Origin of the sequence: Aeromonas sp. 600774 (genome assembly GCF_049175075.1) — a bacterium.
GTDB lineage: Bacteria > Pseudomonadota > Gammaproteobacteria > Enterobacterales > Aeromonadaceae > Aeromonas > Aeromonas veronii_A.
The window spans coordinates 57,672-113,943 of sequence record NZ_JAAKUJ010000015.1; the positions used below are offsets into that span (position 1 = coordinate 57,672).

General features: G+C 56.0%; 58 protein-coding genes and 1 pseudogene (2 of these 59 only partly in view). 19 read left to right on the forward strand and 40 right to left on the reverse strand.

Annotated elements, in window-relative coordinates; translation table 11 throughout:
• A protein-coding gene (gene dgt, locus G5171_RS16600; protein WP_216980169.1) for a dGTPase crosses the window boundary here: on the reverse strand, window positions 1-239 show its 5' end (the start). 1,126 nt of this gene lie to the left of the window's left edge; only the first 239 of its 1,365 coding nucleotides appear in the window; its start codon is at window positions 237-239; its stop codon lies off the left edge, out of view.
• 51 nt (window positions 240-290) lie between these two features.
• Window positions 291-2,603 (reverse strand): aerobic respiration two-component sensor histidine kinase ArcB, encoded by a 2,313-nt coding sequence (arcB, locus tag G5171_RS16605; protein ID WP_216980168.1) that lies wholly within the window; start codon window positions 2,601-2,603, stop codon window positions 291-293.
• A gap of 204 nt (window positions 2,604-2,807) precedes the next feature.
• On the opposite strand from arcB, the gene G5171_RS16610 reads away from it, so the two are divergent.
• A complete protein-coding gene (locus G5171_RS16610) occupies window positions 2,808-3,794 on the forward strand; it encodes a DUF2860 family protein (protein WP_216980167.1) in 987 nt (328 codons plus the stop codon).
• 65 nt (window positions 3,795-3,859) lie between these two features.
• On the opposite strand, the gene G5171_RS16615 is transcribed toward G5171_RS16610, so the two are convergent.
• The 4 genes from G5171_RS16615 to G5171_RS16630 form a co-directional block, all read right to left on the reverse strand.
• Window positions 3,860-4,561, reverse strand: a complete 702-nt coding sequence (locus G5171_RS16615; RefSeq protein ID WP_216980166.1) for a DUF3334 family protein — start codon at window positions 4,559-4,561, stop codon at window positions 3,860-3,862.
• Window positions 4,562-4,650: 89 nt separating this feature from the next.
• A complete protein-coding gene (locus tag G5171_RS16620) occupies window positions 4,651-5,097 on the reverse strand; it encodes an HIT domain-containing protein (protein WP_421260444.1) in 447 nt (148 codons plus the stop codon).
• 72 nt (window positions 5,098-5,169) lie between these two features.
• On the reverse strand, window positions 5,170-5,811 hold the full coding sequence (locus tag G5171_RS16625; RefSeq protein ID WP_421260445.1) for a DUF2057 domain-containing protein: 642 nt from the start codon (window positions 5,809-5,811) through the stop codon (window positions 5,170-5,172).
• 71 nt (window positions 5,812-5,882) lie between these two features.
• The gene (locus G5171_RS16630; protein ID WP_005341110.1) at window positions 5,883-6,782 is read right to left on the reverse strand and encodes a LysR family transcriptional regulator; all 900 of its coding nucleotides are present in this window, start codon (window positions 6,780-6,782) and stop codon (window positions 5,883-5,885) included.
• Window positions 6,783-6,879: 97 nt separating this feature from the next.
• Here G5171_RS16630 and G5171_RS16635 point away from each other — a divergent pair, with 97 nt between their 5' ends.
• Window positions 6,880-7,482, forward strand: a complete 603-nt coding sequence (locus tag G5171_RS16635; RefSeq protein ID WP_421260446.1) for a short chain dehydrogenase — start codon at window positions 6,880-6,882, stop codon at window positions 7,480-7,482.
• 126 nt (window positions 7,483-7,608) lie between these two features.
• Here G5171_RS16635 and G5171_RS16640 read toward each other — a convergent pair whose 3' ends face one another.
• From G5171_RS16640 to dapA, 3 genes are all read right to left on the reverse strand, one after another.
• Window positions 7,609-8,712 (reverse strand): phosphoribosylaminoimidazolesuccinocarboxamide synthase, encoded by a 1,104-nt coding sequence (locus tag G5171_RS16640; RefSeq protein ID WP_040065098.1) that lies wholly within the window; start codon window positions 8,710-8,712, stop codon window positions 7,609-7,611.
• A 167-nt stretch (window positions 8,713-8,879) separates the two neighbouring features.
• The gene (gene bamC / locus G5171_RS16645; protein ID WP_201952699.1) at window positions 8,880-10,007 is read right to left on the reverse strand and encodes an outer membrane protein assembly factor BamC; all 1,128 of its coding nucleotides are present in this window, start codon (window positions 10,005-10,007) and stop codon (window positions 8,880-8,882) included.
• On the reverse strand, window positions 10,000-10,887 hold the full coding sequence (gene dapA, locus G5171_RS16650; protein WP_139410839.1) for a 4-hydroxy-tetrahydrodipicolinate synthase: 888 nt from the start codon (window positions 10,885-10,887) through the stop codon (window positions 10,000-10,002). The genes bamC and dapA overlap by 8 nt, the downstream gene beginning before the upstream one ends.
• A 205-nt stretch (window positions 10,888-11,092) precedes the next feature.
• Between dapA and G5171_RS16655 the strand changes: the two genes are divergently transcribed.
• The 3 genes from G5171_RS16655 to G5171_RS16665 all read left to right on the forward strand — a co-directional run bounded on the left by G5171_RS16655 (window position 11,093) and on the right by G5171_RS16665 (window position 12,779).
• Window positions 11,093-11,626 carry a glycine cleavage system protein R gene (locus tag G5171_RS16655; protein ID WP_005349229.1) on the forward strand — a complete coding sequence of 178 codons (534 nt, stop codon included), beginning with the start codon at window positions 11,093-11,095 and terminating at the stop codon, window positions 11,624-11,626.
• A 24-nt stretch (window positions 11,627-11,650) separates the two neighbouring features.
• Window positions 11,651-12,115 carry a thioredoxin-dependent thiol peroxidase gene (gene bcp / locus G5171_RS16660; RefSeq protein ID WP_216980162.1) on the forward strand — a complete coding sequence of 155 codons (465 nt, stop codon included), beginning with the start codon at window positions 11,651-11,653 and terminating at the stop codon, window positions 12,113-12,115.
• Window positions 12,116-12,278: 163 nt separating this feature from the next.
• Window positions 12,279-12,779, forward strand: coding sequence for a YfbU family protein (locus G5171_RS16665; RefSeq protein WP_042059885.1), 501 nt, complete (start codon window positions 12,279-12,281; stop codon window positions 12,777-12,779).
• Window positions 12,780-12,837: 58 nt separating this feature from the next.
• Here G5171_RS16665 and yfbV read toward each other — a convergent pair whose 3' ends face one another.
• On the reverse strand, window positions 12,838-13,278 hold the full coding sequence (yfbV, locus tag G5171_RS16670) for a terminus macrodomain insulation protein YfbV (RefSeq protein WP_043851809.1): 441 nt from the start codon (window positions 13,276-13,278) through the stop codon (window positions 12,838-12,840).
• 304 nt (window positions 13,279-13,582) lie between these two features.
• Between yfbV and G5171_RS16675 the strand changes: the two genes are divergently transcribed.
• From G5171_RS16675 to G5171_RS16695, 5 genes are all read left to right on the forward strand, one after another.
• Entirely contained in the window at window positions 13,583-14,785 is a 1,203-nt protein-coding gene (locus G5171_RS16675) for an acetate kinase (protein ID WP_005341129.1), read from the forward strand.
• Window positions 14,786-14,840: 55 nt separating this feature from the next.
• Window positions 14,841-17,021 carry a phosphate acetyltransferase gene (pta, locus tag G5171_RS16680; protein WP_421251370.1) on the forward strand — a complete coding sequence of 727 codons (2,181 nt, stop codon included), beginning with the start codon at window positions 14,841-14,843 and terminating at the stop codon, window positions 17,019-17,021.
• A gap of 337 nt (window positions 17,022-17,358) precedes the next feature.
• A complete protein-coding gene (locus tag G5171_RS16685) occupies window positions 17,359-17,679 on the forward strand; it encodes a ComEA family DNA-binding protein (protein ID WP_421260447.1) in 321 nt (106 codons plus the stop codon).
• Window positions 17,680-17,775: 96 nt separating this feature from the next.
• Window positions 17,776-18,687 carry a UTP--glucose-1-phosphate uridylyltransferase GalU gene (galU, locus tag G5171_RS16690; protein WP_216980160.1) on the forward strand — a complete coding sequence of 304 codons (912 nt, stop codon included), beginning with the start codon at window positions 17,776-17,778 and terminating at the stop codon, window positions 18,685-18,687.
• Window positions 18,688-18,900: 213 nt separating this feature from the next.
• Window positions 18,901-20,298: a peptide MFS transporter gene (locus G5171_RS16695; RefSeq protein ID WP_421251372.1), complete on the forward strand. Its 1,398-nt coding sequence runs from the start codon at window positions 18,901-18,903 to the stop codon at window positions 20,296-20,298.
• A gap of 74 nt (window positions 20,299-20,372) precedes the next feature.
• Here G5171_RS16695 and G5171_RS16700 read toward each other — a convergent pair whose 3' ends face one another.
• On the reverse strand, window positions 20,373-21,344 hold the full coding sequence (locus tag G5171_RS16700) for a response regulator (protein ID WP_421251373.1): 972 nt from the start codon (window positions 21,342-21,344) through the stop codon (window positions 20,373-20,375).
• A gap of 240 nt (window positions 21,345-21,584) precedes the next feature.
• Between G5171_RS16700 and G5171_RS16705 the strand changes: the two genes are divergently transcribed.
• The 3 genes from G5171_RS16705 (at window position 21,585) to G5171_RS16715 (ending at window position 23,978) form a co-directional block, all read left to right on the forward strand.
• Window positions 21,585-22,283 (forward strand): DnaT-like ssDNA-binding domain-containing protein, encoded by a 699-nt coding sequence (locus G5171_RS16705; RefSeq protein ID WP_421251374.1) that lies wholly within the window; start codon window positions 21,585-21,587, stop codon window positions 22,281-22,283.
• A 71-nt stretch (window positions 22,284-22,354) separates the two neighbouring features.
• Window positions 22,355-23,209 (forward strand): DnaA ATPase domain-containing protein, encoded by an 855-nt coding sequence (locus tag G5171_RS16710; protein ID WP_216980158.1) that lies wholly within the window; start codon window positions 22,355-22,357, stop codon window positions 23,207-23,209.
• 133 nt (window positions 23,210-23,342) lie between these two features.
• The gene (locus G5171_RS16715; protein ID WP_421260448.1) at window positions 23,343-23,978 is read left to right on the forward strand and encodes an NAD(P)-dependent oxidoreductase; all 636 of its coding nucleotides are present in this window, start codon (window positions 23,343-23,345) and stop codon (window positions 23,976-23,978) included.
• 109 nt (window positions 23,979-24,087) lie between these two features.
• Here the strand turns inward: G5171_RS16715 and G5171_RS16720 are convergent, their stop codons facing one another.
• The 4 genes from G5171_RS16720 to G5171_RS16735 form a co-directional block, all read right to left on the reverse strand.
• Entirely contained in the window at window positions 24,088-25,284 is a 1,197-nt protein-coding gene (locus G5171_RS16720) for an ABC transporter permease (protein ID WP_421251376.1), read from the reverse strand.
• Complete coding sequence (locus tag G5171_RS16725) at window positions 25,284-26,438, reverse strand: ABC transporter permease (RefSeq protein WP_216980156.1); 1,155 nt, start codon at window positions 26,436-26,438, stop codon at window positions 25,284-25,286. Before G5171_RS16725 ends, G5171_RS16720 begins: the two co-directional genes overlap by 1 nt.
• Window positions 26,438-27,442 (reverse strand): HlyD family secretion protein, encoded by a 1,005-nt coding sequence (locus G5171_RS16730; protein WP_206900476.1) that lies wholly within the window; start codon window positions 27,440-27,442, stop codon window positions 26,438-26,440. The genes G5171_RS16725 and G5171_RS16730 overlap by 1 nt, the downstream gene beginning before the upstream one ends.
• A 73-nt stretch (window positions 27,443-27,515) precedes the next feature.
• Window positions 27,516-28,865, reverse strand: a complete 1,350-nt coding sequence (locus G5171_RS16735) for a TolC family protein (protein WP_254204556.1) — start codon at window positions 28,863-28,865, stop codon at window positions 27,516-27,518.
• Between the two features lie 338 nt (window positions 28,866-29,203).
• On the opposite strand from G5171_RS16735, the gene dusB reads away from it, so the two are divergent.
• Together dusB and fis are read left to right on the forward strand one after the other, a co-directional pair.
• Window positions 29,204-30,169: a tRNA dihydrouridine synthase DusB gene (gene dusB / locus G5171_RS16740; RefSeq protein ID WP_421251377.1), complete on the forward strand. Its 966-nt coding sequence runs from the start codon at window positions 29,204-29,206 to the stop codon at window positions 30,167-30,169.
• 26 nt (window positions 30,170-30,195) lie between these two features.
• Window positions 30,196-30,492, forward strand: a complete 297-nt coding sequence (fis, locus tag G5171_RS16745) for a DNA-binding transcriptional regulator Fis (RefSeq protein WP_005309538.1) — start codon at window positions 30,196-30,198, stop codon at window positions 30,490-30,492.
• A gap of 383 nt (window positions 30,493-30,875) precedes the next feature.
• Here fis and G5171_RS16750 read toward each other — a convergent pair whose 3' ends face one another.
• From G5171_RS16750 to G5171_RS16860, 23 genes and pseudogenes are all read right to left on the reverse strand, one after another.
• On the reverse strand, window positions 30,876-32,849 hold the full coding sequence (locus tag G5171_RS16750; protein ID WP_411623779.1) for an ATP-binding protein: 1,974 nt from the start codon (window positions 32,847-32,849) through the stop codon (window positions 30,876-30,878).
• The gene (locus tag G5171_RS16755) at window positions 32,846-34,663 is read right to left on the reverse strand and encodes an HsdM family class I SAM-dependent methyltransferase (RefSeq protein ID WP_421260449.1); all 1,818 of its coding nucleotides are present in this window, start codon (window positions 34,661-34,663) and stop codon (window positions 32,846-32,848) included. The genes G5171_RS16750 and G5171_RS16755 overlap by 4 nt, the downstream gene beginning before the upstream one ends.
• 3 nt (window positions 34,664-34,666) lie before the next feature.
• Window positions 34,667-37,153, reverse strand: a complete 2,487-nt coding sequence (locus G5171_RS16760) for a hypothetical protein (RefSeq protein WP_421260450.1) — start codon at window positions 37,151-37,153, stop codon at window positions 34,667-34,669.
• Complete coding sequence (locus G5171_RS16765; RefSeq protein ID WP_421260451.1) at window positions 37,150-38,628, reverse strand: hypothetical protein; 1,479 nt, start codon at window positions 38,626-38,628, stop codon at window positions 37,150-37,152. The genes G5171_RS16760 and G5171_RS16765 overlap by 4 nt, the downstream gene beginning before the upstream one ends.
• Window positions 38,629-38,631: 3 nt before the next feature.
• Window positions 38,632-42,807: a hypothetical protein gene (locus G5171_RS16770; protein WP_421260452.1), complete on the reverse strand. Its 4,176-nt coding sequence runs from the start codon at window positions 42,805-42,807 to the stop codon at window positions 38,632-38,634.
• Window position 42,808: 1 nt separating this feature from the next.
• A complete protein-coding gene (locus tag G5171_RS16775) occupies window positions 42,809-43,348 on the reverse strand; it encodes a hypothetical protein (RefSeq protein ID WP_411623768.1) in 540 nt (179 codons plus the stop codon).
• A complete protein-coding gene (locus G5171_RS16780; protein WP_323946271.1) occupies window positions 43,335-44,039 on the reverse strand; it encodes a hypothetical protein in 705 nt (234 codons plus the stop codon). The genes G5171_RS16775 and G5171_RS16780 overlap by 14 nt, the downstream gene beginning before the upstream one ends.
• 73 nt (window positions 44,040-44,112) lie before the next feature.
• The gene (locus G5171_RS16785; RefSeq protein WP_201980987.1) at window positions 44,113-44,316 is read right to left on the reverse strand and encodes a helix-turn-helix domain-containing protein; all 204 of its coding nucleotides are present in this window, start codon (window positions 44,314-44,316) and stop codon (window positions 44,113-44,115) included.
• 417 nt (window positions 44,317-44,733) lie between these two features.
• Window positions 44,734-44,949 carry a hypothetical protein gene (locus G5171_RS16790; protein WP_421260453.1) on the reverse strand — a complete coding sequence of 72 codons (216 nt, stop codon included), beginning with the start codon at window positions 44,947-44,949 and terminating at the stop codon, window positions 44,734-44,736.
• Window positions 44,950-45,033: 84 nt separating this feature from the next.
• Window positions 45,034-45,390: a hypothetical protein gene (locus tag G5171_RS16795; protein WP_411623763.1), complete on the reverse strand. Its 357-nt coding sequence runs from the start codon at window positions 45,388-45,390 to the stop codon at window positions 45,034-45,036.
• A 1-nt stretch (window position 45,391) separates the two neighbouring features.
• Entirely contained in the window at window positions 45,392-45,934 is a 543-nt protein-coding gene (locus G5171_RS16800) for a hypothetical protein (RefSeq protein WP_421260454.1), read from the reverse strand.
• Between the two features lie 79 nt (window positions 45,935-46,013).
• Window positions 46,014-46,376 (reverse strand): hypothetical protein, encoded by a 363-nt coding sequence (locus G5171_RS16805; protein ID WP_338429879.1) that lies wholly within the window; start codon window positions 46,374-46,376, stop codon window positions 46,014-46,016.
• Entirely contained in the window at window positions 46,373-46,588 is a 216-nt protein-coding gene (locus G5171_RS16810) for a hypothetical protein (protein WP_421260455.1), read from the reverse strand. Before G5171_RS16810 ends, G5171_RS16805 begins: the two co-directional genes overlap by 4 nt.
• Window positions 46,588-47,094: a hypothetical protein gene (locus G5171_RS16815; protein WP_421260456.1), complete on the reverse strand. Its 507-nt coding sequence runs from the start codon at window positions 47,092-47,094 to the stop codon at window positions 46,588-46,590. The genes G5171_RS16810 and G5171_RS16815 overlap by 1 nt, the downstream gene beginning before the upstream one ends.
• 168 nt (window positions 47,095-47,262) lie before the next feature.
• Window positions 47,263-47,601 (reverse strand): hypothetical protein, encoded by a 339-nt coding sequence (locus tag G5171_RS16820; protein WP_421260457.1) that lies wholly within the window; start codon window positions 47,599-47,601, stop codon window positions 47,263-47,265.
• Window positions 47,602-47,625: 24 nt separating this feature from the next.
• Window positions 47,626-47,817 (reverse strand): hypothetical protein, encoded by a 192-nt coding sequence (locus G5171_RS16825; protein ID WP_421260458.1) that lies wholly within the window; start codon window positions 47,815-47,817, stop codon window positions 47,626-47,628.
• A pseudogene (gene radC / locus G5171_RS16830) lies at window positions 47,814-48,312 on the reverse strand (RadC family protein). The gene G5171_RS16825 and the pseudogene radC overlap by 4 nt, the downstream one beginning before the upstream one ends.
• Before the next feature lie 88 nt (window positions 48,313-48,400).
• Window positions 48,401-48,703 carry a hypothetical protein gene (locus G5171_RS16835; protein WP_421260459.1) on the reverse strand — a complete coding sequence of 101 codons (303 nt, stop codon included), beginning with the start codon at window positions 48,701-48,703 and terminating at the stop codon, window positions 48,401-48,403.
• Window positions 48,678-49,106: a hypothetical protein gene (locus G5171_RS16840; protein WP_421260460.1), complete on the reverse strand. Its 429-nt coding sequence runs from the start codon at window positions 49,104-49,106 to the stop codon at window positions 48,678-48,680. The genes G5171_RS16835 and G5171_RS16840 overlap by 26 nt, the downstream gene beginning before the upstream one ends.
• Window positions 49,107-49,116: 10 nt before the next feature.
• Complete coding sequence (locus G5171_RS16845) at window positions 49,117-49,542, reverse strand: DUF2787 family protein (RefSeq protein WP_421260472.1); 426 nt, start codon at window positions 49,540-49,542, stop codon at window positions 49,117-49,119.
• A gap of 35 nt (window positions 49,543-49,577) precedes the next feature.
• Window positions 49,578-50,141 (reverse strand): lecithin retinol acyltransferase family protein, encoded by a 564-nt coding sequence (locus tag G5171_RS16850; protein WP_421260461.1) that lies wholly within the window; start codon window positions 50,139-50,141, stop codon window positions 49,578-49,580.
• Window positions 50,142-50,225: 84 nt separating this feature from the next.
• Complete coding sequence (locus G5171_RS16855) at window positions 50,226-50,912, reverse strand: hypothetical protein (RefSeq protein ID WP_421260462.1); 687 nt, start codon at window positions 50,910-50,912, stop codon at window positions 50,226-50,228.
• A gap of 17 nt (window positions 50,913-50,929) precedes the next feature.
• Window positions 50,930-51,295 (reverse strand): hypothetical protein, encoded by a 366-nt coding sequence (locus G5171_RS16860; protein ID WP_323946284.1) that lies wholly within the window; start codon window positions 51,293-51,295, stop codon window positions 50,930-50,932.
• A gap of 271 nt (window positions 51,296-51,566) precedes the next feature.
• Between G5171_RS16860 and G5171_RS16865 the strand changes: the two genes are divergently transcribed.
• Window positions 51,567-51,911 carry a helix-turn-helix transcriptional regulator gene (locus G5171_RS16865; RefSeq protein ID WP_323946285.1) on the forward strand — a complete coding sequence of 115 codons (345 nt, stop codon included), beginning with the start codon at window positions 51,567-51,569 and terminating at the stop codon, window positions 51,909-51,911.
• A 137-nt stretch (window positions 51,912-52,048) separates the two neighbouring features.
• On the opposite strand, the gene G5171_RS16870 is transcribed toward G5171_RS16865, so the two are convergent.
• Entirely contained in the window at window positions 52,049-53,026 is a 978-nt protein-coding gene (locus tag G5171_RS16870) for a YagK/YfjJ domain-containing protein (RefSeq protein ID WP_421260463.1), read from the reverse strand.
• A gap of 374 nt (window positions 53,027-53,400) precedes the next feature.
• Entirely contained in the window at window positions 53,401-53,604 is a 204-nt protein-coding gene (locus tag G5171_RS16875) for a helix-turn-helix transcriptional regulator (protein ID WP_120416419.1), read from the reverse strand.
• A gap of 430 nt (window positions 53,605-54,034) precedes the next feature.
• Between G5171_RS16875 and G5171_RS16880 the strand changes: the two genes are divergently transcribed.
• The 3 genes from G5171_RS16880 to hcp1 form a co-directional block, all read left to right on the forward strand.
• Window positions 54,035-54,469 carry a hypothetical protein gene (locus G5171_RS16880; RefSeq protein WP_421260464.1) on the forward strand — a complete coding sequence of 145 codons (435 nt, stop codon included), beginning with the start codon at window positions 54,035-54,037 and terminating at the stop codon, window positions 54,467-54,469.
• Window positions 54,470-54,874: 405 nt separating this feature from the next.
• Window positions 54,875-55,420 (forward strand): hypothetical protein, encoded by a 546-nt coding sequence (locus tag G5171_RS16885; RefSeq protein WP_421260465.1) that lies wholly within the window; start codon window positions 54,875-54,877, stop codon window positions 55,418-55,420.
• A gap of 520 nt (window positions 55,421-55,940) precedes the next feature.
• Window positions 55,941-56,272 carry the 5' portion of a type VI secretion system effector Hcp1 gene (gene hcp1, locus G5171_RS16890; protein ID WP_042019066.1) on the forward strand. It continues 187 nt past the right edge of the window, so 332 of the gene's 519 nt are visible here — the first part of the coding sequence; its start codon is at window positions 55,941-55,943; its stop codon lies beyond the right edge, outside the window.

Consider the following 56,272-nt stretch of genomic DNA (forward strand, 5'->3'; position numbering starts at 1 on the left):
GGCAAGGCAGCCAGAATGCGGCGACTGATCTGGCGGCCAGTCTCCTGTACCTCCAGCGAGTGGGTGAGGCGACTGCGCACCGAGGCCTTCACATCGAGTGGAAAGACCTGGGTCTTCTGCTGCAACCGGCGCACCGGTGCGGCCTGCACGATACGGGCGCGATCCTGCTCGGTCGCCTCCAACAGCTCCTCATCCCCCCAGGAGTGGATGCGCGCGGGGGTAATCAAACGGCTATACATCTTGCAGCTCCTTGCCAGCAACTTCCCTCAGACTCAAGACAACCACCAGTCTCAAGACAACAACCAGCGCCGCAGACGGGCGATATCGCCGGGATATTCGCGGCGCAGCGTCTCAATCCAGTCTTCCACGTTTTCCCACCAGGCGGGATGATCCGGGCTCTGGATCAGCTGGGCCGTCTGCTGCAGTCGGCGCAGGCCGATGGAGCCTGCCGCCCCTTTTATCTTGTGGGCCTCCTCCACCACCCCCGCCTGATCCTTGGCAATCATGTTGGAGTCGAGCACCGCCATGTAGTCCGGCATCATCTTCTCGAACAGATCGACGCTGGAGAGCAGCACCGGCTTGCCCACTGTATCGGCATAATCAGTGAGGAAGGGGATATCCAGCAGGGCATCCTGATTGCCCGCATCCGCCTGCTCATCCGCCTCATCCTCGGCGAGATCGGCAAACAGGTGACCAATAACCTCCCGCACCGCTTTGGAGCCAAGTGGCTTGTTGATCACATCCTGCATGCCGTGATCCCGGTAGTACTGGCGATCACCGGTGGAGTTGGCGGTGAGCGCCACCATGGGCGGCAGGCTGTCGCCATAACGCGCCAGCAGCTTTTCAGCCACATCGAAACCGGTCATGTCCGGCAGCTGGATGTCGAGCAAAATGAGGTCAAAATCATCCGGATTGGCCATCGCCAGCGCCTGCGCACCATCACGTGCCACCTGCACCTGATGACCCAGCTTGTTGAGCAGGGCACACGCCACCGTCACGTTGAGCTCCACATCCTCCACCAGCAGGATATCGAGGGATGGCATCTCCTCCTCTTGCTCCGGCAACACAGGTTCGGCGCAAGCGACCTCCAGCTCGGCGGTGAAGCAGGAACCTTCGCCCGGATCGCTGTCCACATAGAGCTGCCCGCCCATCGCCTGCACCAGCTGACGGGAGACAGCAAGACCAATGCCGGTGCCGGTGGCGTGCTTCTTGCCCTGCACCTGATAGTACATGGCGAAGATTTTCTCCTGCTGGGCACGCGGGATACCGACACCGGTATCCTCCACCTCGAAGTGCAGGGCCAGCTTGCCGGGCTCGTCGGCTGGGTGAGAGAGGCAGCGCACGGTGACGCCGCCCTCATCGGTAAACTTGACCGCATTACCCACCAGATTCCACAGCACCTGACGCAGCCGGGTGCCGTCGGCCATCACAAATTGTGGCATCTCGCCATCACGATCGAAGTGCAAATAGAGCCCCTTCTGCTCAGCCTGGATGCGCGACAGGGTCTCAAGCTCATCGAGGAAGGCGGGCAGGTCGATACGGGTCGGTGCTATCTCGAGACGGCGTCGGTCGAGCTTGTCCAAGTCGATGATGTCATTGAATATATTGCCCAGGGTCACCGCACTCAGGTGAATGGTCTTGAGCTGTTGGCGCTGGGTCGGGTCGAGGGGGGTATCCATCAGCATCCGGCTCAACCCCACGATGCCGTTGAGCGGGGTCCGCAGCTCGTGGCTGATGGTGGAGATAAAGGTGGTCTTGTCGCGACTCGCCTTCTCCAGTTTGTCCTGATACTGCTTGCGCTCGGTGATGTCGCGACCAAAGCCGAGCAGACCGAGCCGCTTGCCGAAGCGATCGAAGAAGGGCACCTTGCGCAGCTCGAAGTAGGCCTTGCGGCCATCGGGATACTCCAGCCACTGCTCGTAGGTGAGCGGTTCGTTGCTGGCAAAGACCTGCTTGTCGGTCTCCACCACCTTGTTGGCAATCTCCTGCTTATAAACATCGAACGGGGTCAGACCGATCAGCTCGCTCTCCGCCTTACCAGTCAGCTCCTCCATGGCGCGGTTGCAGCCAGAGAACTGCTCATCCTCGTTGCGGTAGTAGACCAGATCCGGGGAACAGTCGATAAAAGAGCGCAGCAGAGCGGTACGCTCCCCCAGATGGAGCTGAGCTTTCTCCCGCTGGAACACCTCGTTTTCGAGATCTTCAATGGCCTGCAAACGCAGGCTCTCGGCCCGGTTGGTCTCGGCAATCTGGGCATTGAGGCGACTGATGTTCTCCTGCAACTGGCTGTTAAGCTCCAGATCCCGCTCACGCATATCTTGCAGCTTGCGCACCATCCGGCTCAGTCGCTGACGGGAATCCTCCAGCTGATCCACCACGATGGAGAGAAAATAGACCGCCCAGGGGGTCACCAACAGGCCAAAGAAGACCGAACGCACGAAGTCGATCACATCGATATTGCCGCGCAGAAACAGGGTTACCCCCATCTGGATGGCGACCGCCAGCACTATGATGCCGGCCGCCAGAAACATGCTGAATCGCACCAGTCCCAGCTTGGTCATCAGGTCGACGTAATATTGCGCCCAGGATTTAATCTGCTTCATCTTGTTATTTTCTCCCCGATATTCGCGAACAGAATACCAGCACAGAGAATTGAACTCTTCTTATCTCGCACAATTAATTAACGATTCGCCGTGTAAAATGAGTGAGTTAGGATATTTGATGAAATTCTGTCAGTTGCCATTAAGGGTGGCCCCCTATAATCATCCACCCGTCAATTTAAACACGTTTAATTCAGGAGTTATCTGATGCGCAACACCACCCTGCTTGGTCTGGGCCTGCTGGCTGCAAATAGTGCATATGCGGATTTGGGAACCATTCCCAACGAATCGGGCTGGTCTGGTTTCCTGCTTGGCGGAGTCAATGTCATCAATTACGAATCTAACTTTTACAGCGGTGATGACGAAAACCGTCGACTGGGCGGGCTGGGCAGTGCCGAGAGCAGTTCCGCCGTCGCCCCGCTGCTCAACGCTGATATCCGTTATACCTTTGCCGATACCCGCACCCAGGTCTTCCTCGGTAACCTGATCCAGGATGCCATCCGTTTCGACTTCACCCAGCAGCTCGGTATCCGCCAGGAGATGAGCGACAAGGGTATCGTGGCTGGCTCCGTGGTCTTCAATGCCATGCCAACCGAACAGTGGAGCGATCCTTTCGCCGTAGGCGTCGATCGCCAATCCACCGATATCAAGTCAAAAGGGGTTCGCTTCGCCTGGGACAACATCTGGGGTAGCAACTTCAATGGCAGCCTGACCACCCGCAACATCGAAGTCGATGAGGAACGCAGTGGCAGCCAGTATGGCGCCGACACAGCGGCCAAGCTGGATCGCAACGGCAAGATCCACGCCCTGGATTTCTCCTACAAATGGCAGCTGGCACCCGGCCAGGTGCTGGAACCGGCTTTCATTCACCGTCAGGCCGATCTGGACGGCAGCGCCCAGAGCTACAAGAGCAACGGCCTCCAGTTGACCTACGGCAAGCGGGCATCCCAATGGTCCTTCGTCAGCAACCTCTATCTGGGTCAGACCAAATATGATGAGGCCAACCCGATCTTTGGCCAAAATGCCGACTCCGACGAGTTTGCCCTGACCGGCACCTTCTTCTGGCACCGCCTGTTCGGTATCGCGCCGCTCTCGGCAACCTTTACCGCTGGCTATGCCAAATCCGATTCAGATATCGACTTCTACGACTCCGAATCCATGGTGTTCAATACCGGTCTGCTCTACAACTTCTAACCCGCCACCCACTGGAAAAGAACAAGGCCACCTGAGTGGCCTTGTTGCTATCTGCTTGTCGCCCGTCAGATCCCGAGGGAGTCGAGCAGATCATCGTGATCATTACTGGCAGGTGCAGCGGCTGCCGGTGCCGGTTTGGTCGCATCCTGTTTGGCCTGAGCGATCAGGGCATCAGGATCCAGCTCCTCATGCTCCATCCCCTCATTGTGGATGCGGATGAACTCGGTCTTGTCCATCGCCAGCTCCAGATAGAAGATGTTGTTGCGGGCGGTGAAGAAGGTCACGCGTCGGGACTCCGGACTGTCGAGATTGGTATCGACGCTCAGCATCACCTGCTTGTTGAGGGCCAGCATCTTGGGCTGGTTCTGGGTGATGTGAGTCTGCAGATCACGGCCCACCTTGACGGTAAAGCTGCCAACGATCTGGTTCATCAGCTCGCCCATCACGTTGCTCACCTCGTCAGAAGTATGGGAGATGGCAAGATCCTCCTTGGAGAGTCCCATGCTCAGCATGTAGCTCTCATAAAGCTCCATGGCGGCTGCGGCAGAGAAATTGATCACCACCAACCCCGAGAAGCCGCCATCGAACAGCACGAAACAACCGATATCCGGCTTGAGGCAGGTCTTGCTGATCCGCTGCACCATACCGGAAAAACGCACCTGACTCTGGGTGGCCGCACTCAATACATCCGTTACCGAATGACACAGACTCAGTAATACATCCTCTGTGGTCAATACGGCATCATCGTCGGCTCTTGTCACTATCATGGGACCTTCCTGCACATCGAAAATGGGATGATCTATACCATAACTCTAACAGATGGCGCGGCCCACAGACTGAAATAGCGACACAGCTCTCAGTTGACGCCGTTGTCAGTAGCCGCAGGGGTGAAACCACTCAGCTTGGCGAGCCGATCACGCCATCTGTCGGCCTGCTGCACCAGGAGGTCTAATTCATAAGGTACGGCTGGATGAGCCCCCCAGATGGGACCGGGCCAAGCGGGGTCTGTGGCGAAACGGGCAACATGGTGAATATGCAACTGCGGTACCAGATTACCCAGCGCCCCTATGTTGATCTTGTCCGGGCTGAGGGAGTGTTCCATCAGGGCTGCGATGGCACAAGACTCCTGCATCAGCTGCTGCTGCTGCTCCGGTGCCAGGTGATGGATCTCGCGCAAATTGACCACACGCGGCACCAGAATGAGCCAGGGGTACTGACTATCTTTGGCCAGCAGGACTCGACAAAGCGGCAGATCGCCGAGCCAGCAGGTATCCGCCTGCAGGCGTGAATGCAGTTCAAACATGAACACCTCGTTGAGTAAGATGAAGAGGGCATCCAAAAGGGAGGGCCCACGTTACTGCAACGGGCGAAAAACTTAAAGCTGTGGCACGGCCCAACCGATAAAGCGCTTGCGCAAAGCCGGATCGGCCTGGAGGAACAACTGCTGCAACTGCCCTTCCAGCTCGCTGGCAGCCACACCGGGTTGCACCCCGCTGGCAAGCATAGCCACTGGCGGCGCAGCAACAGCGACGGCCGTCAGCGCTGCCTTGCCGCCGCTGCGGTTGTATTCAGCCAGTTTGCCATTCCAATCCACCCCAAGCAGCATACCACTGGTCACCAGCGCATCCTGCTGGATGGCCAGCGCGCGACCATTCTCCTGCAACGCCACCACAGGAGCCTTGGCATACGCCTGCATCCCCCGCTCATCGGCCGGTACGCTGGCCGTCAGCTGCAAATGCTGATTGCTGCCCTGATAGCGCACCACCTGTGGCTCGGAGCGTACCTGCCGATCATTCTCGCTGCTGCTGCGACTGGGGATCACCCCCTCGAAGCGCACCAACAGTTGCTGTTCGCCATCCGCCAGGGTGGCATGCTGCTCATCCTGCAAGGTGCCGTTGCTCACCGCGAGGAGGCGGAAATTATCCGGCACCTTCACTTCCACCATGGCCTGCGCACTGCCAGCCCCCAAGACTGCACAGAGCAGCACAAACCCGGTCAACCCTCTATTGCTCTTCATTCCCGCTGATCTTCCTGATGCCGATGATGGGCGCAGGGTAGCAGCCGAAGATGACAGAAAAATAACGCCGCTCAGAGCAGGTAGTTGGGTCGCTCGGCAAACCACTGGGCCAGCACTTGCTTGAACAGCCGGATCTTGCGCGGTACCCGCCGCTGCTGGGCATGCAGCACATGAAGCTGATGCAGACCGCTCTGCCACTCGTCAAGCACGGTCACCAGCTCCCCCGCCATCAGCAGCGATTCCACCAGCATCAACGGGCACTTGGCATAGCCCATACCAGCGCGCGCCAGTTGCAACACTGTGCTGTAGTGGTTGGCCCGCACCTTGCCCTGCACCAGAATGTGGGCCTCTTCCCCCTCATGGATAAAGTGCCACTGCTCCCAGGCCGGATTATGCCCCTGCAACAGGCAGTTGCGGCCGCTCAGCTCATAGGGAGTGGCAGGACGCCCCTCTCTCGCTACAAGCGCGGGGCTCGCCACCACCACATCCTTGAGCCGACCGAGCGGCAGGGCCACCAGAATGTCCGGCACCTCGTTCATGGCGCGCAGTGCGATGTCGTTCTCACCCTGACTCATGTCGACCATCTGGTTGGTGAAGTTAAGTTCTACCTCAACCCCCGGGCAGAGTGCGGCAAAGCTGGTCAGCAGCTCGCTCACCATGCGATCGCCGGTGCTGACCGGGCAGGTAAAACGCAGGCGGCCACCATCCTCTTCAGTCAACGCCTGAATATCCTGCTCCGCCTGCCGAGCCAGCGCGAAGATCTCCCCCGCCTGCCGGTAGAGGGTCTTGCCCGCCTCGGTCAGACTGAGGCGGCGGGTGGTGCGTTGCAACAGCTGGGCATTGAGTGAGGTCTCCAGCGCGCTGACGTGGCGACTCAGCATCCCCTTGCTGACCCCCAGCGTATCGGCCGCAGCCGAGAAACTGCCGCGCAGCACCACCTCATAAAAGCTGGCCAGATGGGCGATATCCATCATTAGCTCCAATATGGAAACAATGGGTTTATTTTACGCGCTTTTTCACATTTTCTGTTGCGCTAGAATCAACACATCCCAACCAGGAGTGATGCAGATGAAAATTGTGATTGTGGGTGCCTCCGGCACCGTCGGCTCCGCGGTCAGTGAACTGCTTGCCAAAGATCATCGGGTGATCCGGGTCGGCCACAGCCGCGGCGATGCCACGGTCGACATGCGCGATCCCGCTTCCATCAAGGCGCTGTTCGCCAAGCTGGGCCAGTTTGATGCACTGGTTGTCGCCAGCGGCAGCGTGGCCTTCAACGGCCTGACCGAGATGACCGACGAGCAGTGGCAGGTGGGACTGGAGAGCAAGCTAATGGGCCAGATCAACCTGACCCGCGCCGCCATCCCCAATCTGACAGACAAGGGCTCCATCACTCTGATCAGCGGTATTCTGAGCGAGGAGCCGATCAACTGGGGCGTGAGTGCCAGCACCGTCAACGGCGCCATCGAGCACTTTGTGAAAGCCGCCGCCTGCGAGCTGCCGAGGGGCCTTCGCATCAACGTGGTGAGCCCCACCGTGCTGGAGGAGTCGATGGACAAATACGCCGACTTCTTCCCGGGCTTCGTGCCGGTGCCCGCCGCCAAGGTGGCGCAGGCTTACAAGAAGTCGGTGCTGGGCATCCAGACCGGTCAGGTGTTCAGGGTCAACGGCTGATCGCCGCCCGCTAACCGCCAGACCAGCAATAAAAACGGGCCCCGCAACGGGGCCCGTCTGTTTATTTGCCTCTATCTTTCACCACCAGCAAACGTTTGTTTCTAGGCAACAAAAAAAGAGCAACCCTTAGTCGATCAGACCGTACTGATCGCGCAGCACCTCGATGATCTCCTGCTTGGGATTGGCAGAACGCGCCAGCTTGTGGCCGATGATCTTCTCGGCGATCCCGACGTAAGTGTTGGAGATATCCATCATCACTTCGGTCGGCAGCTTGTTGTCGCGGGCTAGGGCAAAACGTTCCGGCATGCGGTTCTTGTTGAGCAGGATGTCCGGATCCGGGAAGTGGTTGAGCAGCCACTGACGGAAACCCTCTTTCGACTTCTCGACAATCTGACCGTCGCGCAGGGCAGCGCCATCCCAGATACGAGAGCTGTCGGGGGTGCCCACTTCATCCATGTAGATCAGCTTTTCGTTGCCGGCGGCATCGTGGACGTAACCAAACTCGAACTTGGTATCGACGAAGATCTGATCCAGCCCGGCCAGCGCGTCGCTGATGACGTTGAAGCCCTCTTTGAGCAGCACTTCGTAGCGGTCGATGTCGGCCGGTTTGCTGAAGTTGAAGCCCTTGTAGTGGCGCTCGATATCGGCACGGGAGACGTTGACGTCATCGGCTTCCGGCACGCCATCCAGCCCTTTCAGCACGCCCTTGGTGGACGGGGTGATGAGGATTTCCGGCAGCTTCTGATCCTTTTTGAGCCCTTCCGGCAGGGTGATGCCGCAGAACTCGCGCTCGCCATCCTTGTAGGCACGCCACATGGAGCCGGTGATGTACTGACGGGCAATCGCCTCGATCATCACCGGACGAGCTTTTTGCACGATCCAGACGAAGGGGTGCGGAATATCCAGAATGTGGCTGTCGGCCAGTCCCTTCTCCTTGAACAGCTTGAACCAGTGGCTGGAGATGGCGTTGAGCGCCGCCCCTTTGCCCGGCACGCCGTTCAGGCCATCCACACCTTGCCAGATGCAATCGAAGGCCGAGATGCGATCGCTGATCACCATGAGGGCGAGGGGCGCATCGGCCGGCACATCATAGCCTTTCTCTTTTATGAGCCGGGCACTGTCTTCGGGGGTCAACCAGTAGACGCTGCGCACTTTGCCGGAATGGACAGGTTTATCGGTACGGATCGGCAAATCGTCATTCACCGCCAATACTTGATCTGCAAGACTCATGGCTAATAACACTTCCTGTTTGTGGGGGGTAAACATCGCGAGTCCCTCACCCGCGCGCTCTGTTTGCAACGGACTGGCAAGGGGGCTCGCATCATCGAAAACCGCTCGGAATCCCCGCGTTTTCAGGGGGATTTTGATAACAAAACAGGGGCACAAGGCCCCTGTATTTATTCTGCTTTTGCTGCTGCCTGATCGGTCAGCCCCTTGGCGAACGCCTCGGACAGGCTGATATACATCTGGGAGATAACCCCGGACGATACCGGCTTCTTGTCCTTGTCGAACAGGGTGATGGAGGTCTTGCCTCCCGCCATTTCGCCAAGCTGGAAGCGGTATTTCTCCTCCTCCAGTTTGAACGGCTCGCTCCCTTTCGCCTTCCAGAACTCGGCACCCGGCTCTTCGTACTCGACGTCGATCCAGCCCAGTGACTGCTGGGTATCCTTGATGGTGAAACCGTAAGCGGGCAGTACCTGGTTGAGGCGACGCCACACCTGATCAAAGGAGCCTTCGGCAATCCATGCGCTCAGTTCATTGTTGTCCAGACCCAGTTGCAGACCCATGCCATCGTTGGACTTGTGCTGCTCGCGGGCTTTCAGCTGGCTGTCGTAATAGAGCGAGAACTGGTTCAGCACTCGCGCGGCATAGCGCTGGGCATCGGCAGGGGTCAGCTTGTTGCTGGTCTCGCCGTCGATGGTCTCTTCGTGATCCAGTACCCGGACCGACATGTTGACGGCGTGGCGCTGGGCATCGTTGCGTACGGTGAACTGGTAACGCTGACGGATTTTGAAGTCTTCGTCATCTTCACCCCAACCATCGAGGGCGACAGTGTTGTCAAACCAGCCGGTCTGCAATACGCCATCCTGCTGATCAAGCTTCTCGGTGGTGACCTTGTATTTGGCCAGGAAGTTCATCAGGAACGACCAGGTATCGCGCTCCACGCTCTGGCTGGTGCTCAGGGCATAGAAGGCAACGGTCGGTTCGGTTGCGCTCTGCACCACCTGGCTGCCCGGTACCACGGTCAGCAGTTGAGCGGGTGGGCGCACATCAACTTGAGCGCCGAGGGCACCTTCACGGCTGCTCTCGGGAAGCGGCGGAATATCGTACTGGCTGTTGAAGGTGGGGGCACTCAATCCTGCGGGGATCAAGAACGCGCGGCCCTCGAGGCGGGCATCTTCATAACCGAAGTCGCGGTTGGCCATTTTGCGATCCTGGGGGGTGCTGCAACCGGCCAAGACGGCCACAGTCGCAACGCTCAGCACCAGACGGGCTCTATTTCCCTTTCCATTAGATTTAAACACTCGCCATCAACTCCGCTGTGGTCAGTGCTCGCGCCATCAGCTGCTCGCCCTCGGGGGTGAGGTCAACCAGCGGCAGGCGCAAGGTGGCTGTTGCAATCAACCCCAGTTGGGCACAGGCCCATTTCACCGGGGTGGGGCTCGGTTCGCAGAACAGAGTCTTGTGCAACGGCATCAAGAGATTGTTGATGTCATGCGCCTGCCCGGCATCACCGGCCAGCGCAGCACGACACATGTCGGCCATCTGGGCCGCTGCAATATTGGTGGTGACCGAAATCACGCCATCGCCACCTTGCAGCATAAAATCACAACCAGTGGCATCGTCGCCACTGTAGAGAGCAAACTCCGGCCCGCACAGCTCGCGCAGCAGCGGGGTGCGGCTCAAATCGCCGGTTGCCTCTTTCAAACCGATAATGCCGGGAACCTTGGCCAGACGGGCCACGGTCTCCGGTTTGAGATCGCAACAGGTGCGACCGGGCACATTATAAAGAATTTGGGGCAGACCACTAGCCTCGGCGATCGCACAATAGTGGCGATAGAGACCTTCCTGAGTGGGCTTGTTGTAGTAAGGAGTCACCGAGAGACCCGCCACCACGCCGGTTTTGGCCAGTCGCTTTGCCAATTCAATGGCATGGGCAGTATTGTTGGAGCCGCAACCGGCGATGACGGGAATGCGTCCGGCGGCATACTCAACGGTCTTTTCAACGACGGCGATATGCTCCTGCTCGCTCAGGGTCACCGATTCCCCTGTGGTACCCACCGCAACAATGGCGCAGGTCCCGGCGCTGACATGATAGTCGACCAGTTTGGCCAGACTGGCCCAATCGACTTCACCTGAAGCCAGCATGGGGGTAACGAGCGCAACAATACTACCGCGTAACATGGACTTTTCTCCCGATTTTCAGGGGCGTAATGGTAAAGCTGACCCCTTTGAAAAACAAGGGAGAGAGGGGGCAAGCCGTGATACCATCCGGAACAAAAAGTAATGGACGAAAGTCGGCAGCGTCCCTCAGGGAGTGGTCATCAGGGCCGGAGGGTTGGCTTGCCAGCGCGGCTTTCGCAACGAAATAACGGACGAGAGAAGATTTATGACTCACTACCTGGTCGTAACGGCCATCGGCACGGACAGGCCTGGCATCGTCAATGAAGTGACCCGCCACGTCAGTGGCTGTGGTTGCAACATTGTGGACAGCCGCCTTGGCATCTTCGGCAATGAATTTACCTTTATCATGCTGCTCTCGGGCGACTGGAACAGCATGATGCAACTCGAAATCAGCCTGCCCCTGCGTAGCCAGGAGTGGGATCTCATCACCATGATGAAACGCACCGAGCGCCACCAGTCCCTGCAGTATGACGTCCGCGCCAGTGCCGACCTGTTGATCCGCGACGAGCCCGGCATCGTAAGCCAGTGCACCCAGTTCTTCAGCGAACATGGCTGGAACATTCAGGCGATGCAATCCATGACCCTGGAGCAGCAGCCATTCAACCTGCTGAAGATCAGTTTTCAGCTCAATCTGGCCAGAGAGGGTGAAGTGGAAGGTTCGCAAACCGCCTTCGCCGAATTCTGTCGTCAACTGGGTGCCGAATCGTTCGAGTTTATCGTCAATCGCAAACACGCCTGAGGGCGTTTTACCCGAGGAGACCCCATGCAACCACTACAAGCTGGCAGCCCCGCCCCCGATTTCTCCCTGCCCGACCAGAATGGTAATCAGGTCAGCCTCGCTGGCCTGCGCGGCAGGAAGGTGCTGGTCTATTTCTATCCCAAGGCAATGACCCCCGGCTGCACCACCCAGGCCTGCGGCATGCGCGATGTGAACGCCGAGCTGGCCGCCCTCAATGTGGTGGTGCTTGGCATCAGCCCGGATCCGGCCAAACGGCTGAAAAAGTTCGAAGAGCGGGACCAGCTCAACTTCACCCTGCTGGCCGATGAAGACCACGCCGTCGCCGATGCTTTTGGCGTCTGGGGCCCGAAGAAATTCATGGGCAAAGAGTATGACGGCATTCACCGTCAGAGCTTCCTGATCGATGAAGAGGGCAAGATTGCCCACCACTTCGACAAGTTCAAAACCAGCGATCACCATCAGGTGGTACTGGATTTCCTCAAGGGATAACCCTCCCCTGCGTCATTGAAAGGCCTGCCATGCAGGCCTTTTTTGTCTGGCCAGCAAGCCCTTGCCAGTGGATTTTTCTCACCAACTCCCCCGCCCAGATCAAAAAATTCATTTTATATATGGGTTAACGTGACCCCAGAATCATCTTCCAGCGAGATATCCCATGAACATGAGCAACACAGAACGTTTGATCCTGAGCAACCAGTACGAAATTCTGGCGAAACTCAACCCGGAGAAGGCGGACATCTACCAGCGCGCCAGCACCATCATCGAGCGCGGCTACTGCCTGCAGATCCTCGAGCTGGAGAAGAGCTTCGGCCATCTGGATCTGGCGACCTGCCAGGAGGTGATCGACACCCTGGAGCTGCATCACGCACTGGCCATCTCATGGGGTAATCTGGATGCCGCCGATCAGGGCGAGATCAACGCCAGCCGTCTGGAGTTCAACGGCTACAGCCGCAGCCAAGAGCGTGAGCTGGCTGACTACGTCTGCTTCCTGCTGGAGGTGGACAAGCGCTTCCCCGAGCTCAAGTGCCCGTGCGACGAGCTCTCCAGCGACATCGCCATGCGCGACAAGTACCAGCGGATGCTGCAGGTGTGGCGTCAGTGTCCACGTCAGTACAAGCTCTCCATCCAGGAGATCCGCAAGGTGCTGGCGGCCTGATCCACACACCGACCGCAACAAAAAGGCGCCACTGGCGCCTTTTTGCATCTGATACGGGTTATTCGTAGAGAAAGGATTTATCGAGCTGCTGGAAGGCGGCCTTGAGGGTATCGGCCAGCTCTTCATAGCGCGGCTGTGACACCAGCTGACGACGGCCACCCTGCTCGTTCATCTTGCCGTTGATCTCCCGATACCAGCTCGCCAGCGACGGGGGCAAGCGGGTGTCGGCGCGCTGGCCGAGCCAGTAATAACCTTGCAGCGGCAAACTGAGCAGAAACAGCACGGAAGTGATGACTGAAGGCCAGTAGTGCTGCTCCCCAAACTGGAACTGCAACATCACGCTCAGCACCGCCAGCGCGGGGATCACCTTGAGGGCGAACTCGGTCGCCTTGATCACCCGATTTTCAGGAAACATCGAATTGAGCTCGGGACGGCGCGGCCAAAGCGTCATATAATGGCGGCCTTGCTGTAACTTAGTTCCAAAAATGTTCATGCTCATACTACCTCCGAGCGCTTTTTGAACGTACTAACGGCAAAACCTCGACAAAATTTGATGCAAAGTAACAAAGGTTGAGGATGACTTTGTTATTTTTCAACAATCGGGTTATCCTTTGTACGCCCATTTTTGCGTCAAAAGCTTCTTGCTATTGACCTGTCAGGGACGTCTGGATTTCGGGTCTTGTATCACTATACAAGGGGCAAGCAACAGATTGCCAACCCTCATAAGGATAAGTTGAAAGTTTTTGGTCGCACCGCGTCCAACGCATCCGCCTACACAACCCAATCTGCGATAGGATTTATTCATGAGTAAGCTGGTTCTTGTTCTTAACTGTGGCAGCTCTTCCCTGAAGTTTGCCGTCATTGACGCAACCACCGGTGATGACCTGCTGTCCGGCCTGGCCGAGTGCTTCAACCTCGACGACGCCCGCATCAAGTGGAAACTGAATGGCGAGAAAGGCAGTGCCGATCTGGGCGCGGGTGCCGCTCACCAGGAAGCGCTGGACTTCATCGTCAACAAGATCCTGCCGCTCAATCCGGAACTGTCCAAGAACCTGATCGCCATCGGTCACCGTGTTGTTCACGGCGGTGAGCGCTTCACCTCTTCCGTCGTTATCTGTGACGACGTGATCGCCGGCATCGAAGCCGCCGTTCCGTACGCACCGCTGCACAACCCGGCTCACCTGATCGGTATCCGTGAAGCCCGCCGCGTATTCCCGGCGCTGGCTGACAAGAACGTGGCCGTATTCGATACCGCGTTCCACCAGTCCATGCCGGAAGAAGCCTTCCTGTATGCGCTGCCGTACAAGCTCTACAAAGAGAACGGCATCCGTCGCTACGGCGCTCACGGCACCAGCCACTACTACATCAGCCTGGAAGCTGCCAAGCAGCTGAACAAGCCGGTTGAAGAGCTGAACATCATCAACTGCCACCTGGGCAACGGCGGTTCCGTCTGCGCCATCAAGAACGGCAAATCTGTTGATACCTCCATGGGTCTGACTCCGCTGGAAGGTCTGGTCATGGGTACCCGCTCCGGCGATCTGGACCCGGCCATCATCTTCTTCCTGCACGACAAGCTGGGCATGAGCGTGGCCGATATCAACACCATGCTGACCAAAGAGTCCGGCCTGCTGGGTCTGACCGAAGTCACCTCCGACTGCCGTTTCGTTGAAGACAACTACGACAGCAAAGAAGAAGCCAAGCGTGCTATGGACGTTTACTGCTATCGCCTGGCCAAGTACATCGGCGCCTACGCTGCCGCCATGGACGGTCGTCTGGACGCCGTTGTTTTCACCGGTGGTATCGGTGAAAACTCCGCCCCGATCCGTGAAATCACCCTGAACAAGCTGGGTCTGCTGGGCTTTGACGTCGATCACGACGCCAACCTGAAGGCTCGTTTCGGCAAGGGTGGCGAGATCACCAAGGCTGGTTCTACCAAGGCCTTGGTAATCCCGACCAACGAAGAGTGGGTTATCGCCCACGACGCGCTGGAACTGGTCGGCGCTTAATTAACGCAGTAACTCGAGGCCGCCCACCAGGGCGGCCTTTTCCTGATCCCAAAAAATGAACAAGGGGTATAAAGTGGCACGCACTATTATGCTTATCCCGGTCGGCACTGGTGTCGGCGTAACTTCCGTAAGCCTTGGCGTTGTCCGCGCCATGGAACGTCACGGTGTCAATGTCAGCTTCTTCAAACCGGTTGCCCAGCCGCGTCCGGGTGAAACCGGTGCCGAGCGCTCAACCGCCGTTATCCGCGCAGCTGCCAACATCAATCCGCCCGAGCCCTTCACCCTCTCCTACGCCGAGAACATGATCAGCTCCAGCAACACCGACATCCTGCTGGAAGAGATCGTTGCCCGCTTCGAAGAGCACGTGAAATCCAGCGGTGCCGAAGTGCTGGTTGTCGAAGGTATGGTGCCGACCGACAAGCAGCCCTTTGCCAACAAGCTGAACTACGACGTTGCCAAGGCGCTGGATGCCGACATGGTATTCGTGACCCACCCGGGCCATGACTCCAGCCAGAAGCTGAAAGAGCGCATCGAACTGGCCTGCTCCAACTTCGGTGGTGTCAACAACCCCCGCATCGTTGGTTGCGTGATCAACAAGGTTGGCGCGCCGGTTGACGAGCATGGCGTAACCCGCCCTGACCTGACCGAGATGTTCGAAGCCCATCACCACGCTTCTGACGCGGCCCACAACCTGGAAGTGCTGCAAGTGTTCGGCAAGAGCCCGCTGCGCATCCTGGGTTGCATCCCCTGGAACACCCAGCTGATCGCCCCGCGCGCCAAGGATCTCGCCAAGCATCTGGCCGCCAAGATCCTGCACAAGGGTGAGCTGGACAGCCGTCGCCTGCAGACCGTGACCTTCTGCGCCCGCTCCATCCACAACATGGTCGAGCACTTCCGTCCGGGCAGCCTGCTGGTCACCTCTGGCGACCGCTCTGACGTCATCGTCTCCGCCTGCCTCTCCGCCATGAACGGCGTCAAGCTGGGTGCCCTGCTGCTGACCGGTAACTATCATCCGGAGCCGCAGGTCATGGCGCTGTGCCAACAGGCCATGGCCACCGGCCTGCCGATCATGATGACCGGTACCAACACCTGGCAGACCGCCGTCAGCCTGCAGAACTTCAACGTCGATATTCCGGAAGATGACCGCGAGCGTATCGAGCTGGTACAGGACTATGTGGCTGGCCACATCGACAAACACTGGATCGAGTCGCTGACCATCAGCTCTACCCGTTCCCGTCGTCTGAGCCCGCCGGCATTCCGTTATCAGCTGACCGAGCTGGCCCGTCAGGCCAACAAGCGTGTCGTGCTGCCGGAAGGCGACGAGCCGCGCACCATCAAGGCTGCCGCAATCTGTGCCGAGCGTGGCATTGCCCGTCCGGTGCTGCTGGGTAACCCGGAAGAGATCCGTCGCGTTGCCGAACAGCAGGGTGTTGTTCTGACCGATCGCGTCGAGATCATCGATCCGGCCGTTGTGCGCGAGCGCTATGTGCCGCGTCTGGTCGAGCTGCGCAAGAACAAGGGCATGACCGAAGTGGTTGCCCGCGAGCAGCTGGAAGATAACGTGGTACTGGGTACCATGATGCTGGAGCGCAATGAAGTTGACGGCCTGGTATCCGGCGCGGTACACACCACAGCCAACACCATCCGTCCGCCGATGCAGATCATCAAGACTGCTCCAGGCTCTTCCCTGATCTCCTCCATCTTCTTCATGCTGCTGCCTGACCAGGTGCTGGTCTACGGTGACTGCGCGATCAACCCGGATCCGACTGCCGAGCAGCTGGCCGAGATCGCCATCCAGTCAGCCGACTCCGCAGCCGCTTTCGGCATCGAGCCGCGCGTCGCCATGATCTCCTACTCTACCGGCACCTCCGGCGCCGGTGCCGATGTAGAGAAAGTGCGTGAAGCGACCGAGCTGGCCAAGGCCAAGCGCCCCGACCTCATAATCGATGGCCCGCTGCAGTACGACGCGGCCATCATGGAGAACGTGGCCAAGTCCAAGGCACCGAACTCACCGGTTGCCGGTAAAGCCACCGTGTTCGTCTTCCCTGACCTGAACACCGGTAACACCACTTACAAAGCGGTGCAGCGTTCCGCTGACCTGGTCTCCATCGGCCCGATGCTGCAAGGCATGCGCAAGCCGGTCAACGACCTCTCCCGTGGCGCTCTGGTTGACGACATCGTCTACACCATCGCCCTGACCGGTATCCAGGCTGCTCAGGCTGACGCACAAGCTTAATCAGCATCCGCCTGAAAAAACCGATCACAAAGGCTGCTCACCCCAGGTGAGCAGCCTTTTTTGTTGGGAATTTTTCTGCAGGCAGCATAAGCAGCCGAAGATTCAGGATCAGACAGATAAAAGTGTGAGTGCGTTATGAGGCTATGCTCCCTGTCACACAAGACTTCCCATTTGGTATTTGGCAATAAAAGTCTTTATATATCTTATTGTTATTCGAAAATTGCCATCTCTTATAGCAAAGCAAATCGCACTCAATACCTGTAAAAAATGACAGCCGTCACATCTTCCAAATCTGGTTAATCATCCATACGAATCCCCTACCACAAGGAAGTGTGAAATGCGTAAAAACAGCTTGTCCATCATCATGTTGCTGTCCGCCCTCCCATTGTTCACCCTGCCCTCGCAGGCTGCAGACAAGGTCGTCCCCAAGCAGGCCACCACGGTTGCCGCCAAGCAGGAGAGTGGCAAAGTGGATATCAATACGGCAACCCTTGCCGACCTCACTAACCTCAAGGGGATTGGTGACAAAAAGGCACAAGCCATCGTCGACTATCGCGAGAAACAGGGCAAATTCACCTCGGTCGACCAGCTGGCAGATGTGAGTGGCATTGGCCCGGCCACTCTGGAGGCAAACCGTGACATGATCATCGTCAAATAACGTCCGAGCACTGCATATGCAAACGGGGCTGGCTGTGGCTGCCCCGTTTTTCTTGGAGTATCATGGCCGCACTTCAATCCCGCTGGATAGTTTTCCATGAAAAAGACCCCACTCATTGTTCGCAAGGCCGTGCTTCCGGTAGCCGGTCTGGGTACCCGTATGCTGCCCGCCACCAAGGCCATCCCGAAAGAGATGCTGCCGGTGGTCGACAAGCCTCTGATCCAGTATGTAGTGCGCGAAGCTATCGCCGCCGGGATCAAGGAGATCATTCTGGTCACCCACTCCAGTAAAAACTCCATCGAAAACCACTTCGACAAGAGCTTCGAGCTGGAAGCGACCCTCGAGAAGCGGGTCAAGCGCCAACTGCTGGAAGAGGTGCAACAGATCTGCCCGAAAGACGTCACCATCATGCACGTCCGCCAGGGGGAGGCCAAAGGGCTGGGCCATGCAGTCCTCTGCGCACGACCGCTGATCGGTGACAACCCCTTCGCCGTGCTGCTGCCGGACGTACTGATCGATGACGTAGCCAGCGACCCGAAAAAAGACAACCTGGCCGAAATGGTGCATCTGTTTGAAGAGGAGCAGATCAGCCAGATCATGGTAGAAGCGGTACCCGAGAGCGAAGTAGACAAGTACGGCATCGCCGACATCAAGGGTGAGGCGCTGACCGAGGGGATGTCCCTGCCGATGCAGGCCATTGTCGAGAAACCGCCTCGTGACGAAGCGCCCTCCAATCTGGCGGTGGTGGGTCGTTACGTGCTCTCCTCCAATATCTGGCCGCTGCTGGAAAAAACCCCGGCCGGTGCCGGTGACGAAATCCAGCTGACCGATGCCATCGCCATGCTGATGGAGCAGGAGCAGGTCAACGCCTACTTTATGAAAGGCAAGAGCCACGATTGCGGCAGCAAACTCGGTTATATGAAAGCCAATGTGGAGTATGCCGTACGTCACCGCGAGCTGAACGGCGAATTTATCGGTTGGTTGAAGCAGTTCGTCAAACAGTTGTAATCGCTAAAAAATCTGTTTTTTATAGAGGTATTCGAGGAGCATCAAATGATGCTCCTTTTTCATTTTTGCAACAAAAAATCAATCAAGAATAAATAAATCCTCAGCAAATCATAATGTTGTAATTTATTCACACATGCTCTATAAGGATTGAGGCGTGTTTCTCGCCCTTGCATAAAAAACTCAAAAAAATATAAGACACAGGTGGAAGTTCCAATGAATAACCCGTCAAAAGGGACCTTTCTAGGTCACCCTAAAGGGCTTTTTTTGCTCTTTAGTACCGAACTCTGGGAGCGATTCTCCTATTACGGCATGCGTGCCGTACTGGTGCTCTATCTGACCGACCTGACTGCCAACGGCGGTCTGGGCTGGACTCAGGCAGATGCCCTCAAACTCTACGGTATTTATACCGGTCTGGTTTATATCACACCGCTGATCGGCGGCTGGCTGGCTGACAATTTCCTCGGCCAACGCCGTGCCGTGCTGTTTGGTGCGATCCTCATGGCTGCAGGCCAGTTCACTCTTGCCCTGCCCCACGCCATGTTCCCTGATATGGTCATTAACGTCTTCTATGCGGGTCTCGGCTTGCTGATCCTGGGTAACGGCCTGTTCAAACCGAACATCTCCACCATGGTGGGTGACCTCTATCAAGAGGGCGATCACCGCCGTGATGGTGCCTTCACCATCTTCTACATGGGTATCAACCTGGGTTCCCTGCTAGCCGGCGTGATCTGTGGCGCAGCTGCCACGGCATACGGCTGGCAAGCCGCCTTCGTCAGTGCCGGTATTGGTATGCTGCTCTCCCTGGTAGTTCAAGCCACCATGGCCCAGCGTTTCCTCGGTGACATCGGCCGCGTACCGGCAGCTCAGCGCGCCGCCGAACAGCGCAACAAGGAGCAGAAGGCTCCGTTGACCAAGCAGGAAGTGGATCGCATCAAAGTTATCCTGATGCTGGGTCTGTTCACCATCATCTTCTGGGCTGGCTTTGAACAAGCCGGTGGTCTGATGAATCTGTATGCCCAGCAGTATACTGACCGCATGATCGGTGACTTCGAGGTACCGACTGCCTGGTTCCAGTCTCTGAACCCCTTCTTTATCATCACCCTGGCCCCGATCGTCGCCGCCATCTGGATCAAGCTCGGCAAGAAAGAGCCGAACTCTCCGGTGAAATTCGCCATGGGTCTGCTGTTCCTGGCCGTAGGCTTCCTGTTCATGGTGGGTGCTGTGCTGCAACAGGGCGGAGATCAGACCGTCAAGACCTCCATGTTCTGGCTGGTTGGCGCTTACCTGTTCCACACCCTGGGCGAACTCTGCCTCTCGCCCATCGGTATGTCCATGGTAACCAAACTGGCTCCGCTGCGTCTGGTATCCCTGATGATGGGCGCCTGGTTCGGTTTCACTGCCGTGGCCAACTATGTCGCCGGCTTGATTGGCTCCTTCGTGGGTGAAGCTGGCCCAATCGCCATCTTCGGCGGTATCGCACTGTCTGCAGTCATCTGCGCCCTGATCCTGCTGGCCATGGCCAACCGCCTGGTCTACTGGATGCACGGTGCCGAAGGCCCGGCCAAAGAGCCGCAAGCTCAAGAGAAGAAACTGCACTCCGCCACCGTCTAAACGGTCAGGATTGTAAACAACAAAAAGGGCGCCCATCGGCGCCCTTTTTGTTTTGGCCTGTTTATCAGGCGGCATCAGTGATGACGAACCTGCACATCCAGCGAGCCGCCGCTGTCGCTGCGAAACTGCAGGGCGAACGGTTCATGCCAGCTGCGTTTGTGCAGGGCGTAGTGGCTGCTGCGCATCAGACCAAGGGGTAGGCCGCCTGAGCGCATCAGCCAGTGGGGAGAGGTAAGCCCGGCGTTGGCAAACACCAACCCATCATGCTGATCAAACAGCAGCGCCGCCATGGCAAAAGAGTGGCGAAGCCCGGACGCCATCAACTGATGGTTGAGGTAGTCGAGCAACCGGTGCGGCTGGCTCAGCAACCGGCTCTCGTTCTGCTGAAACTGGCGGTAGGGGACGTTCATCAAGGATCGCACCAGCGCACCACAAAATGCCGCATCCGTCCCCATGATCGGCAGCTCCATCACCAGCACCAGCAGCTTGTCTTCCACCTTGAAGGTATCGGGAATAAACAACTGCCCCAGCCCCTTGAACGTGACCTGCCAGGGGCCCCACTCCTGCAAGCCCGGCGGCTTGAGCCCCGCCAGAAGGCGGCTGGCCGCCTTGTCGTGGGCACTGAAATAGTCGATGTGATCCATCAGCTCCAGTTGCTGCGCCCGGTTGACGCTGCCGTTGAGACACTGTTCGATACTGCGCTCGACCAGCGCGTAATCCTCGAGGGGTTTGAGCAGATAGTCCCGCGCACCGGCACGCAAGGCGCTGGCGACTGCCTCCATGGTGCTCTGGGCCGAAATGACGATAACCGGCATATGGGGGTAACGGGCAGAGAGGCAGGCAATTACCTCGCGGCCATCCATATTGGGCATATTCAGATCGCACAGAACCACGTCGGGATGATAAATAGCTGCGGCTGACAACCCTTCAATTCCATCCTCAGCCTGAAACACCGTTGCCCCGTCCCGCGCGAGGTAACTCACTAACGAGTGGCGAAAAACGGCCTCGTCCTCCACCACCAGGATCCGTAGCCCGGCTTTTGGCATCTTGATAAAGCTCTTATTAGTCAATTGGTTACTTAGGTATTAAGACTAGCTCAAAAGTGCGGTCAGCGCGGAAACCCTGCGTCAAAAGTAGACCTCGATCATACGATGGCATCAAGAGAACCCTATCCGCCCGCGCAGCTCTATTCACTCGGGTGGCCCCACGACTACGACCGCCATCCGAATTGTGCAAGTGGGCGCCATAAGGGATAATGCCACCCACTCCAGCCCGTGAAGAAGATCATGACTCCAGCCGAATATAACGCCCTTGCCCATCCCAGATTGTCCCATCCGGCACGCAGCCTCTATACCCTGCAGCTACGCCGACTGGTGCTGGAAAATCAGGCGGCCCGGCTCAACTATCCCGAGCTGGGTCGGGCGCTGGCGGTGGTCGATCCTGGTGATCCCTGCGGCTTCTCGTTTCAGGTCAATGCCCGCCAGCTCACCGAGTTGTTCGATGAACTGATGGAGGCGGGCCTGCTGCAGGTCGAGGCTCAGCCAGAGAGTGAGCACTACCATCAGTGCCCTTTTCAGTTGCCACTGCTCACCCAGAAATTGCGGAGCCCGCTGCCGGAACGCCCCTTCCAGATGCATCTGCAATGGCGCCCGGACGAAGAGCTGCCCGCCCTCGCCCGTCTGTGCGGAGTGATCGATGCCAGCTACAGCGAAGAGGATCTGGGGGAGTTTATTGCCTACTGGCTGGGGCGCCCCGAGGTGTTCGACTCCCAGCATCAATGGATGCTCAAGTTTATTCGCGCCCTCAAGACCCGCCGCTACACCCGTCGCAAACCGATGGAGGTGCAGGGCTACCAGCAGGTGACGCCGGCCCCGGCAGAGTCGGGCCCGAGCAAACGGGCCCAACAGATGATTGAAGAGGCCAAGCGACTGGCCGAACAGCAGATGCAAGAACCCGCAGCGCAGCAGGAGCCGGATAATGATTGATAGCGGCCCCCGCCTGCAGGCAGAATCAACCCCTTGTCTACCCATCCCTGATCGAGCAGAAGGAGCATTCCATGACTGACCCGCAAGATCCCCTGCGCCAGGAGCTGGAAGAGATCGAAGCCAAGCGCCAGAAGATCGCCAAAGCCAAGCAGGATCACCGTGTTCACGACCCGGAATTAAGCCGCCATGTGGGTGGCCTGCTGGAGCGCATTCGTCGCCTGCAGCAAGAGACCGGCGGCGGCCAGTATGACTACGAGACCCTGCGCAAGGAGTATGACGCCAAGGCCAACGCCGAGGTGCGCGAGCTGCAGAAAGCGGCCCGTCAGGAGCGGATCCAGAAGCTGATCGCCCAGGCCGACCTCAACCCCGACTGGGTGTTCGACAAAATGGATGCCACAGATCCGGCGCTGCAATACCCCATCGAAACAGCCCGTTACTTTATCAGCGGCTTCGAGCACTGGGAAAAGAGCGGTGGCGGCTGCATGCTGATCTACGGCGACTACGGCACCGGCAAGTCAACGCTGGCGGGAGCGGTGGCGCATGAGCTGATCGCCCGTCACCAGAAATCGGTGATCTTCCAGCAGTGGGCCTCCATCGTCGATCGGCTGTTCTTCAACGTCATCCCCGACCAGGATGAGCGCAACCAGTACCGCCGCGCACTGGAAGAGGTGGATCTGCTGATCATCGACGAGGTATCGGCCAACCGCGCCAAAATGGCGGAGAGCCAGTCCAGCTTCCTCGGCCACCTGCTGCGCCGCCGTCGCAACCTGTCAAAGAGCGTTATCATCATCACCAACCACACGCCCCAGAGCCTGCATCAGGCGATCGGTGATTTCAGCTATGAGGCGATCAAGGCATTCAATCCGGTGGATATCCACCTGAGCGGCCCCAGCCGTCGCCCCAGCATCGGCAACTACAACGGCTGATGCCTCTCAAAGAGTGCGAGTCGCTGACGGCTCGCACCTTCTCCTCCTTGCTGACTCACAAATAAAAACAACTCTCATTTACAGCAGGCGAACAAGCCACTAGGCTAGCCCCTTTTGCCAAGGGAGCTCAGCTATGCCAACCACACTGATTTTCGGAGCCAGCCGCGGGCTGGGCCGCGCCTTTACTCATCACGCCCTGAGCCAGGGTCACCGGGTCGTTGCGCTGGTACGCAGCTCCGAGATGGCCACAGAACTAGGTGCGCTGGGAGTTGAGGTGATCGAGGGGGATGCGCTGGATCTGGCTGCGGTGCAGCAGGCATGTGTTCTGGCGGGGCAAGATGCACAGGTCGTCTCTACCCTCGGCAGCTTTCGCCAAACAGTGCCAGTGGACTATCAGGGCAACCGCCATGTAATCGATGCCATGGAGCAGGTAGGCCTGAAACGGCTGCAGCTGGTCACCTCCCTCGGCTGTGGCGACAGCTGGCAGTATCTGCCGGAGCGGGCACGCGCCGCCTTCGGTCACGAGGTACGTCTCAAGAGTCTGGCGGAGAGCTGGCTGCAGACCAGCGCCCTTGCATGGACCATTCTGCGCCCGGCGGGCCTGCAGGATGGCGACGCCACCGGCCGCGCCGAACTGAGTCAGGGCAAGGAAGTACACGGACTGGTGCGCCGTGCCGATGTGGCCGCCCAAGGGCTGCGTCTGCTGGCGGATGAGACGGCGGTGGGGCAGATCTACGCCATCGGGGATCCCACGCTCCAGCGTGGCTAAAGCAGCAGTAAACCGCTTAACCCCACCACATAACAAAACGGTCAGCCCAAGGGCTGACCGTTTTCGCTTTACCGCACACGCTATCTCACGGGCGCTTGCCCTACCCCGCTTAACCGGCGGTCGTCTCACTCTGTACGACCGGCTGACTGGCCACCGGCAGTGACTGCTGCCGCCAACGCAGCAGCAGGCAAGCCAGCACGCCGTAAAGCAACGCAAGCCCCCACAGCTGCCACCAGTAACGGGACACCTGCGCGAAGTCGGCCCCCATCTGGTTAAGACGCAGAAAACCCTCGATAGCGGGGATAGTGGGCACCCACTGAGCCAGCCAATTGAGGGGCGCCGGGATCAGCTCCAGCGGCCAGATAAAGCCCGCCAGAAAGACCAGCGGCAGGGAGGAGATGAGTACCACCTGAGTGGGCAGATCCCGCCGGGTAAAGATGGCCCCCAGCACAATACCGAACCAGCAGGTTGCCAGCAGGAACGGCAGGGCGAATAGCCAAAGCTGCACCGGGTCGGCATGGCGAGCGATGTTGTAGTGATCAAAGCAAAAGCCGAGGAAGTAGCTCACCGGCAGCAGGAACAACCCCGCCAGCACCAGAGTTCTGGCCAGCAGCAGCGGCAGTACCGGCGCGCTTTGCCAGTAACCGTGCTCGCCGCGGCAACTGCGCTGGTTCTGGGTCGCCCCCAGGATCCCCGCCCCCATCAGCAGCACCTGATGGAGGATCAGCACGAACACCGCCGGCACCACGTAGTTCACATAGCCCATGGTGGGGTTGAACACCGGCACCACGTTGAGAGCCACCGCATTCCAGCCCATAGCCGCTTGTGGCAGCGCCTCGCCGTGGCTCAGCAGCCTCGCCACCTTCACCTGCGCGGCGAGGGTGCCACCGGCCTGCGCCAGTCCTTCGGCAATGGTGCCGTAGACCAGGAAGTAGGAGGCATCACCGGCGTAGCTCAGGGTGACGCTCTTGCCCAACATCAGATCCCGATAGAAGTGGTTGGGAATGTGCAGGATCCCGCTCGCCTCCCCGGCCATCATCAGCTGCCGCGCGTCATCCAGCGAATTGGCCCGCGCCACCAGCTTCACCTGCGGCGTGGCATCGGCCATAAACTCCAACTGACGGGACAGCTGGCTGCCATCCTCGTTGACCACCACCACTGCCTCTTCCCGCGGCAGCTGATGCAGATAGGGCTGGGGGTAGAGAAACGAGTAGAAGATCACCCCGCCAAACAGGGTGAGCATGATGGCGCGATCCGCCAGCAGGGTGCGCAACTCGAGGCGCAACAGATCGACAAATCCCAGCATCACTCAGGCTCCTTCTCGGCGACGGCCACTACGGCGGATTGACGAGCCAGCTCGGCCTGCTGCTTGTAGCGGCGAACCACCAGCAGCAAAGGGAGAAGAAACAGCAGCAAGGCCCCCAGTTGCGGCAGCGCCGATGAGAGGGGCAAACCGTAGTTGCTCTGACCAATCTGCAACTCGACATAGTGGGAGACCGGCAACAGGCTGCGCCAGAAGCGGGCGAAATCCCCCATGGCACTCACCGGAAAGGTGACTCCCATAAAGGCGAAACCGGGCGCCGTGTAAGCCCCCGCCAGCGACAGGGCGCGCGCCGGATCCCGAATGATGCCGTAGAAAAAGGCACCCATGGTGACGCAGGCCGCCGAGGCGAGCCCCAGACCCACCACCAGCACCAGCCAGCTGCCGTGCATGGGGTAGGAGAACCCCTTGAACAGCAGCAGTGTCCAGACAATCCCCCAGCCCCAGCCAATCAGTACGTGGGGCAGCAGGGTGCGCCAGAGGCCAAACCAGACCCCGCGAGTGGTCCAGTCCAGCCCCAGCCGATCGGTACGGGCCAGCGCATTGAGGCCAAACAGCACCACCAGGATCTGCCACACCGCGGGCAGAATAGCGCTCAGCAGAAATTGGGCGTAGCTGGAGTTGAGGTTATAGAGCGCAGTCACCTGGCTGCTGATGGGTACCGACTGCCCGAGTGCGCCGGGCAGTGCCTTGCCGTCAGCCATCGCCTCCAGCACGCCCACCTGACCGTTGAGGGTGCCTACCACCTGCGCCAGCGCCGAGTTGACCAGCTTGGCGATCAGGATGAACTGGCCGTTGTTGAACACCGTCACCTGCGGCTGGGTACCCTGACGGGCATCCCGCTCCAGATGGTTGGGGATCACCACCAGCGCATAGATATCGCCACCGCGCAGGGCGTGGGCACCGGCATCGATGGAGTCAAACTGTTGCGCGACCTTGAGCCCCGCCGAGCCATCCAGCGAAAAGGCGAGCTGGCGCGAGAGCATGCTGTGATCGAGATCCACCAGCCCCACCTTGAGGTCGCGGGCCAACCCTGCCGAGAAGATCCAGCAGAGGATCCCCATCAGCAGCAGCGGCACCCAGCTCATCAGGGCACGGCTGAAGGGATCCTGCCACAGCAGCCGAAATTCACGTCCCATCAGAGTTCAACCAGCACACTCATGCCAACCCGCAGCCCCTCAACCGGTTGCAGCGGGCGAGCCTCTACCTGGAAGCTCTTCATGTCGAAGCCCTGACGGGTATCGGTAGCGCGCCAGGTAGCGAAATCCCCCATCACGGCCACATGGGTCACCTTGAAGCGCACCATCTGATCGCCAAGGCCGGGGATGCGGGCATCGAACTCGGTGCCAACCGGGAAGCGGGGCAGCAGATCCTCGCGCACATGGAACTGGGCCCAGGCATCGCTCATATCGAGCAGGGTCACGACAGGGAAGCCTTGCGGCGCCAGCTCGCCGCTGCGCAGCAGCACCTGGCTTACCTCGCCTGAGTGGGGGCTGGTGATGCGGGTGTCGGCCAGATAGGCCTCTACTTCGGCCACGGAACCGGCCGCCATCTTGGCCTTCTCGCGAGCGGCGATCTTGGTCTCTTCCCGCGCCCCTTCCAACGCCATCTGGTACTGCTGCCACGCCATCCCTTCGCTGTAGCGGGCGGCTTGCCAGGCAGTCCAGGCCTCGTCGCGTTTTTGCAGCGGCATCACGCCATCGCGGTGCAGGCTGGCCACCCGCTCATAGGTCTTGCCACGCAGCTGGGCGGCAGCCTTGGCTTTTTGCCATTGATCCTTGGCGGCAGCGATCTGTTGGGCACGAGCCCCTTTCTCCGCCTCTTGCGCCAGCGCCCCTGCAGCGGCTTCACCCGCCTTGGCCTGGCTCAGCTTGGCTTCAATCTCGGGGCTTGCCAGCGTAAAGACCAGCTGATCCTTGGTCAGCTGATCGCCCTTTTTCACCAGCACTTCGTCGATGCGCCCCGGCACCTTGGAAGAGACTGAATACTGCTGAGCCTCAATCTGCCCTTGCAGATGCACCGGCTCCGGTTGATAGGCGAGCCAAAAGCGCCAGCCGAGCCAGACCACCAGGATCACCAGCACCAGCGGCAACAACAGCGGTTTACCCTGGCTCATCTTCTTTTTGATGGGGGGATGGCTCATCACTTCACCTCGACAAACGGGCGACCCTTGGCGGTCGAAACAGAGATAGAAAAAGGCACGAACCGGATGGTGATCATGAGTTCACCTCGATCACCTGACCGTGCTGATATTGATTGAAACTGTTCATCTGGCCGGAGAGGGCCAGCAGGCGGGCCAGCGACACCACATATTGATAAGCCGCCGCCGCACGTTGGGTCTTGACTCCTGCCAGTTGGTTCTGGGCATCCACCACATCAAGGGAGGTAGAAAGCCCTTGCCCGAACGCCTTGTCACGCAGCCGCACATTCTCCTCGGCCAGCGCCTGGGTGGAGGAGAGTGATTGATACTCTTCAAGCCCCTGTGCTGCTTCGCGCCAGGTCTTCTCGACCAACAGTTTCAGATCCTCGCGGGTCTTGGCCTGCAGCAGATTAACCTGAAGTTCGGCGCTCTTGGCCGCCTGCACCGTCTCGGAGCGGCCATCGCGGCTCACCAGCGGCATGCTGACCCCCACCCCCACCAGCCAGTCCGGCGTGGTCTTGGAAGCGATCGAATCATCTTCATAGAGGTTGTAATTACCGAACAGGAATACCTCGGGGGCATATTTGCCCTGTTCGACCCGGATCAGCCCCTTGGCCTGCTCCTTCTTGGCGTTTAGCAACTTGAGGCCGGGGTGCACTTCCAGGGTCTGGCTTACCAACCCCTCAAGACGCGGTAGCTCCTTGTTGACGAACAGACCATTGCCCGGCTGGGCATCCGGCAGCTTCAGCATGCGGCCGAGGGCCAGCTCGGCGATCTCGAGGCTGCGACGGGCCTTCTGGGTATCGATGCGCGCTCTGTCATAGGCCGACTGGGCGGAGAGACGCTCCACCCGGGCAATCTGCCCCTGCGCTTCGAGCTTCTTGGCATGATCCAGATGGTGGGCCAGCCCGTCCTCAATCTCCTGCCTGGTCTGCACCACCTGAGCAGCCAGTACCACGCCGAAATAGGTCTGGGAGAGGCTCTCGAAGGCAGACTGCTGTTTGAGCACCAGCAGTTGCTGCGCCTCGCTCACCTGCGCCTGACGGATATCCTGAGCCGCATCAATGCGGCCACCGGCAAACAGCGGCCAGAGCATCTTGACCGAGCTGGTCACCACATTCTGCTTGGTCAGGGGAGTGACAAATGCGTTGGCCCCGACCCCGAACAGACTGCCGAGCGCCAGGATCAGATCTTTCTGCTTGGCCAGCGGATTGAGATCGAGGGCATCGAGTTCAATCGGCTGATCAAGATGGGTATAACTGGCTCCCACATCCACCTTGGGCAGATACATGGATTTGGCGGCCTCGCGCAGTTGCTTGGCCCGATCGACCCCGGCCTGCTCGGCAGCCAGCTCCTCATCCTGCTGGATGACCCGGGTCCAGGCCTCGCCGAAGCTGATGGTCTGCGCCTGCGCAGACCCCAACATGACCCCCAGCAGACACGGCCAGAGTGATGTAATGAACCTTGACGTCATAGAACCCCGATTCGCACTGTTGCAAAAATGTTTGGAGCTTTTGCTCACATAAGCCAGCCATCATAACGCAAACGGGACTGACAAGTGGACTGACAATTGAGCAAGGAGGTGACCCGAATGGTACAGCACTCCTGACCAGTCAATCTGGCTGTTTTTCAATAACTCCTGAATTTGCAAGCCTTGGCTCGACGTTTTTTTCAGAAAAAAATGGCTGACGCTCAAATACTAACCTTTTCTCCTGCCTAAAAAATGCGTAATATACGCCGCCCTAAGCCGATGGTAACCGTGGAATGCAGATAGGTCCCCACACGCTTGAAACTCCCCTGATTGTGGCGCCCATGGCCGGTGTAACAGACCGACCATTCCGTGAACTTTGTTTGCGGCTGGGTGCCGGCATGGCCGTTTCCGAGATGCTGCTGGCCAACCCGGATGTCTGGGATACCCAGAAAACCAGGATGAGGATGGATCACTCTGCAGAAGGCGGTTTGCGATCGGTCCAGATTGCCGGGGCCGACCCCGAGATGATGGCGTTTGCTGCCCGCTACAACGTGGAGCAGGGCGCACAGATCGTCGACATCAACATGGGCTGCCCGGCAAAAAAAGTGAATAAGAAGCTGGCAGGTTCAGCCCTGCTGCGTTACCCCGATCAGGTCAAAGCAATTTGCCGGACCGTGGTGGATGCAGTGAAAGTACCTGTCACCTTGAAGATCCGCACAGGATGGGATCCGGATAACCGCAATGGCGTGGAGATCGCCCGAATCGCCGAAGATTGCGGTATCGCGGCCCTTGCCGTGCACGGTCGTACCCGTGCCTGCCTCTACAAGGGCGAAGCGGAGTACGACACGATTAAGGCGATTAAGCAGGCCGTATCGATTCCTGTTGTCGCCAATGGCGACATCAACAGCCCGGAGAAAGCCCGGTATGTCCTCGACTATACCGGTGTGGACGCCGTGATGATCGGCCGCGCTGCGCAAGGACGACCCTGGATTTTCCGGGAAATCCGTCATTTTCTTGAGACGGGCACCAAGCTGCCACCTCCCGAGAGGGAAGAGGTTCGCACCCTGATGAACGAGCATGTCACCAACCTGCACCGGTTTTATGGTGCATATCTGGGAGCGCGCATCGCCCGTAAACACGTGGGCTGGTATCTGGATGAAGAAGAGACGGGCCGAGAATTCCGTAAGCACTTCAATGCCCTGGATTGTGCTGACGCACAACTAGAAGCACTCGAAGCGTATTTCGATGGATTAGGTTAACAAGATAACTAAAGAGCCGACCGAATATGTTCGAACAAACCCTGACTTCTGATGCATTGGTAACAACTACTCACAATCACGCTGCCGAGCCGACCCAGCGCCCCCTGCGTGACTCTGTGCAACAGGCCCTGCGTAACTACTTGGCCCAGTTGAACGGTCAGGAAGTGATTGATCTGTACGATATGGTTCTCTCCGAAGTCGAAGCGCCGATGCTGGACGTGATCATGCAGTACACCCGTGGTAACCAGACTCGCGCAGCCGTGATGATGGGTATCAACCGTGGCACCCTGCGCAAGAAGCTCAAGCGTTACGGCATGAACTAAGTCATAACAGCTAAGCTATTGAAAATAAAAGCACTTTCATTTCAATGAAAGTGCTTTTTTAGTTTTGAACCCACATTTGAACCCACATATATCAGACTAGTTATCTTTGCTTATGACCCTATAACAACGAACTTTAAGCAATAGCTTCACTTCGTTGTACCCCTTATCCCCTTACAAGAGCGTCTATAGCCGATACTTCTGCTGCGCATGTACTCCTGGTGGGAGCTCACAAGTTAAATCCCAGCACTTGTGGCCTTTGGTGTCTTAGCTCCAGATATCCAGAGCACAGCTTTGATGGTCAGCTCGGCAATTTCAGTGGCTTACGTGGCTTGCCTATAGCTTCAGTTTCTAGATGGCTGCACTCTGGATGCTCATTAGATTGCCTATAAATTGAAGCTTTTCGATAGCACCTTACCTTCGACAGAAAATTTCAGTTGGCCATTTTCCTCAATGAACGCCACAGCTTTGCCAGCGTATCTCCGGTAAAGTTGGAATCTTCTCCCTTTGTAGGTGACGCTGCCATCATCCTCCACAAGGACACTATCGCTCGGAGGCAGAGTGGAAACAGGGATCGTCACCTCTCGTATATGGCTGAACAGAGGACCTTGGTTCGCACTCTTCTTTTCAGAGAGCAGTGTAATCAGGCCGCTGGGCTCTTGGCTTTTGCTAGCGTTGGGGCTGGGAGCCGCTGTTGCATACTCGGCAAGCTGTCTTTGGGCATCCTGAAGGTGGCGATTAAACCCATCCGGATCACGCAGGATGGATATCCAAAGGCGTGCTTTCTCGGAGTTGATGTCGTACTCGAGAATCTTTTCGAGCAGGTTGCAGGCTTGCCCAATAGCATCCTTGGCATCGTTCCAAAGCGATTGGGTTTCTTCCTGCTCGTCGGACTTGATGATCTCCTCGAGACCTTCAAAAACAATGTCTGTATTCAGTGAGCCTTCATAGGGTGCCAACCCTTTGCCTTTATATCGGCGAAGCTGCTCCGGACTCATAGTGCAGTGATACGTCAGCAGCCAGCGTTCCTTGATGAAATGGACATCGCCTTCCTTGTTCAGGAGCATGAACTCGCCGGTCTTGGGGCGAGCTATTTTCTTGGCCAGATCGGAAGGTGAAAATTCCGCGTCTGTCAAACCCTCACGAACCTTGTCTCTATCCCTTTTGGTCTGCAGTTTGCCGACGATCCATGTGGCGCAGTTTGAAAGGCCTTTATAATCGATGTCCCCGGGATTTTGCGTCGCCAGGATGCAGCCGACACCAAAGGCGCGCCCTTGCTTGACCAGGATATTCAGCGCGGGTTTGCAGGTGGATGTATATGGATAAGTGGGATAGAAAGCGGTTTTTCCGCCGCCACCGCCGATCTCATCCAGGAAGAACAACAGGCGAGGCCTATTTCCACCGGGAGCGCTACCCTGTTTACGCATCCAGGCGTTAATCGCAAAGGCTATTTGGGCGACAACAAAGCTCTGATCCTCAAAGTCGGTGATGTGAGCGAGGCTTATAACACTGATCTGGGTCTTGCCGTCGACACGGTTGGCACCCACCAGCTTGTCGATGCTCATCTCTTCGCCACGGACCCAGTTGGCAGCAGCACCGACGAGCTGTCCGTTAACCGCCTGTGCAAGCTTTTGACGCCGGTTCTCGGGAATATGGTCATCGATCCCCAGAACACCAATGGTGGCAAAGGGCGGTTCCAGAATCATGGAGACCAATTGCCCAAGGCCTGCCTCGCCAGTCAGATCAACACCCGTACGCCAGGCGTGCTCAATGAGCGCTGTGACAAAATCGGTTTCCCGGTCCCGCTGTCCCGAAGGAATCACCCGACGCACCAACGCTTCCGCCATACTGGTCACCATGACCGAAGCCGTATCGGGGTCCTCGTCAAACAGCTTATTGATGTCCGGCGGTGGAGAAGAAATGAGCGGAATGGATACCCGGCGGCCGAGCTCGCTGCGGGGGGTGAAAATTTCAACGGCTACCTGGTTGGAAAACTCCCGCACGTTGGTTTCGGCAAGCCCCCAATCCCATAACCGTTTCCGGAAGGTGTTAGCTTCAGCCAAGGCGGCGCGACCAAGCGTAGATTTGTCTTCAACCTCGACCCATGGCGCAACGGCCGGGGCAGCCAGCTCTCCGAAAGCAAGCGCCAAGGAAGATAAGTCGCCCTTGAGATCCACGATAATCGAGGGAACCCCCTTGAGAGCAGCCTCCTCAATGATGGCTTTACCCATTACCGTTTTACCGGAGCCAGAGCCGCCACAAATAAAGGTGTGAGTGATCAGGTCACTTAGCTTATGGCGGTACAGCTCTCCCGGCATCCCATTAGGATCGAGATATTTTCCGATATAAAGCTCGCTCACTCGTTATCCTCCTCCGGGAGTTCAAGCATTCCTGTTTGCCATTCACGGAATTTTTCAAGGATGAACGGGAGATCATTTTCCTTGCTCGGGTCGCCATTGGCCCGGCGGCCGACATGGTCAGCCCGCGCCATAAAGATGTCGCCCTGGACATCTCCCGGACGCTTCTTCTGCAGATACACCACATTGGTCGGAATGGAGGTTCCGGTTGATGCGAAGGTTTCGCTGGGCAGAGAAATCACGGCCTTGATGATAGCGTGCTCACGCATGTAATCCCGAACGGGCTTCGCGGTGGCGTTCGACAACACACCGTCCGGAAGAACGATGAGCAGTTTGCCGCCCGGCTTCAACACCCGAATATAGTGTTCGATGAAGAGGACCTCGCTGTCCTGGCTATTTTTTGGTCGCTTCTCCGGAGGGCGCCCCTTGGTCTTGAAGACTTTGACCTCATGCCCAAACTGATACTCCAATAGGATGTTTTCGGTTTTGACTGATTTACCGAATGGAGGATTGGTGAGGATCAGGTCAATACTGTCTGGACCGATATATCTCTTTTGTTTGCCAGAGCCAAAATCGACCTCATATTCAATCGATGGCTTTAATCCACCATATTCCTCGTTATAGAGATAATTTTGGTGAAGCCACTGCGCGTTCTGCGCGTTGACTGCATGAACAATCATATTTAGCTTTCCAAGACGCGCTGCCTTCTCTTCAATTTCATTGGCAAAGAATGTTTCTTGTCCAAGGCGCTGAAGAAGCTTTTCTCGTTCTTCTCCTCGGATTTTATTCGATAAAGCATGCTTGTAGACATCTTCATAAGTAGCGATTAAGAAACCGCCTGACCCAGCACAACCGTCAAGGAATCGCTGACCTTTTTTAATATCCAGAGCTGCGTCTTCAGGATTTTCTCTTGCCAAATCAAGCATGAACGCGACGATTTCTCGTGGCGTGAAGAACTGGCCGAGGTCTTTACCCTTGAAGGTATCGGACAGCATGATTTCGAAGGCACGGCCAAGCACATCGCCTTGGGTGTCTTTCAGGTTGATCCCTTCAAGACGAGCAATGACCCGCTCAACGGTAGCAGCCTTGCTGAATACTCGCTCATTATCGTCAGTAAAGACTTCTGGATGATGACCTATCAGATCATCGAACAGGTTGTTGATGAAGTTCTGGGCGGCCTTGTCACCCATGTGTTTGTTTTGCTCGCAATAAGATTTCAGCTTGGCGGTGGTAAAGCTTCCGTTAGGTTTTGCGTCTTCATTGAGCTTGATAAACAGAAAGCGCGTGAACTCGTCGAAGATCCAGTCATTCCGCTTGTTCTCGATATCCCAGATGTCCTGCCAGCAACCCTTCATGAGCTGCACGAAACGGGAGAGGCTGTTTTCCGTATGGAGTGTTTTATGCGCCCACTGCTGTAGGCTCTTGACTACGTCTGGCTTGAATTCACGCACCATATCTTCGGCATCGCGAACATCATCCCAGTCTTTCAGCTCGTCATGAATCTCATTCCCCTTTTCGACGAGATAGATGCGTAAATGGCCTGCCACATCGATGACGCAATAAGCTGCCGGACCATTGGGCATAAGAATGCTGAGGGCTTTGTATCGGTTTGCCTCAGATTCACTCAGCGTTGCCGAGCCTTCGTGCTTGAAGGCTGCATAGCAATTGCCGACGCTGGTTGACACCAGAAACGAGGCTTTCTCGTCCAGCCCTTCAACCGTTGTGACAACGCCAGCACCACCACCATCATTGATCTGGTGAGCTTTGAAGCCCAAATCCGAGACCAGAAAATCTCTGAATTGCTCAAGAGTTGCCATCTGTTATTTCGCTCCTCGTGTTATGTACACCGCAACCGGGATGACTGTTTCTTCCGGGGTCAAACCACCATGGTCGTTGCCTTGAACCTTGTAGGGGTTGCCTATTGATGTCTGCTTGGCACTAGGCCAGCCATAGCTGTCGTGCCCAAAGGGCAGCTCAACAGCATCCAGGCTTGCTGGAAGGCCATAGTCGACAACCGGTTCGATTCGCTTTACATCCACAGGGCCAAAGGTGGTGCGGTTGGTTGTTTTGTATTCCAGGCAGCGGTTATGGATGAAGACATCCCGACCGGGGCCGCTGGCTGACTGTAAATCGTCAATGACGTACTGAGTGTTGTACCAGGTGAAGCCATGGTCGGCCGTGATGACGACAGCCGTCTTGTCCTGGGCGGCGATCCTGCGCAGGTGGGGCAACGCCACCTCCTTCACATAGGCCAGCATGATCTCCTGGAGACTCGACATGCCCTTCTGCAGAAGCCGATCCTGGAGGTTGAACACCACCGCCTTGAAGCGCCCGGGAGCATCCACCAGGTCGCGCATTTTCCGGTTGAGGGTGTCGGCATTGGCATCCTTCTCGTTGTAACAGAGATAACTCTTGTCCCGATCCCACCAGGAGGAAGGCGAAAGTCCCAGGTTGTCCAGGCAACGTTCGAGCAGATGGGGTTCACTTTTCCCATTCGGCCAGCTCCGGAACTCCGTCGGAGGCGCGCCAGCAAAAATGGCCTGTCGGCAATATTCGGTGATGCTGGGTAGATAAGTGCAGGCTCGGAATTCAGGCCCAAGCGACTGGTAAGGGCGAAACAGCTCGCGCCCCGGCATCATCAGAAAGCGATCACGCAGCAACGTCCAGTTAGTTACGCTCATCCCGTCAAAGACCACCAAGTAGACCTGTTTGATCTCCGAATCCTGCAACAATGGCTTAACCGCAGATTCCATGACATCGCTGTTCAGCCACGGCCTGCTGGTTCCTGCAGCGAACTTGCGCTCATTCAGCCACTTCGGCAGCCCACGGCTCGGCTGCACATAGAAATCTGCCCAAGCAATGCGAATGGAATCGCAGGCCTTTTTCGCACGCAGGGTGATACGAAAGACATTGACCTTTTCCGGTAACTGGCTGGACCGCCGTTCCGCTTCCATCGCCATCGTTGAGAGCGGCAGATACACCGAATCCACCAGCTTCAGCCAAGCCTTCCAATCCAGGCAGGCGAGATTCTTCACCGCCGCCTCAGCCTTGTCCGTAAGCCGGTGAATAGTGACCATCGCTTCCAGCAGCGACACGTGGTCCTCGTACTGCTCGCGGGCCTGATGTCGGCGCAGTGCTTCCAGGAGTTCTTCCCATTCCGGTGCATCCGGTGTTTCCAACGCATCGGTCAGTTTGCAGGGGGCCTTTTCAAGCGGAAGCGTGTCGGCCCGCTCGCCGTTGACCACCACATCGAGCAACGCGTGCAGGGTGACCGCCAGTCCTTGGGCGAGGATACCACCATCGGCCTCCAGTACCTGAATGAGCTGATTCAGCAGACGCTCCGATCCTTTGCCACCAACGCCCTTGACCACTGTCGCAAGGGATTCGGTGACGGCACTGGGGTGCTTCGGAAAGACTTCGTGCTGCAGGTAGTGCAGCGCCTGTTTGCAGGGTGTGTCGTCTTTTAAGGTGATGCGGCGGCCCCATTCGGCAAGCCCATGCAGGCTTTGCCCGTCCTTGAGCACGTCAACAAACAGGTCGCCCAGTTCGCTGCCATCGAGGAAGGTTCGCATCCGTTCCGGCGTAAGCATCTTCCAACCATCCAAAATGGAGGCGAGCAGGCAGATCGGCAGCACCGGCGGCGGGTCGCTTTCCAGCACTGCGGCTTCGACCAGGGAGAAACGCGCCCCATCGAGCCAGGTACGAACCACGTCCAGAAACTCCTGTTCCAGCGCCCGGCGTTCGTCCGCATCGACCGAGCCCAGAACCTCGCGTACCCGGGCCAGCGCATCCTCGTACCAGAGCTTGTCGAGAATCCGATCCGGCTCCCAGCCCGCAGACAACACGCTGGGATCGTTCAGCAGCGAGGCGAGCACCACGCGCTCCAGACTGTAAGCGCCGAGCTGCGGCAGGTACGGGGCCAAGTTCCACAATGCGGGGATGGGAAGCCGGTCAAGTAAGGCCCGGGGATTCTGCACGCCAAGCGCCTTTGCTATGTCACAACCTGTAACCGTGCGGGGCGACACGCTGGAGCGCGCCTGTAAGTCCGGCAAATGATCCGGCTGAAGTTGCTGGCGCGAGATGATGATACGAGCGGGTGGATTCGGTTGCCGACGCTCGGGTTCGGTATGGCGGCGCAATCCAAACTCATTGGCGCAGACATGCACGGGAATCGCTTGGTCATCGACCAGCAGCTCGGCGGGCGCTTCGACAAAATAGCCGCGAACGTCATTAACCAGCAGATAGGGCAACTTCTGCTTTTCACGGCTGCGCCAAATGCCAGCCAGGGCTTGTTCCAAGGCAGTCATTGCAGCGCCTCCGATATTCTTTTCTGAATGGATTGAAATTTTTTGTCTTCAGAAAGATGAAGTAGATTTGAAAGCACCCGCTGTTCATTTTTTCTGCAATTCTGTATGTACGCTTCTTTCTCAGACCTTACTGCGTCCGCTTCATTTTCAATTTCGATAAGAGCGGCCAATATCTTTTCCTGCATTTCAACTGTAACTTTGGGTAGTCTGAGACCGAGAAAATCATCAACAGCCAAACGATATCTTGTTGTGCCCCCAGTCATTACCGATTTATAGAACGCGACATATCTGTCTGAAATCAGAATTCGAAAAAGAAGTTGGGTAATGTACTTATTAGAGTCAACCTCGATTGCATAATACTCCTTGGAAATGAAAGCACCATCGAGATCATGAGGGACTATTGCTATACCCTTTTGAGCGCATCGAATTCTAGAAAAAACCAATTGTCCCTCTTTCACTGAAGTCAAAGGTCCAGAGATTTTTCTTCTTTCAACTATGTCTCGCAGTGCAGCCCCTTTACCATGCAGCCGAATTTTTAGTAGTTTGCATTCCTCATTAGGGTCTTCGCCTTTTGAGTAGTCGTTTTTTAAATGTGATATTTCGCTAATTGTTGTCCACTCGCCATACATGCTGGAGAGCGCCTCTTGACTCCCCACGTAAGAGGGGTCATAACATTTCCAATCAAGTCGATCAGAAAAGATGTGTGGTTTTAAAACAATGACTTTCCCTGATTTTTTTGGAGGGTGGACGCCACATTCCGAAGAAAGGAGCGAGTTATATTTCTTCGTGATTGCGGACAGTTTTTTATTGAATGCATAAATAATGCTGTCCTGCGGCGAAAGCATCGGCAAGACACTGTGATATCGACCAATTATCTTTAACTGCTCATCGTACGAAATGTCAGGGAATGGTATGCTTTTCAATATGTCCAGAGAGATATAGCTAATGCCGAGGTTCGTCCGTTCTCTAAAAACTAAAGACTGGATTGATTTGCTTAAAAGCCATAACACGACGAATTTAGGACTTACGTGTTCCTTGCACTGAAATCTAAATATGCTGCCATTAACGATGGCCTCTGGCGATTCTTCAGGCGCTACACACATATCAAAAAAAGCTCGGGCACCCTTTATGCTAATCAGGATATCATTTTGTTTTATCCTGGCCCTTTCTGAGTCAAGCCACTCTGACGGGACTCTAATAGCATCTTCGTAATCGATGCCCTCGTTGGTGATATTTGAAGAGCGAATCAATAGGATTCCACCTTCATCTTCGAGATAACAAGAAGACGGGGGCAAGACTCCATAACTCGCATCATTTTCCATTATTTCACCGAGCGTCGTTAAGGGAGTACTAGAACTCTCTAACGATTTTTCTGCATCGATAAATTCCGGAAGGTAATAGTTGATATCAAACCTGTCATGTTGCTCTTCGGGCGACAGGATTTCGATCAGGGGTTTTTCGCTAACGATGGGCATTGCTTACTCCACCTTCCAAGGCTTTTCTTCTTCTGAATCGTTCTTTTTCAGTAGCTCACCCAATGAGCCCTGAACATACTGCTCGAATTCATGCCGCCCACCCTTGAAGAAGCCAAGGAGTCGCGGCTTGAGCAGGTCAAGCAATTCATCGACATTCACTTTCACCGCTTCCGCCTCGGCCAGGGCATCTGCCAGGTGTTGGCGCATGGTGGCGTCTTGCAGTACATCGAGGACGCTTTGTTCTGCGGGATCGCTGAGCAACCCCAGCAAAGGATTTGCGGCTGGCGTGTCACTGACGTAATCCCGGAGTTCGGCTTCGCAGCCCCGCACATGATCCAGGTATTCCTTGATGCCGCGCTCGACCAATTCCAGGAAATGGTCCGGTTTGAGTTCCAGACGCTTGCCGGGTTTGTAGCCACAGGCGGAACACACCCAGCCGTGGGACAGGTCGCTCTTCACGTCATCCAGGCTCTGTTCGCAAACCTGCTGCACGCCGACCTGGGTCAACAGGTCGGTCAGTTGGGCTTCGATAAAGGTCGGGCTGAAATGGGCGCTAAGCCCTTCCACCCGTGAGAGGTCCTTCAGCACCTGATAGCTTGGGCTGCCGAGCACGGCATCACGGAGGGCTTTCAGATCTTTGTGCAGGCCCGCGTGTTCACTCAGGTACTGGTTGAGATAGAGCTCGTGCAGATCTTTCCATTCGGCGGTAATACGGCTCATTTCCCCGGACGTGCCAGCGGATTTGACGTAGGTCTCGATGCTGTCGAGTAGCTCCTGGCATGGCTTTTCAATGGTGGGCGGGACGCCCAGTGCTTTGAGTTCGCGCAGTTTGCCGGTGAGACTCGCCAGCTCGGAAATGCGATCCAGAAAATCGCGGGCTTCCCGCACGCGGTTGGCGAATTCTTCAACGCAGGTGTAACGATTGGCCGCCTCAATATCATCGTCCTCGGCAAGCCCCAGCATGTCGCGCAGGGCTCCTCGCACAGAGGCATAACAGGCAACCCGGCTTTCTCTTCCATCCTCGGGCAGCGCAAAAATGTCGGCCCATTCGGAAATAGCGTCGGGAACCGAGGCTCCGGGCCAGGTTTGCAATGCCTGTTCGGCCTGGCGGAACTCGTGCCGGGCACGGGTTTCCGTCTCTTTCAAGAGGTCAAGAAGGCGCTCGGCGGCTGCCGGGCTGTAACCGGTGCCTTCTTTCCAAAGGCCAAGGGCGTGAAGCGACTCGGTCAGGTCGTACCACAGGGTTTCATCCGGACGCGTCCCGGGACGGAGTTCATCCAGCTCCTGGAGCCAGTCAACCGGGCTGCCAATGGTGCGATCATCCTGAGAGACCGTCTTGCCGTGAATGGTGAAGCCGCTGATCTCCCCAGTGCTGATGAGCAGCGTGATCAGGATATCCACCCAGGTGTCGGTCAATCCCAGGTCCGTGGTTTTCAGCCGTTTGCGGGTTTCCGCGATGCTCGTGGCAGGCGGGTTGGCCTTGCGGATATTGTCCCGAATCCGCTCCTTCGCCTTTTTGAAGGCTTCCACGCTGCTGGCGGCCAGTGTGACCGAGACTTCTCCGGGCACACCGGTGTTGAGCAAACCAAGCGGCGCAAGGTGCTTTTCAAGATCAGTCTTGGCAGTCCCATCCCCGTCGGTCACGCGGCCTTTCCAGATGGCTTCGAGGATGCGTTTGCGCATCTGATTGCTCAAGTCCGCGCTAAAGGAATAGGCCTCCCGGAAATCCGGATGAAAGAGGAAGACCTTGGCTAAAGCCTTGGTAGCGACCTTTTCCAGGAGCCGTTCCAGAGAGCGCTCACTCTGCGGAATGCTGTTGTTGAGGGAAAGAAGTTCTGCGGGCTCACAGAGGATTTCCCAGGCTTGGTCCTTGGTGTTCCACTGGCGGATTTCGCCGTTCACAAAGGATTCGAGCAAAATCTCCGTGGCCTTGCGGGCAGGCTGGGCCGATTTGGTTCCGGCGGGAAGGTCAATCCATTCGCCCAGCAACTCTAGCTTGCGACGGACGGATTGCGAAGCACCGCCCGCGTTAACCTGGGACTGGTAGTCACCAAAGAGCTTGACCAAAGCCATGCTACGTTTGAGCTCATCGATATCCTGGGCTGGCAATGTGGCCGGTAGCCATACGAGGGTCCGTCCGTTGCCATGACGGACTGCATCCATCTCGACATCGAGCGGCGAGGCTGACGGGTAGAGCACGGCCAGGTGCAGTGCCTTGGTGGTGGGCACGTCCTTAACAAAGCCGATGACTGCGTGGTCGTTGGTGAGCGCCGTCACCGGTTCAAGCCGATAGTCCAGGGAGCGGCGTGTTCGCTGCCAATCCACATCCACCTGGGTCGAGAAACCATGCTGTGGCGGCACAGTGCCGCCCAGCGGACTGCCCGGGAAGCGGAGGAACAGTTCAAGATGGGAGCGGTAGGCGCTCTCAAGCTGAATATCCGGTGCGAAGCCATTCTTGACCCGCTCGACTTCAACCAACAGCTCTTCGCGTTCTCCCCCGTCTCCTTCAACCGAGAGAAAAAAGCTCAGATTATCCTCGCTGCCTTTCTGACGTAGGGGCGGAAATGTTTGGGCAATCTTTTCCAGGATTCGGGCCGTTTCCTGGTCGCTTCCAGCGGGGTCACTTTCCTTGCCGGGCCATCGCAGCAAGAGCGCGTCATTCAGCTTGGAAACAGTGAGTTCTTCCTTGACCATGGAGAGGACGATCAATGCTTTAATCAGGCGCTCGCTCGCTACCTTGGCGGCAGCCTGATCGGCCTCCGACCAGCGTTTGTAGGGCACGCGGGACAGGACCTCGTCCCTGGCCGTGCTGCAGAAGCGCTCGAACATCCCGTAATACTTGGCCATCTCGGGATCGTCCTGGATGATCTTGTTACGCAGATCCTCGTAGTCGAACACGTCGTCGAGCACCGCGATGCGTTTCCAGTTGCTGGTATCCTGCAGGCGTCTTTCAATGAACTCCTGGACAAATCCCAGTGCGCCACGGGATCTGCCGCCCCGGTTGGTGATCGCGGTGAGGCAGTACAGCCCGAAGGGATGCATCGGATAAACGTCGGCAAAGTGTTTTGCCTCGTCGGTGACGGGTTCGCGTTCGCGGAAGTACCGTTTCAGGAAGTCACTAAAGGCTCCCCGGAAGTGCGGCTGAATTTCAGCCTTGAAGGCATCGGCGAGCTTGTGAACGCATTTGGAATTTTCACGAAACAGCCGGTGATTGTAGATGCGATGAAATTGCGTGACCGGGATGTTGATGGACTGGAAGCGGCCGGATTGCCCGGAAAGCTTGCCCATCAGCTCTGTATCGTAATTGCGCCCGGCTTGGCGGGCGATGGCCTGAATTTCTTCCTGAACCGCGCCGAAAATCCAGAACGGTTGATCCCCGGCCAGTCCAGCTTCGGCCAGTTGTCCAAGGAAAGCAGTGCCCCGGTTGAAGTCTTCGTCGCTCTGGATCAGGTGAAGATACAACTCGTCAATAAAGACCAGGACGCCTTCATAGCCGCGTTCTTTGGCGATCTCGACCAGCTTCTTGACCTTTTCTGTGACCGTGGTGCGGTCCTGGACGAGTTGAATGTTCAGGGCGGCAACAGCCTGCTCAATGATGGTCTTCTGATATTCCTTGTCATAGGAGCGAAGCTGATCGACGGAGAGACTCCGGTTGTCACGAATCCAGTTCTCGACATCGCTGCGGGTGCCGCTGGCGGTGTGATTGAAAAAGGTATCCAGATAAGCGTCGGTGTTTGACAGAGTCGCCGTTACTGGCGGCGAGAGGTGACGCAAGTGGTCAGTAACCGAGTTCCAGAAAGCCTGCTCGAGGGTCTCGTCAGGCACTTCAATGGCGGTAAAGTTGATCGTGAGGAATTTTCGTGGTGCAAGCGCATCCATGCCCCATTCGGGCTTGGTATCGAGGAACTGTTTGCGCAGCGTCGGTTCGGTCAGAATGGCGGATAGCCATGCCATGAAGATAGTCTTACCGGAACCGTATAGACCGGTGATGAAGAAGCCGCGACCTTGCTTACGGTGAATTCGGTCCAGGATAATTCGGGCCGACTCCTCAACCTCGGGCAGCATGACGAAGCTTTCGAAAATCCGCGTCCTGCTGGCCGAGTCGTGAGTCGACTCGTTGAAGTTTTCCACCCAGCTACTGACGGGCGTGAAATCAAACATATCCTTCATGAGTGGCATATCAGGCCTCCAGCTCCACAATTGGTTGATCTCCGCGAGTCAGGGTGTACTGCCCGCAGCGGCAAAGCTGACCAGCCATTCGTCCTGTCAGCACCAGTAAAATTCTTCTTTTTCCCACGGCATCGTTGTACCAGGTGGTCATGGGGTCCATGCCGAGCGCGAAAACCAGTTCCAAGTGATCGAGGATGGTCAGTCCCTCTGGTAATAGCTGTTCGGCTACAAGGTCGTGCACCGCCTTCCGAAGTCTGTTCCCGTAGCGTTTAAGATCCGCCGGGACGGTCGTAGCATTGAAATTGAACACCTCGGCAAACATGGGATCTTTAGCCAGCAGGTCGAGAACGATGTCATTCACGCTCAAATATCGGACCTGCCCAAAATCGCCCAGCGATGCCATGTGTTCCGCAAGCCATGTTTTTCCAGAACCTTGACCGCCAATCAGGCAGCAAAGAGTCCGTCCGCCAACGTGGTTTTCGCCGACCAATCCTATAAGCTCATTGAGCGCCTTGGCCTGAGCTGGAGTCGTTTTGTTATCTCCAGGCATCGACATACTCCTCCAGCGATTGATGAATCAGTTGAACTTGATCCGTGCTTCCGTGCCGGTGATATTCACAATGTCCCTTGCTTGCGAGTTTGTTGACCCCGGCAATCAGCAAGGCGCGGTTGCACATGAAGATGGGAGCTATGGTCCCTTCGTTGATGACAGTGGCTGTCGATGGTGCCCGCCAACCGTTTTTCGATGCGTCGTGATAGAGCGCGTAGCCCAAGACGGCCTCAGTTGGGCAGTAAGTGATCACCGAGTAATTGGATTTCGAAAGCTTCAGCCGTCCAGCCTTAACTAATACCGACCGCACTCGATCTCGAGTTGACTGAGGCATGCGCTCGTATTTGCGTTCCAGAAGCTGGTCGAGGTGGTAGCGAGAGAATACGGCCTCGCCGGTATTCAGGAAGCTGTCTGTAACCAAAAGTGAAAGGGTTTCAAAAAGAATCGGAGTAGTAATGCATAGCTGGAAAAACACCAGATCCTGAACCGCTTCATCATTGTTGCGAATCTTTCGAAACATCTTCAGGAACGAAGTGTTTTTGATTGAGTTGTTCTCGATTTCCAGGAAGCGATATTTCATGTGTTGCCACAGTTTTTCCTTATTGGACTCGGACTTCTGAGGCCAACGTTGGATACAGGAGCCACGCACAGCTTGCGCGTCATCGCTCTCCAATGCAGCATCGAGTAGCATGAGAGTCTCTTCCAGAAGGAATCCGTATCCGATAGTTGAAAACTGCTTATCCATTGAAATTGCCGCCTATCATTTAGTCCTCATTGTTTTTGTCTGCTGCAGCACCGCCAGCCTCGACCCAGGCATCGACTTGTTCTCTTTTAAACTTCCAGAGTCGGCCTACTCGATGAGCGGGCATGCCATGCTTGTCTATCCAGCGGTACACGGTGTCGCTACTGACACCGAGATACTTGCCTATCTCGTCTACTGATAACCAACGGTTTTCTATCTCGGCCATTTCTCTAGCTCCTCATGGGCGATTGGGTTAATAGTCATGCCAGAGACCAAAGGGAGAGGGGACAGCATTCCCAGCTTAAATTCGCTCAAGCATATCCCCGTAGTAACCTGCTTTCAAATGGTTTTACCGATATAAGGCCGCAAAAGAAGAGCTTAAAATTTATCCAATCTCTATATGCGATATGCACCTTTTACCGAACAGCAGGTGACAAGACTCAACAAGTAGGCAAACGGAGAACACATCAAGCCAGCAACGAGTCGGTCAATGAACGCCCCGAGATGGGAGCGAAGACTGGCAATAGCCGCCTCAGTCTCTATCCGTGTCGCGGGTGTTGCATGTTTGAGTACTCCAATCTGGCACGTTGTGGCGCTGGCATAGTCTGGCCAGATGCGCTGGGAGCTCTGTCAGGCTGGCTAGTCACCCTCGGTAGAGCCGGGAGAGATTGACGTAGTCGGGGTGGCTCACGGTGATAGTCACCTGATGCCCCGGCTGCCAGCGGCCAAACAGGCTGGCTTTGGCTTCTTTGATGGTGGTGATGCCGGGAGCGGGTAACGTCTGCCTGTTACGCAGATGCAGTGTGTTGAGCTCGGGGGCATAGCGATACACCTCGAGTCCGGTGATAAGGCGGGTCATGTTCGGTGACTCCAATGATGCAAAGGGCCAGCCTGGAAGGATTGGCCCTTTATGTTGTTTGTTGATGAGCGAGACAGTCGGGCGTCAACGAGCGCAGTCAGCCGCCTCGTTGATAACCGGCTTGCAATTGAGTCGGTCCAGCAGGTGCCGCGAGCCGTATTGAGCCACCAGCCGGTCTATGGCCATCTGGGCACAGGCCGCTCTGCTGGGCCTATTCTCAGGTATGGCATAACGAGCGGTGAGCCAGCCACCGATCAGCGCAATGCGGTAGCCACTAGGGATGTGGGTGAGCGAGGTGCCGATGCCCCTCCCGTGAATGAGGAAAGGCACGGCTTGGCCGCCGATGTCGATATCCATGCGTTGCCCTTTGAGCTCGAAGGTGGTGAGCTCGCCGGTTTGCGGATGTTTGCCGGGCACCTTGATGGTGATGTGCTTCGCCATCTCACACCTCCGGTTTGGCTTCAAAGTGGCGGGTCACAACGCCCGCTTCTGGGTCGATGCTGATAAACGCCGGGGCTTGCGGGTGGTACTGGTAGAGCCGCGCCAATTCGACACGAAACGCCTCAGCGTTTGGCGCTATCACATGGTTGGTATCCCCCTCGGCATAGGTAAAGGTCTCCAGCTTCTCTGTGTTAATCCAGATGCCAAAGTACCAGGCATCCTCCTCGGTGTCGTACTGCTGCCAGCCTTGGGCCAGCAGTGTTCGGTCGTAGTAGTAACGGTCAGCCTGATGGCTCCCCCGGTCGATGCGGCAACCCGTCACAGTGAGCTCAAATGGGATACAGCCCGCCTTGTGGGCTTTCTTGACCCGACGCAGCAGCTTGAGGGCCTTGCCTCTGCTACGGCCATTACCGAGCGGTTGCGGCTGCCTGGCCCGCAATGCCAGGTGGGTCATTATCTTCGGTGCAGTGTTGTGGTTCAGCTGACCGATGGCAGTGGTGATCTGCCGAGCGGTCAGGGTCTTGTAATCACGCAGGTCGTGCATGGTTGGGTTTCCTTCAAATGCAAACAGCCCCTCGGCGTGAGGGGCTGCTAGAGGTCTTGGGTGTGCTGGTGGCCGTGGCTCAGGTGTGACTACTCCAATCCGGCTTGTCATTACTACCGTGGTTAACGTAGGCCCCGACAATGACCAGTTGCCACTCACCGACCGGTTGTCCAGCGGTATTACAAGCGCAGCGAAAGCGGGCGAAGTTAATCTCACGTGGCAGGTGTTCACGCATATCGCGGGGACTGACAAAAAGCGTGGTCTTGTGCAGCACCGGGTTGGGGGCCACCAACGGGCCGCCAATACGTCGCCCCTCCACATCGTGGGCATAGGCAAAGCTCGGCAGCATCAACTGCTGACTGATGAGCTTGGCGAACTCCCGATGGGCACACATGGCCTCTGCCACGGCGGCCTGGCTAAAGCTGTCGGTAAATTCAATCATTGAGGTTTCTCCATTTCCGCTGGTGCACGGTAAGCCGCTGCCAGCAGCGCAAATTGTTCGACCAGGTAACTGATGCTGATGCCCAGTTCATCGCTTATCGCATCTCCCAGAAGGTGATGCAGGTGTGCCATGTCATCGGCGACACGTTGGGCTAGGTGGGCCGTTGAACTCGGTGGTGAACTCGTTATGGTCAGAGTGATGGCGAGATTCATCACATCTCTCCCCAGGGGGCTTGCTCCCACAGTGACAGCCGGGTCAGCACGTCTTGCGCCAGCGCTTGCTGTAACTGCTGTATCACCTTCACCAGCCGTGGTGCCTGCTCAGGACTCCCGCTCCATTCGCTCGATTGGTACAGGGCGCAGCAGGTGAATTTGTAGAGGGCCACCAGTTCGGCATCGGTGAGTGGTGCCTGGTGGTAACGGTGAGCAGGTTTAAACGGACTCAGCTTATTCGAGCGGGGCTGGCGTGGTTCTTTGTGCTCTTGCTGACGCCCTAACTGATAGCGATGCCAGACTGCCCGCCGGTTGGCGAGCATCATCAGCCTAACCAGCCGGTCAACCCGCCACGTCCAGGTACTGGTGACATCCATTGGTGAGTTCCACCAGAGGGAGCGCAGCAGCTCAAGGGTGTAGTGCGGTGGCATCGGGGCATTGCAAAAGCGGTGCAACTGCACGGCAAAGGTAAGGTAGTCCTTGCGATCGATCATGAAGGCAGACATGGGCATAGTTCCTTGAAATGCAAAAGGCCACCTGAAGTGAGGTGGCCTTGTGGGTTGTGTCGGGATATCCGGATCATGGTGTTGGACCTGATGATCCTGGTTTGATGATCCGGGTGATCGGGTGGAAACGTGATCGGCATGCATGTTATTCGGCGATCGGTATACATGTTATTGCTGTGCCCGCGCTGCGTCTGGGTGAGCCGCATCGAACAGGATGGCGTAGAGCGCACAATCAATGCCGTTGACGGCATCGTGATGCGGGTAATAGGGCGGTGCGTCTCGGGAGCGTTCGAAGTAGTCGCCAAAGCAGCTGAGACACTCGCGTATCTCGATGGTGGAGCCTTGCAGCAAGGTCTCTTCAAACTGCTTGGCATAACACCGGTCATCACGAGCCTGGGTGATGGCCTTCTCCAGCAACGTCAGCGCATCTTCGTTGTAGGCGGCAGCCAGACGATGGCGCAGCTTCTCGAGCGTTTTCTCAAGGGAATAGGGATTGGGTAATCGCATGGCGTTTGTTCCTTCTTGGCGCGACTAATGGCGTAGCTGGTGGAGCAGTGCATCAATGGCCTCGATACAGTCAGCCTGGGTGAGCTGGTAGCCGTTGGGCAGGTGGGCCACGATGGCGGGCTCGGCCTGCATCTCGACGTTGTCAGCCAGCCAACAGCGCAACTCGATGAGGATATCGATGTTGGTGAGGTGTGTTTTACCGGGGATGGGGTTCATAGCAGGTCCCTCTCTTTAAGGGAGACCATGCCCTCAGCGCCGACCACCAGATGGTCGAGCAACCGGACATCGACCAGCGCCAAGGCCTCTTTGAGAGCCTGGGTGAATACCCGGTCAGAGTGGCTGGGCTCAGGGTCACCACTGGGGTGATTGTGTACCGCGATGATGGCCCCGCAGTTGAGTAGCAGGGCCCGCTTGACCACTTCCCGTGGGTAGATGCTGGCGCTATCCAAGGTGCCGCGAAACAGCTCTTCAAAGGCCAGCACGCGATGTTGGGAATCGAGGAACAGTGCCCCGAACACTTCGTGTTCTCGGTCCTGCAGCAGGGTTTGCAGCTGCTCTGCGGCCTCTGTAGTACTGGTGATGGCAGTTCCTTTTGGCCAGGCGTTTACGGGCAATCTGGTTAGCGATACGCAGCAGGTCTTGCTCTGTCACCGGCTCGGTGACGACATAAGTGCCGGGGCATTCCCCGGCCTTGAGTTTGTGGTAACGCATGGTGGTCTCCTGAAAAAGAAAACCCCGGCATGCAGGAAGCATGTCGGGGTTAAAGGTAGAGAGGTTGTTGGTTCACTTTGAGAGTAGTTCAGTTGGCCATCGTGATGACTCCTGTCGTGGCTGCGGGACCACTCTGTACCGGCATCAGTGGTTCGGGGACCAGCACGGTGAGCGGGATAGCGAGTGCAATACTCAGCCGTTCCGCCAGTTGGTAGGCAGGGCCGATGGTGTCGTAGTCCGCTATCCAGGTCGCCAGCGCCAACCCACTGGCCTCTACCGCCCGCAGGTAGACGCTGTAGCCCTGCACGGGTAGGCCACAGTCACGTACCACCTGCGTCTCGCCATCTCGATTAATCGCTTCGAGCTCAACGGCTATCGGATGTTTGGGCATCGTGCGCCTCCTCTAGGGGTAAGGGGTCACTCTCCACACGATAACCGTGATGAATGCAGGTACGCTGCAGGTCACTCAGAAAGCGCCCCAGCTCACGGGGCTGCTCAGAGAGTGGGACCGGTCCTGCCTGACTGCGCCAGAAACAGCGACGCGTGGGGTCCACGCAGATTTCATCCACGGGCTGACTCATGGTGCGCCAATCCTCAGCATTGGTGAGAGAGAGCAGTTGCCACTGCCCCTCAGACCAGCGCAGGTGCAGCGTAACGGTGCGAGCGTTTGGGCTACCAGGAGTCAGGTGCAGCAACCAGCGTTCGCCCTGGCGAGTCGGCTGCAGTTTAGCTTTAGCCGCGACCAGTCCCAGCAACTGACGTGAGTAATGGGAGAGCGGCAGTTCGTTAGTCATCACACACCTCCTACTCCCCACTGACCGTGACGGTGAAATACCCCAACTTGGCGTAGCTAATGAAATTGCGCTGCCACAGGGTAAACAGCTCCCGTGCTTCCACGCCGGGCTGTGGCCCCCAGCCCTGCAGATAGTGCTCGTCGCAGGAGAGGTTGAAGTCGAGCTCCTTGCAGAGCTCAGCATCCTGGCCTAGCCCCTGGTAACTGAAGTCGGTGATGTAATCGAAAACCCAGCCGTGTAGTCCCCGAATAAGCCGCAGCTCTACCGGATGAACGCCACCCGTCTCGGCACTGTAGCCGGGGCTGCGAAAGTTAAAAGTCAGGGTCGAGAGGTTGGTGAGGTCGAGCCGTTGGTCCCGCACGGCGCTGCGCAGTAAGTCAGGCAGCTCGGGGGAAATCGGCAGGGCCATCCCTGCCAGGTGAGATGGCATGGTCATCATGGTGTGTCCTTTCATATCGAATGTGATAACCGTCAATCCCTCAGCCAACGCCAGGCGCGGTAGAGGCCATAAGTGGCGGCCAAGGGCGCCGCCAGCGAGGTGGCCGAGCTCCCCAGCAACGCACAGACTGCGGAGGTCACAGCGGTAGTTGCTGATGGGTTCAGTGCCGCGCTGGTGGCCATGCCAGGCAGGGCCGCAAGGGTGGGCTGATGGGCCACAGTGCGAAGCGCCTGATGTGCGATACACCCCGTGGCAATGAGCTGGTTAATCTGCTGGCTGTAGTGAAAGCCCTCGATACACCAGAGCACGAAGTGCTCGCAGTTGTTAAAGAGCGTGCTGTAGTGCGCCTCCCCAAGACGGGAGTAAGCGCGGTCGATACTCTCCTCCCGATTGAAAGCTCGTGCGCTATGGTGCTGGATGCGATAGCCCCTCCCTTGGCTAAACTCGGCAAGCGTGGTGATAGCTATCTGACCGGACTGTGTTCCGGCACTGACCCCTTGGTAATGGATGACCAGATGGTCCCCCAGATAGAGACCGTGGTGCTGGTAACCGGTGCGGGGGGAAACGAGGTGGTCTCCCGGTTGTGGTAATGGCATGAACCGTTCCTTAAATAAAATGCGGCATAAAACAGAGGGCACCCGAAGGTGCCCTGATGGTGGTGAATGTGTGGCGGCTGGTGGTCAGGACTGCTTGCGCAGCGTCAAGCTGTTGGCATCCCATACCCAGCGCTGGCGAGGATTGCCGGGCAGGTCGAGGATGAAACCGTTGGGTTCGGGGGTCAGCTTGCCTTCATCGCTGCAGGTACCAAAGGGTTGTGAAAGCATGGTCAGCACACCCGTCTGGGCGACAGCCAACTGGTAGAGCACCGGGCATGCCACACCGCCACTGTGCAGCTCAAACAAGACCGCCTGCCCGTTGGCCAGCGGCAAACGGTGCGTGAGTTTGATGGCGTCATATTCATCGGTGCGCAGCAGTACCTCACCCCCATGCCGGATCTCGATACTGTCATCTTCATTTTTCACGATGGTAAATGACGTGGTACTTGATGCAGCTGACGCAGATGCAAAGGAGGGCTCGAAGTAGCGACTGCCATCGGAATAGGTGAGCATAAAACCGTTCAGGGCAACCGGCTGGCTGACACTGGGTATGAGCCTTGGCTCATCTTCATCCAGCGGCATCAACATGATGCGTTCCCCTTTCGAGGTCTCTATCCAAAACTGCATGCTGGCGAAATTGAGGGTGCCCTCAACGTTGGCCGGAACCCGTTTAGTGACCGTTGGCACAGTGAACTGGGGCGCAGCCCAGGTCGGTAAGGCAAACAACGACAACCATGTGCACCACAGTGCCAGTTTGATTTTTTCTGTCATGTCACTCTCCAGACGACTTATTCAATGGTGTAAGAGGCATTGCCCAGATTGGTGAAGAGGGTCACCTCCCTCAATCGGCACGGCTCGGTCATGACCAGCCGCCAGCTTTCGGTGTAATTGAGCTTGAATGGGAAATGGGTCCCACCAAGCTGACCACCGATATCATTGCGCAACATCACCCGGCATTTACTCTTGCCGCCATTGATCAGCACTTTCTGAATGGTGACGTGATCGTTGAGCGAGGTGACGACGATCTGAGGCCGCCCAATAGCGGTGTACTCGACGTCGAGATCGAATTCTGGGCCATCGGCAGACTCTGCATTGCAGGCACTCAGTGATAGGCCACAGGCCAGCAGCAAGGGATAAAGCAGTGTGCGATTCATGATTTCTCCTTAATAAAAATGGCAAAGGGATGCCTGACCGACGGGGCGAGCCTGTCGGGCTAACGGGTGTAAACGTAATGGGTTAATGGTGGTGCTGGCTGATAGCCAAATGCCACCAAGGGGATGGGTTGAGGTTAGGTCGTGTCGAACTCCTTTCGATGTCGGGGTGACTATTTCACTGGATTAGATCTAATGGGGTGATACTCATCGCAAAGGGTCCTTAATGTCAATAAAAGTCCATAGTCAACTATCAGGGTTGACTGGAGGACGTATGACAAACATCAACTCTGAAGCACTGGCCAAGAGCGTGGGCAAAGCGATTGGACGGCAACGCCAGCAGGCGGGGCTGACTCAGGAGCAAGTGGCAGTAAACCTGGATATAGGGATGGAAGCCGTCTCCCGGATGGAGCGAGGTCTCGTGGTGCCGACCGTAGTGCGCCTAGCACAGTTGGCTCAGCTGTTTGGCTGTGAGCTTGCAGACTTCCTGCGTGAGACCAGCAACCGCCCCACCGAACAAGGCATTGTACTGAGCCAGCAGTTGGCCAAACTCGAGACAGCTGACAGAGAGCTGGTGCTGGAGGTCGTTGATAAGCTGGTGGCGCGATTAGCGCCTTAATGGCTCACAGTGCGCATCGATGACAAACCGATGCCGATATCAGGACCGATAACTTGGGAGGCCGCAATGGCGCTCCCAAGCAGCTTCACAGCGATACGTGTTTACTCTCTCTTGATAATATCTATCTGAGATCTTTTTCAATCAGACCGACAGAACAATAACCGAGGTCTGCCAAGGCGAGGTTGGCGTGATGGTCTCTCCATGCGCCCGAAGGTCCGACGTCCGGCTGGCAATACCGCCAATACTTGCGTATCCAGCTTGGTCAGATAACTCAGCGCATTAATCAGGTTTATGCGCTTGACTGTATCGCTGTAGTGGACCATACCAATGCCATCAGTTCCCCGTCGTTGATAATCCTCCCGCCTAATCTGACAGTTGTAATAGCTCCCGTTATTGTCGGACATATCTTCCCATACCTCTCCCAGCGCAATACCCAGCGAGATATCTTGTTGGTGTACAGCACCATTAAAAATGAACGTAATGTGGGTATGAAAACGTCTATCAACACCGTACTCCAGTTTCCAGATATACCCCACCAATGCAGGATATTTATTCTGTATTCGACGAAGGTAACCATTCCGGTCATTCGTCACGAGGTCTAACGTGAGCTGGTCGTAGTAGTCTTCGTGATAGCCGATATCCAATCGGATGACTAATAGCTTGGCATGCTGGTCGAATAGGCTATTAACATACGTCGCTATACTGCGCTGATTGCGGCTCTTAACGCGTTTGAGGTCATTGAGGCGCTTACGGTGCGCCTTACTCTTGAACTCTCTTAGAAACGCATACAGCACGTTATTGAGATCCCTGGCTAATTCGTCACCGACATCACTATCGAGAGATCTCTCATGGATGAGGTGCAATCCATAAACCTCTCGCATATGCGTTAGGAATAGCGCTACCGTTGGATGCGCTGACGATACCTCCTCATGACAATAAAAATAATCACACACGGTATCCAGCGCATTAAAGAGTTTGGTTGATAGCCTACGGTCAATGCAAGTAATGCGTGACTTACTAGGGGCTGAATCAACAGCCCTGACAATAGGAAGCGTTGTATTTTGGAGTTGGTCTGTTATGGATAGGATATCTAATAGTCTGATTGAGTTAAACATGAAGGCCTCGCTTAGGCAGGAGTAACCCTACGCTGTGTGATAGACACACACGCATATAGGGGCGATTGGTGGAGTGGTATTGGCTAACTATGCTGGTGGTAGCATGACCACCACATGGGAGTGGTGTAATGGTATGCGATAGTGGTAATGGTTATTGGTTGTATATGGGTGACTGTACATAGCGCAGGAATAGTATTGAATAGAAGTGATATTAAATAATAAATAAACCTAAACGCGATACGTCTGCATCACCTACGAAAATACCAAAAAACATATATAAGAAGAAATGGCTATTTCCCTAACCCATGAGCCTATCAAGGCATGATTTATAACACTGGAAGTTATGGAGTTCACCAGGGATGAAAAAAGTGCATTCAAGACTGGCTTCGACGAATAAGCCAGCTATCAACATCGTGCTCAAACCAACCAATAGATGACTGACCTATCTTGAAGGGTTTGGGGAAGGTCTCGTCATAACGAGGAGACTTGGGATTAAGCCAGTCATAGATAGTAGACCTGGCCATGCCAATCTTGTTGGTGAGGTCTTTGATGCGCAGGACTTTGATGGTGTTGTTCATGGTGTACTCCTGATGATGTAGTGAGTTGTTTCATCAGAAGAGCGAGTCAGTTAAAAAAAACATGCTTACAATTTTACCACTATTCATCGCTCAGGTATTAAGGGCGCCTCATAGAGACTTATGATGGTCCGTAGCCCCCCCTATTACCACAATGGCTAATTCACAGAAAGGCATCACAAAGACCGTAGTATCTTTGGACTGTACTGCTCACTCTAGATCAAGTTATTTTCATTTTTTTACACCTAGTGTGATTACATCAAGATTGACACACAAATCACACTAAGATTACACATGCAGCCATCCAGACACCCAACAGCAAAGCTATTGTAGCGCCTGAGAATGATAATCCATGAATTTTTCTTTAATCGATAGCGGGCATGGAGAGATTAGTTATATATTTCGCTGTCATATGTTTAATAGGAGGTTTGATATGTCTATTGAAACACAAGAGATGCCTGAAAATAGTTCTACTGGTAAAAAGAATCGTAGGCATTCCGTTTATGAATACAGCGACAATATAATTAATGCAGTTGAAAACAACAGAAGGTTTTCACCTGTTGCACCGAAAATAAGGAGGCGCAATCATGGCCTAGTTACAGAAGATAACTATGGTCTGAAATTTCTAAAATATACAGGAGCTCAAAAAAGATACTACCCTAAAAAGGAAAGGGTAAGAAAGAACGATGATGAATTATTCCTGAGGGTGTTTTTATTACTTAAGTACGTCAATACTATTAGACAGTACAGCTTTTACGTTAAATCCAACGTAGGCCGAAGAATTTCAGTCATAAGCAAACTAGAGGACGATAAAGACATTGGCGAGCTACTCAAGTCCATAAAAAAAAACCATTCTTCACGAGAGTGACTTACTTCCAATCTTTAGTCTCGAACAGAAAAAGAGCTTAAAAAAGTTATTTAAAAAACTAATTGCATCAAAGATAGATAACTTTGTTGAAAATCAAAATTTTTGGCAGTTTTTTAATGTTCATCCTGTAGTGTCATATTTTCTTCTTGCTGTTAATTTTCATCGATTAAAAATATCTTCCGATGCCGACCTTAAAGAAATTTATTCTGAAGAAACCATTGCTGGGCTTGTTAGCTTTCTTAACATTGTTTTTGATTCGGAAAGTTATAAAAAGAGTGTCAGAAAACGGTTGGCCAACATTGAGAAAAACGTAAGCTCAATTTTAAGATATGCGCACAAACACACAGAAAAAAATCACACTATGTAGTTAGATTTAGCCTCGGCTTTAAGCCTGCAATTGTAGAGATGCTTAAAACAGATGAAGTTGCTGCAACTGAAAAAATCGATGAAATTGACATTGAAGAAGTTGCGCTACCAGGCGAATTATCCACCGAACATACAGATATTTCAAAACAAAAAGATAGGTTGCAGGAGTTGATTGATGGCAGGGATAAACTCTTCAGAAACTTTGTAAGAAACCCTATTATGAAATATATTTCAGGATATATATGGAAGTTGGATTACTGCTCCCATAGAGGTTATTACATGCATGTATTCCTTTTCATGGGAAGAAAGTGGGAGCATACTTTTGACATAAGAGAGTCGATAGGTCAACTCTGGCGTGGTTCAATTATAAGCGATGGTAATGGCGAGCTCTTTGCGTATCCTGGTAAAAATTATGAATTTAACCTTAGAGAAGGTTCTAAAGATGCCGACACTTTACTTTATGAACTGGAGAATTTGTTCAGACAAGATATTTTAGCTTATGTAGATACAACTTTCCCAAGTGACAAATCGAATAACCAGAAAGCAAAAAAAGCTCGAACATTTGGAAAGAAAGAAATGATTTAAAAATGGGGGGCTCATTTTTATGCATATATTTTCAATAGCTTTTTCGCCTAAGGCACTGGTGAATAAAACAAGTCCTCCAATGTGAAAACTTCGATGCTCAATTTATTGAGGGCGGCCGCGGAAACTGAGTGCAACACCTGATTTTTTAGTAGGGTGTTGCCATGACGTATCACGAGCTCAGCATTGAAGAACGCGTTACGATCCAGATAGGCCGGTTGAATGGCCTAAACCAGACTTCTGGAGCGTAGTCGATGCTGCGTTGGTGGGAAATATTGATGAGGATGGTCAATAGTTCTGACTAGCGCAATTTATTGCCCACCTGTTAGGTTAAATCACTACCTGAGCAATATTTACTGAGATATGTGCGCTGCTTGAGCGAAAACTTGCTCAGAATTGTGCGGTTGAGGCTATGAATTACCGGTAAGTAACTAATAAATAACAGATCGAAAAAGTGGCATGGTCGCTGCTATTGGTTGGTCGAGTGCTATCTCGTTTAACCAATCAATTTAGGAGCATACACATGCCAACTCCATGTTATATCAGCATCGAAGGTAAAACCCAGGGCAACATCACTGCCGGTGCCTTCACTTCCGACTCCGTCGGCAACATCTTCGTACAAGGTCACGAAGACGAGATGCTGGTACAAGAGTTCAATCACCAGGTCACCGTCCCGACTGACCCGCAATCCGGTCAGCCAGCCGGTCAGCGGGTCCACAAGCCATTCAAGTTCACCGTTGCACTGAACAAAGCTGTGCCGCTGATGTACAACTCCCTGGCCTCCGGTGAAATGCTGCCGAAAGTGACCCTGAAGTGGTACCGCACCTCTGTTGAAGGCAAGCAGGAGCACTTCTT

Coding starts and splice junctions, on each gene's coding strand:
- G5171_RS16865 (WP_323946285.1), top strand. CDS start 51,567: ATGACAAACATCAACTCTGAAGCACTGGCCAAGAGCGTGGGCAAAGCG.
- G5171_RS16785 (WP_201980987.1), bottom strand. CDS start 44,316: ATGGCCGAGATAGAAAACCGTTGGTTATCAGTAGACGAGATAGGCAAG.
- G5171_RS16735 (WP_254204556.1), bottom strand. CDS start 28,865: ATGTTGGGGTCTGCGCAGGCGCAGACCATCAGCTTCGGCGAGGCCTGG.
- G5171_RS16730 (WP_206900476.1), bottom strand. CDS start 27,442: ATGAGCCATCCCCCCATCAAAAAGAAGATGAGCCAGGGTAAACCGCTG.
- G5171_RS16700 (WP_421251373.1), bottom strand. CDS start 21,344: ATGCCAAAAGCCGGGCTACGGATCCTGGTGGTGGAGGACGAGGCCGTT.
- G5171_RS16860 (WP_323946284.1), bottom strand. CDS start 51,295: ATGAATCGCACACTGCTTTATCCCTTGCTGCTGGCCTGTGGCCTATCA.
- G5171_RS16640 (WP_040065098.1), bottom strand. CDS start 8,712: ATGAGTCTTGCAGATCAAGTATTGGCGGTGAATGACGATTTGCCGATC.
- G5171_RS16665 (WP_042059885.1), top strand. CDS start 12,279: ATGAACATGAGCAACACAGAACGTTTGATCCTGAGCAACCAGTACGAA.
- G5171_RS16815 (WP_421260456.1), bottom strand. CDS start 47,094: ATGTCTGCCTTCATGATCGATCGCAAGGACTACCTTACCTTTGCCGTG.
- arcB (WP_216980168.1), bottom strand. CDS start 2,603: ATGAAGCAGATTAAATCCTGGGCGCAATATTACGTCGACCTGATGACC.
- G5171_RS16800 (WP_421260454.1), bottom strand. CDS start 45,934: ATGCACGACCTGCGTGATTACAAGACCCTGACCGCTCGGCAGATCACC.
- G5171_RS16610 (WP_216980167.1), top strand. CDS start 2,808: ATGCGCAACACCACCCTGCTTGGTCTGGGCCTGCTGGCTGCAAATAGT.
- pta (WP_421251370.1), top strand. CDS start 14,841: ATGAACAAGGGGTATAAAGTGGCACGCACTATTATGCTTATCCCGGTC.
- G5171_RS16720 (WP_421251376.1), bottom strand. CDS start 25,284: ATGCTGGGATTTGTCGATCTGTTGCGCCTCGAGTTGCGCACCCTGCTG.
- fis (WP_005309538.1), top strand. CDS start 30,196: ATGTTCGAACAAACCCTGACTTCTGATGCATTGGTAACAACTACTCAC.
- G5171_RS16655 (WP_005349229.1), top strand. CDS start 11,093: ATGACTCACTACCTGGTCGTAACGGCCATCGGCACGGACAGGCCTGGC.
- G5171_RS16780 (WP_323946271.1), bottom strand. CDS start 44,039: ATGCTACTCGATGCTGCATTGGAGAGCGATGACGCGCAAGCTGTGCGT.
- G5171_RS16770 (WP_421260452.1), bottom strand. CDS start 42,807: ATGCCACTCATGAAGGATATGTTTGATTTCACGCCCGTCAGTAGCTGG.
- bcp (WP_216980162.1), top strand. CDS start 11,651: ATGCAACCACTACAAGCTGGCAGCCCCGCCCCCGATTTCTCCCTGCCC.
- G5171_RS16755 (WP_421260449.1), bottom strand. CDS start 34,663: ATGGCAACTCTTGAGCAATTCAGAGATTTTCTGGTCTCGGATTTGGGC.
- G5171_RS16695 (WP_421251372.1), top strand. CDS start 18,901: ATGAATAACCCGTCAAAAGGGACCTTTCTAGGTCACCCTAAAGGGCTT.
- G5171_RS16835 (WP_421260459.1), bottom strand. CDS start 48,703: ATGCCCAAACATCCGATAGCCGTTGAGCTCGAAGCGATTAATCGAGAT.
- G5171_RS16880 (WP_421260464.1), top strand. CDS start 54,035: ATGTCTATTGAAACACAAGAGATGCCTGAAAATAGTTCTACTGGTAAA.
- G5171_RS16795 (WP_411623763.1), bottom strand. CDS start 45,390: ATGGCGAAGCACATCACCATCAAGGTGCCCGGCAAACATCCGCAAACC.
- dapA (WP_139410839.1), bottom strand. CDS start 10,887: ATGTTACGCGGTAGTATTGTTGCGCTCGTTACCCCCATGCTGGCTTCA.
- G5171_RS16765 (WP_421260451.1), bottom strand. CDS start 38,628: ATGCCCATCGTTAGCGAAAAACCCCTGATCGAAATCCTGTCGCCCGAA.
- G5171_RS16725 (WP_216980156.1), bottom strand. CDS start 26,438: ATGGGACGTGAATTTCGGCTGCTGTGGCAGGATCCCTTCAGCCGTGCC.
- G5171_RS16685 (WP_421260447.1), top strand. CDS start 17,359: ATGCGTAAAAACAGCTTGTCCATCATCATGTTGCTGTCCGCCCTCCCA.
- G5171_RS16615 (WP_216980166.1), bottom strand. CDS start 4,561: ATGATAGTGACAAGAGCCGACGATGATGCCGTATTGACCACAGAGGAT.
- G5171_RS16710 (WP_216980158.1), top strand. CDS start 22,355: ATGACTGACCCGCAAGATCCCCTGCGCCAGGAGCTGGAAGAGATCGAA.
- G5171_RS16820 (WP_421260457.1), bottom strand. CDS start 47,601: ATGCGATTACCCAATCCCTATTCCCTTGAGAAAACGCTCGAGAAGCTG.
- G5171_RS16845 (WP_421260472.1), bottom strand. CDS start 49,542: ATGACCATGCCATCTCACCTGGCAGGGATGGCCCTGCCGATTTCCCCC.
- galU (WP_216980160.1), top strand. CDS start 17,776: ATGAAAAAGACCCCACTCATTGTTCGCAAGGCCGTGCTTCCGGTAGCC.
- G5171_RS16850 (WP_421260461.1), bottom strand. CDS start 50,141: ATGCCATTACCACAACCGGGAGACCACCTCGTTTCCCCCCGCACCGGT.
- G5171_RS16620 (WP_421260444.1), bottom strand. CDS start 5,097: ATGTTTGAACTGCATTCACGCCTGCAGGCGGATACCTGCTGGCTCGGC.
- dusB (WP_421251377.1), top strand. CDS start 29,204: ATGCAGATAGGTCCCCACACGCTTGAAACTCCCCTGATTGTGGCGCCC.
- G5171_RS16870 (WP_421260463.1), bottom strand. CDS start 53,026: ATGTTTAACTCAATCAGACTATTAGATATCCTATCCATAACAGACCAA.
- G5171_RS16840 (WP_421260460.1), bottom strand. CDS start 49,106: ATGACTAACGAACTGCCGCTCTCCCATTACTCACGTCAGTTGCTGGGA.
- G5171_RS16635 (WP_421260446.1), top strand. CDS start 6,880: ATGAAAATTGTGATTGTGGGTGCCTCCGGCACCGTCGGCTCCGCGGTC.
- G5171_RS16810 (WP_421260455.1), bottom strand. CDS start 46,588: ATGAATCTCGCCATCACTCTGACCATAACGAGTTCACCACCGAGTTCA.
- G5171_RS16760 (WP_421260450.1), bottom strand. CDS start 37,153: ATGACTGCCTTGGAACAAGCCCTGGCTGGCATTTGGCGCAGCCGTGAA.
- G5171_RS16705 (WP_421251374.1), top strand. CDS start 21,585: ATGACTCCAGCCGAATATAACGCCCTTGCCCATCCCAGATTGTCCCAT.
- G5171_RS16675 (WP_005341129.1), top strand. CDS start 13,583: ATGAGTAAGCTGGTTCTTGTTCTTAACTGTGGCAGCTCTTCCCTGAAG.
- G5171_RS16630 (WP_005341110.1), bottom strand. CDS start 6,782: ATGGATATCGCCCATCTGGCCAGCTTTTATGAGGTGGTGCTGCGCGGC.
- G5171_RS16805 (WP_338429879.1), bottom strand. CDS start 46,376: ATGATTGAATTTACCGACAGCTTTAGCCAGGCCGCCGTGGCAGAGGCC.
- G5171_RS16875 (WP_120416419.1), bottom strand. CDS start 53,604: ATGAACAACACCATCAAAGTCCTGCGCATCAAAGACCTCACCAACAAG.
- G5171_RS16885 (WP_421260465.1), top strand. CDS start 54,875: ATGCTTAAAACAGATGAAGTTGCTGCAACTGAAAAAATCGATGAAATT.
- G5171_RS16855 (WP_421260462.1), bottom strand. CDS start 50,912: ATGACAGAAAAAATCAAACTGGCACTGTGGTGCACATGGTTGTCGTTG.
- yfbV (WP_043851809.1), bottom strand. CDS start 13,278: ATGAGCATGAACATTTTTGGAACTAAGTTACAGCAAGGCCGCCATTAT.
- G5171_RS16825 (WP_421260458.1), bottom strand. CDS start 47,817: ATGAACCCCATCCCCGGTAAAACACACCTCACCAACATCGATATCCTC.
- G5171_RS16715 (WP_421260448.1), top strand. CDS start 23,343: ATGCCAACCACACTGATTTTCGGAGCCAGCCGCGGGCTGGGCCGCGCC.
- G5171_RS16775 (WP_411623768.1), bottom strand. CDS start 43,348: ATGCCTGGAGATAACAAAACGACTCCAGCTCAGGCCAAGGCGCTCAAT.
- G5171_RS16790 (WP_421260453.1), bottom strand. CDS start 44,949: ATGACCCGCCTTATCACCGGACTCGAGGTGTATCGCTATGCCCCCGAG.
- G5171_RS16625 (WP_421260445.1), bottom strand. CDS start 5,811: ATGAAGAGCAATAGAGGGTTGACCGGGTTTGTGCTGCTCTGTGCAGTC.